We start from the raw sequence: 57,079 nt of genomic DNA, 5'->3' as shown, positions 1-57,079 counted from the left end.
ACCAAAACGACGGACACCTGCGCAGGTTGGCATGATGCGTGCAAGGTCTTGCAGCGTTTCTGGCAAATCGGCGCGACCCCCGAAAGGCACACCGGTTGCAAAGATGCTCTCGATCATCCGGTGACGGGCCGAGACGCGCAAACGGCTTTCGTTCAGCCACGCCCCGTTGCCTTTTTCGGCGTAGAACATCTCGTCTTTCACCGGGTCATAGATCACGCCAGCAACAATCTGGCCCTTGTGTTCCAGAGCGATTGAGATCGCCCAATGTGGCAGCCCGTGCAGAAAGTTGGTTGTGCCATCCAGCGGATCGACGATCCAGCGACGCGTCGGGTCTTCGCCGTCAATCTCTTGGCCCTCTTCGCCAAGAAACCCGTATGACGGGCGCGCTGCCATCAGGTCGGTGCGGATCAGTTCTTCGGCGGCGCGATCCGCGCGACTGACGAAGTCACCCGGCCCCTTGGCGCTGACCTGAAGATTCTCGACCTCGCCGAAGTCTTTCAGCAAACCGCGCCCTGCCTTGCGAGCGGTTTTCATCATAACATTCAGATTTGCGCTGCCAGCCATTGTGGTTCGGTCCTTGGTTGAGGTCAGAGGCGGCGTATAGGACGCTCGTGAACAGGTGGCAAGGGTCTAGCTGCGCTGCAATTTCACCGCTTCCTGACGGGCAAGCCTGATCAAATGCGCCATGAAGGGGCGGCTGGTATCCTCCGACCGTGTCGCCGCGTAGAGCCTGCGTGTGATGCCTTCGCGGGTCAGAGGGCGTGTGACATAATCAGAATTGTATCTCACCTGCCTGACCACCCAATCGGGCAGCACCGCCACGCCGCGATTAGAGGCGACAAGCAAAAGGATGACAGCGGTCAGCTCAACCTGCCTCACCTCGGCGGGTTCGACCTTCGCCGGTGTCAGCAATTGCGAAAAGATATCAAGCCGCGCACGATCCACAGGATAGGTGATCAGCGTCTGGCCGCGAAAGTCCTCCGCTTCGATCACGTCTTTCTGCGCAAGCGGATGCGCCGCAGAGGCGACAAACACAGGCTCATAGTCAAAAAGCGGTGTGAAATCCGTATCTGGCAAATCCTCAGGGTCTGACGACACCACAAGATCAACCGTTTCTTTCTTCAGCGCTGGCATGGCATCAAACGCAAGCCCCGGGCGGATATCGACGTCAACCTCGGGCCATGCTTTGCGGAACTGCTCAAGAACCGGAAACAGCCATTCAAAACAGGCATGGCATTCGATCGCGATATGCAGACGTCCGGCCTTCCCTGCGATCAAACCCTCGAACTCGGCTTCAAGTGCAGCAACCTGCGGCAGGATCGCCTCTGCGGCTGCCAGCATCTTCATCCCCGCCGAGGAAAGCCGCAACGGCTTGGACCGTCTGACGAAAAGCTCAACACCGGCCTGATCTTCGATACCCTTGATCTGATGCGATAACGCCGACTGTGTGATGTTCAACTGGTCAGCCGCGCGGGCAAGACCGCCGGTATCATGGATCGCCTTGATCGTGCGCAAATGCCGGAACTCGATATGCATATGTGAGCGGACCTCATCACTTTGGTGAAGTTTATGAATTTGCCTCATTATCCTTAAAGCTGGCAAAAGAGCAAAGCAACAAGAGGATTCATCATGCCTGCGCCAACCGTTTCTTTCGAATTCTTCCCGCCAAAGACTTTGCAGGCGTCGTTCCGTCTGTGGGACTGCGTCAACACATTGGCGCCGCTTGATCCGTCATTCGTTTCTGTCACCTACGGCGCTGGCGGCACGACACGAAAGCTCACCCATGAAGCCGTTGAGGCCATTCAGGCAAATACAGGTCTGAACGTCGCCGCACATCTGACCTGTGTCGATGCCACCAAATCAGAAACGCTCGGAATCGCCGACGCCTATGCCAAGGCAGGGGTGAAAGAAATCGTTGCCCTTCGCGGTGATGCACCCAAAGGGGCCAGCAACTTCACCGCCCATCCAGAGGGCTTTGCCAGCTCCATTGATTTGATCGCGGCGCTGTCGGAGCGCGGAGGCTTTAACATTCGGGTCGGGGCCTACCCTGAAAAACACCCCGAAGCCGTTGATCAGGCCGCAGACATCGCCTTTCTCAAGCGCAAGTTCGACGCTGGCGCGACATCAGCCATTACCCAATTCTTCTTTGAGGCCGAAAGCTTCTTCAGGTTCCGTGATGACTGCGTGAAAGCAGGGATCGACGCACCGATCATTCCCGGCATCCTGCCGATTGAAAGCTGGTCAGGCGTGCAGAAGTTCTCCAAGCAATGCGGTGCGTTCATCCCGCAGGTGCTGCGTGATGCGTTCAACAATGCCGAACAGACCGGCACGACCGAGCTTTTGGCAACTGCGGTCGCAACGGAGCTTTGCGATGACCTGCTGCAAGGTGGCGTTGATCACCTGCACTTCTACACTCTCAACCGCCCGGAACTGACACGCGACATCTGTCATGCATTGGGGGTCACACCGAAAGTGCAGTTGCAAAACGTGGCCTGACACGGCAAGCCTCGGTCAGAGTTTGACCGAGGCGACCATGTTTACAGCAACCAAGCCCGAAGAGATGCCCGATCAGGAGACAATCCTCTCCATGTCTGGCCTCGACTTCATGCGCGCGATGAAAGCGGGTAAAATCAACAGACCGCCGATTTCAGCGCTAATGGCCTACACCCTCGAAGAGGTCGAGGAAGGGCGCGTTGTCTTCAGAGGCAAACCCGCGTTTCAGCACACCAACCCCGCAGGCGGCATCCACGGCGGCTGGTATGGCACACTGCTCGACAGTTGCATGTCCTGCGCGGTGATGACGAAAACCCCCAAAGGGTCCGTCTATACAACGCTGGAGTATAAGGTGAACCTCACAGGCGCGATCCCGATCGGGCGCGAAATTCTGGCAACGGGCACCATAGATCACGCCGGGCGATCAACAGGGGTTGCGAGCGGCGAAATCAGAGACGCGGCCTCCGGGCGTCTCTACGCAACAGGTTCAGCGACCTGCCTGATCATGGAACTGCGGGACTAGGGGGATCCGATGAAAGCTAATGACCTCAAGATCGCAGTCGTTCTGCATCTTTACCATGAAAAGCAATGGAGCGAGTTTGTTCGCTATCTCGCAAACATTCCGCACCCCTTCAACCTTTTCGTCAGCCTGCAACCAGAGAGCCGTTTTGCAGATACCATATATAAGGCCTATCCCGATGCGGTGATCAGGACGTTTCCGAACGTGGGCCGAGATGTTGGGCCCTTCCTTGGACTTCTTCCCGAACTCCAGCCCTTCGACGTTGTGTGCAAGTTGCACACCAAATCAAAAGTTGGCGTGCGTCGAAAGTGGGGGCAGGCCGCCGTTGGTTCTTTGGTGGGCTCACAAAAGATTGTTGAGACATACCTCGCTGCCTTCGCTGCAAACGATGATCTGGTGATCGGCGGCCCGAAACTGCTGTATCTGGATGGCGAAAAGCATCTGGGGGGCAGCAACTGGAACATCATGCGGCGGTTCTGTGCCGCGCGCCCTGAATCCTGGGGGTTCTTTGCGGGCACTATGTTTTGGTGTCGTCCGCAACTCTTTTCCGAAATGGCGGAACAGTTCAACGAGATCGAATTTGTTGAGCATAAGAAATTCGATGGACAACCTGAACATGCCGCCGAACGGCTGTTTGGCATAATTCCGGCCCTTGAACAGAAACAACTTATGCTGCTGGGCGAGACGGTAGAAATTGACGTCGCTGCAAACCTTGAAGGCCACCCCGATTGGTTCGAAGTTAGACGCACCCACTTCAAACAAAAGGCCACCGTCGTGACAGCAAAACCGGAACCGACTGACACGGACGCATTATCGCTGCAGGAGTTGCACAACAGGCACGACGGCTACGTATCGGACAAATGGTCCAACAATCTGGCCCAATATGACAGGTTTCTTGTGCCTTATCGCAAGCAGGGCATCCGGTTGCTGGAGATTGGCATCCAGAACGGTGGCTCGCTTGAGCTTTGGTCGAAATACTTCCGCAACGGGAAAACCTTCATCGGTTGTGACATCAACCCCGCATGTGAGCGTCTGTCCTACGCGGATCCAAGGATCAATGTCATTATCGGGGATGCCAATGCTCCGCAGACACAGACACAGATCAGGGCAAAGTCGGATGCATTCGACATCGTGATTGATGACGCTTCGCATCGCTCGGAAGATATTGTGAAATCTTTCCTGACCTACTTTCCCATGATCGCCGATGGCGGGTTGTTTGTGGCTGAAGATCTTCACTGCAGCTACTGGCGATCGTTTCAGGGCGGATTGAATCTGGACACATCATCGCTGTCGTTTTTCCGCAGCTTAACCGACGTAATCAACTTTGAGCATTGGGAGAAACAGGGCACGGTTGCATCGCGATTTGCCGCCTTTGAGACCGCATATGGCGTGTCTGTCGACCCGGATATCCTGCAACAGGTTGTCTCGGTCGAGTTCGCCAACTCTATGGCTATTGTCCGCAAAGGCACCGCCAGCGAGGCCCGGCTAGGCAAGCGTTCGGTCGCGGGATCGAAAGCACTGGTCGATACCGGTGTGCTAAAATTCAAAACTGCGCAATAGCCCCGAATTATGCGGTCCGGGCACGGCCTTCGCTCAGCGACCTGCCTGATCATGGAGCTGCGGGACTAGGTCAGGGCGGCCGACAGCCGTTTCGCCCAGACTTTCGTGTATCCGTTCCGACGGGTCCTGCCCGATTTTGCGTTTCCGCCGGGTGATCAGGAACTTGGCCCATCCCCGCCATCCGCCAATTGATGGTGCGGTGACATCCTGAACAAAGCGGTCTGACCACCCATCAGGCAAGGGCAAGCCACAGGCAGAAACGCGCTCAAGCAGCCAGACCAGCGGAATATTGGCCAGTGGCCGCGCGGGGGGATAGATCCAGACCTGACCGCCCACATCGGCATGTGTGCCGCGAAACCAGACCTGCTCGACATGGGTCGCGCTGTCGTCGGCACTGGCCCACATGATCGGCTGATAGGCCAGTCGGGTCTCATCCATCGCCAATGCATGAAAGCCGTTGCGGATATGCGGGCCCAGCGCGTCATTGTGAAAGCCGTGCCTGCCTTCCGACCACCGCCAGACAATCGGCAACCGCAAACCAAGCGCTTTGACAGTATCCCAGACGGCGACGGCCTCAATTTCTACATCGGCGTGGCAATAGGCGTCGCGAAACTCTTTGGCCGCGGTGCTTGTCGCGCCTTCTTTGTAGTGGCGGTAGGCCTGCTGGATCACGCGCTCGGTTGCGCATTCCTGCCTGACCAGCCCGACCAGATCGACAGCGCCCGCCAGCGACCGGACCGCGTAGGCCCCGCGTGAATACCCAATGAGCATGATTTCATCGCCAGGCTGGTAGCGGCTGGCAAGGACACCGTAAGCGCGCGCGATCTGGCGATTGATCCCCTTGCCGGTGATCACGTCCCACGCGCTGCGCCAGTAACGCCATTGGATGCCTGCCTCATAATGGATCGTGAGGTTCGCGCGGCGACCTGATTCCAGCAAAAGCTTATAGGTCAGCCCGGCGTTCGTCTCGCGCCCCTCTTGCAGCGACGACATGGTGCCGTCGAGGATGATGACGTGGGTCGCAGTGTCTTTGCTGCGGGCCGCGTCATCTTCGGTGCGCGGCCTGCGCCCAAAAAGCCCAAAGAACCAATCACGCAGCGGCACTGTTCTTCTTTGCGTCCTCTATCACCTGCCAGATGCGGTGCGGTGTGAAGGGCATTTCGACATGTCTCACACCGATGCCCCAGAGCGCGTCAACAACCGCATTGCTGATGGCCGCAAGCGCGCCAACAGTGCCGGCCTCACCACAGCCTTTCATGCCCATCGGATTGTAAAGCGACGGTGTGCATTCGGTCGAAAAGGCGATCATGGGAACATCATCAGCGCGTGGCATCCCATAGTCCATGAACGTTGCCGTGAGCAACTGCCCGTCCTCGTCAAAGACGACCCGTTCCGTCAAAGCCTGCCCGATCCCCTGAACGACGCCACCGTGGACCTGTCCTTCGGCGAGCATCGGGTTGATGAGGTTGCCGAAGTCATCGACGACCGTATAGCGATCGACCCTGACAACCCCGGTTTCGGGATCAATTTCCACCTCGGCAACATGGGCACCGTTTGGAAAGCTGCGGTTGTCGAGCGTGATCCGTGCTGAATGCTTGAGCAGATCATCGCGACCGGCCTCGCGCGCCATCTCGGCGACCTCGAGCATCGTTGGCGTCAGATTGGAGCCGTTGATCCTGAAGCGTTCGTCGTCAAAGCTGACCGCCGCGGCATCCACGCCCTCTGCATCTGCCAGAAATGCGGTGAAGGCGGACACCATCGCCTCCACTGTTGCAAGGGTGGCGGTGTTCTGGACTGTGACTGATCGCGAGCCACCTGTCCCGCCACCGCGCGCGATCAGGTCGCTGTCACCCTGCACGATCTCGATTTTGTCGACAGGAATACCGGAGTGGTCCTCAAGAAACTGGGCATAGACTGTCTCGTGGCCCTGCCCGTTCGATTGGGTGCCCACATACATTCGCGCCCCATCGCCGGTAAATGCAACCGTCGTGGTTTCACTGGGATCACCCAGAATACTTTCGATGTAATAGCAAAGCCCCTGGCCCCGCAGCTTGCCAGCGGCGCGGGATGCCTCAGCACGTTTTGCAAAGCCTTCGCGATCTGCCGCCTGTGACGCGCTGTTCAGCACCATAGCGAAATCGCCCACGTCATAGGTCAGCCCCGTCACGGAAGTGTATGGAAACTGGTCAGGCTTGATGAAGTTCTTCAGCCGCAATTCCCAAGGATCAAGGCCCAACTGACGCGCTGCCTCGTCTACGGTGCGTTCAAGAACAAAGATCGCTTCGGGACGTCCAGCGCCGCGATAGGCATCAACCGGCGTGGTGTTGGTGAAAATCCCTGTGACCTGCATAAAGGCATTCTGCACATCATAGGTGCCCATCAGGACCTTGGAGAACAATTCGGTCTGGATCGGCTGTGCAAACTGAGAATTATACGCACCCATATTCGCAATGGTTTCAATGCTATAGGCGGTCATGCGATAGTTAGCATCAAAGGCAAGTGTCGCTTTAGTCGTCAGATCACGACCCGCATTGTCTGTCTGCATGGCCTCTGACCTGTCCGACATCCACCGCGTCGGACGACCGAGCGCGCGAGCAGCGAATGCCGCGCAGAAGGTCTCCGGGTACCGCATGGCCTTCATCCCGAAGCCGCCGCCTGTATCGGGGTTGGTGACGCGCACCTCGTCGGCGGAAAGGCCGAAATGGTCCATCAGGTCTTTCTTGGGCACCCAGACACCTTGGCCGTTCACGGCGACATGCAGTTTTCCATCCACGACTTCGGCATAGCAGCCACGGGGTTCCATTGCGTTGACGATCACACGGTTGTCCATGACCTCGCAGGTGACCACATGCGCGGCTTCGGCAATCGCCGCCTGTGTCGCCTCGGCATCACCCAACCCCCAATCGAAAGCGATATTGTCAGGCGCCTCGGGGTGGATTTCAGGACCACCGGTTGCCAGACCGATATGCACGGGCAGATCGTCGATATCGAGCATGATCACCTCTGCGGCATCGCGGGCCTCTGCAAGGCTCTCCGCCACGATCATCGCGATCGGCTCGCCCACATGGCGGACACGATCTTTGGCAAGCATCGGACGTTCGGGTGCTGCACCTTTGGTCCCGTCGCGGTTGGTGACCAATGTGCCACCCAGACCAATCTTCATCCCCGACGCAATCAGGTCCTCGACCGTGGCAACCAGATGCACGCCGGGCATCTCGCGGGCATCGTCAACGTCAAGTGCGGTGATTTCCCCATGCGCGACAGGCGAGCGCAGGAAATAGCAATAAAGTGCGCCGTCTGGCACGATATCATCAACATAGCGCCCCTCACCGGTCAGAAACCGGAGGTCTTCGATACGTTTGACGGATTGAGATTTGCCGAACTTTTCCATGCTGCCTCTCGCGCTTCCTGTGGTGGACCCTAGCGGTGCGCCGCCTGTTGTCCACCCTTGGGCAATGTTTCGTCTTTACCGATTGCGTCTTGCGGCGCAATCTCAGCGACAGAAACGTCAGGCTGGGGAGGCACCGATGGACCACGTCAAATTCACCGCGATGAAGGACGGCGACAAGGAAGATTACGAGTTCCTGACCGAGCACGAAATTGAATATACAAAAGGGACCGCCTCACGTTTGCTCAACGCCTTGGTGAGCCTTGATGAAAGCCTTTCGGGCTACCAGATCACCCGCCTTGGCCATTCGCTGCAATCGGCGACACGGGCGGAACGCGACGGGGCGGACACCGACTGGATCGTTGCAGCCCTGCTGCATGATATCGGGGATATCTATGCCCCCTACAATCACGACGAATACGCAGCCACCATCCTGCGCCCTTTCGTGCGCGAGCAGGTGACGTGGGTCGTGGAAAAGCACGGCGATTTCCAGATGGTCTATTACGGCCATCACGTGGGCGGCGATCCCAACAAGCGCGACGCCTACAAAGACCACCCCTATTTCGACGATTGCGCGACCTTTTGCGAACGCTGGGACCAAAGCTCTTTCGATCCCGCCTATGACACCCTGCCGCTTGATCATTTCCGGAGCAGAGTGGAAGAGGTCTTTGCCCGCAAACCCTATGATCCGGCGGTGATCCAACCAGGCGTGCGCGTCCCGTTGACCAGCTAGGGCGCGCTGCCCCTTTTCCTTCCGCGCCCTCTCCGCTATCTGCCACCCCAAGCGTAGGAGAGACCCGACCATGGCCATGGAAAAGACATTCAACGCCGCCGAAGCAGAACCACGCATCTATCAGATGTGGGAACAGTCAGGCGCGTTCAAAGCCGGTGCAAACAAATCGAAGGATGAAACCTTCTGCATCATGCTGCCGCCACCGAATGTGACGGGTCACTTGCATGTGGGCCACGCCTTTAACCACACGCTGATGGATATGCTGACCCGCTGGAAGCGGATGCAGGGGTTCGATACGCTTTGGCAGCCGGGGCTGGACCACGCAGGGATCGCGACCCAGTTGATGGTCGAGAAAGAACTGGCCGAAACCCAGCAGCCCAAGCGTACCGACATGGGGCGCGAGGCGTTCCTGAAAAAAGTTTGGGAATGGAAGGCCGACAAGGGCGGCGTGATCGAACAGCAGGCGCGGCGTCTGGGCGACTCGATGGATTGGGAGCGCTCGGCCTTCACTATGTCGGGGGCGGAAAGCGCGCCCGAAGGTGAAAAGCCCGGCAACTTCCATGACGCCGTGCTCAAGGTCTTTGTTGATCTCTACAACAAGGGCCTGATCTATCGCGGCAAATACCTAGTGAACTGGGACCCGCATTTCGAGACCGCGATTTCTGACCTTGAGGTCGAGAACATCGAGGTCGACGGCCACATGTGGCACTTCAAATACCCGCTGGCCGGTGGCGAGACCTACGAATACGTGGAGAAGGACGAGGACGGGAACGTCACCCTGCGCGAGATCCGCAACTACATCTCGATCGCGACGACACGCCCCGAAACCATGCTGGGTGATGGTGCGGTGGCCGTGAACCCCAAGGACGCGCGTTACGCGCCCATTGTCGGCAAGCTCTGCGAAATTCCGGTTGGGCCAAAAGAACACCGCCGCCTGATCCCGATCATCACAGACCCCTACCCTGATCCTGAATTTGGCTCGGGTGCGGTCAAGATCACCGGCGCGCATGACTTCAACGACTATGAGGTCGCCAAGCGCGGCAATATCCCGATGTATTCGCTGATGGATACCAAGGGGAACATGCGCGCCGACGGCAAACCCTATGCCGAGGAAGCCGCCGTTGCTCAAGCGATTGCAAACGGCGAACAGGAGTTCGACGAGGCGATGATCGCCGCGATGAACCTTGTGCCCGACGCCTATCGCGGGCTGGATCGGTTCGAGGCGCGCGCCCGCGTGGTGGCCGACATCACCGCAGAAGGCAACGCAGTGATGACCGTGGCCACCGACACGCGGCTGGAAAACCCCGTGAAAACCCCCGTCGCCCCCGAAGAGGGCGGCGAAGCGCGCACCGATGCCGACGAACTCGTCCCGCTGGTCGAGAAGAAGAAGATCATGCAGCCCTTCGGCGACCGCTCAAAAGTCGTCATCGAGCCGATGCTGACGGACCAGTGGTTCGTGGACAGCGCCAAGATTGTCGAGCCTGCGCTGGAAAGCGTGCGGTCAGGCCGCGTGAAGATCATGCCCGAAAGCGGGGAAAAGGTGTTCTTCCACTGGCTGGAGAACATCGAGCCTTGGTGCATCTCGCGCCAGCTTTGGTGGGGGCATCAGATTCCGGTTTGGTTTGATGCAGATGGCAATCAATTCTGCGCGTCGACAGAAGCAGAAGCACAAGCGCTTGCTGGCGAGGGCGTTACACTTACCCGCGACCCCGACGTCCTCGACACTTGGTTCTCCTCCGGCCTCTGGCCTTTCGGCACCCTCGGCTGGCCCGCCGAAGACGAGGCGATGAAATACTTCCCCGGCGACGTGCTTGTCACCGGTCAGGACATCCTGTTCTTCTGGGTCGCCCGCATGATGATGATGTCCGAGGCGGTGATGGATAAGGAACCGTTCCACACCGTCTACCTGCACCAGCTTGTCCGCGACGCCAAGGGGGAGAAGATGTCCAAGACCCGCGGCAACGTCATCGACCCGCTTGAGATGATCGACGCCTACGGCGCAGACGCGCTGCGGTTCTCGAACGCGCAGATGGCGGCCCTTGGTGGCGTGCTGAAGATCAGCGAGGACCGGATCAAGGGCTATCGCAACTTCGGCACAAAGCTGTGGAATGCTTTCAGCTTTGCCGACCATTACGAAATCCCCTACCCCGGCGATGCGCCGATGCCGGAGGCCAGCCAGACGCTGAACAAATGGATCATCGGCGAGACCGCCAAGGTCCGCGAAGCCGTTGACGCAGGCATGGAAGCCTACCGTTTCAACGATGTGGCCGACGCGCTTTATGCCTTCACATGGGGCAAGGTCTGCGACTGGTATCTGGAGTTCTCCAAACCGATCCTGCAGGGCGATGATGCCGCAGCCAAAGAGGAAACGGAAAAGACCCTGCGCTGGGTTCTGGACCAGTGCCTGATCATGCTGCACCCGATCATGCCCTTCATCACCGAAGAACTCTGGGGCATGGGCGAAGCCCGCGCCAAGATGCTGGTGCACGCCGACTGGCCGACCTACACGGCAGCCGATCTGGTCGATGCCGATGCAGACCGCGAGATGAACTGGGTGATCGCGCTGATCGAGAACACCCGCTCCGCCCGTCAGCAGGTGCATGTGCCTGCAGGGGCCAAGGTGCCGCTTCTGGTCAAAGACCTTGACGCCAAGGGGCAGTCGGCTTGGGACAATAACGCGGCCCTGATCCAGCGCCTTGCGCGGATCGAAAGCCTGACGGCGGTTGATGCATTCCCCAAGGGCACGGTCACGATTCCAATGGAAGGCGGCACGTTCGCTATCCCGCTTGAGGGCCTGATCGACGTGGCAGCCGAAATCGCACGTTTGGAAAAGACGCTGCAAAAGCTGGGCAAGGAACTCGGCGGTCTGCGCGGACGTCTGAACAACCCCAAATTCGTCGAATCCGCCCCTGATGAGGTTGTCGCCGAAGCCCGCGAAAACCTGAGCTTGCGCGAAAATGAAGAGACCCAGATCAAGGCCGCGATCACACGTCTGCAAGAGATCGGCTAGACAGCATCAAGAACAGGCGGCGCGAGCAAGACCCGCGCCGCCCGCCCCACCGGACGGTGCCTTTACCACTCGCCAATCCGTCGGGGTTATCTTTCTTCCCGAGCGCTCATTCTCGGGGCAAAGCAATGCGTCCCGGGTCAAGATCAGGTTTCGTACCGGATCCCAAGACCACCTCTGACAAAGGTGCAGGATCCACGCGATCGCTCCGGCAGTTCTCAGCTGCCGGACCCAGAGACCGTTTTCCGGCGGGCCCGCCCCCTTGATCTTTCCTTTATTCATGCACGAAACCTGACAGCCCGAATGGATGGCCGTCGGGGTTTTTGTGCTGGCCTAGGGCACAACCCTTTCTACGGCACGCATCATGCCCAGCGCCTTGTCATAGACCAGCGTCAGGATACGCCTGCCACTGGGCCTGGTCGCCATTTGCGGAACCGCGCGCACCGTCAAGGCAGCGCCGCTTGAGATCAGAAACCCGCGTCTGCTCAGTTTCATCGTCAACCCTCCAGTTGAGAACCATTCTCATATATGGGCGCTTGCGCGAAATACCAGTGCAGGCTTATCTGACGCCATGAAAAAACCATCCCTGACCCCGCTTGCGCAATCCCTGCCTGCCTCCGTGCCTTTCGTCGGGCCAGAGACACAAGAACGGCAAATGGGCCGTCCTTTCGTCGCCCGCCTTGGCGCGAATGAAAGCACCTTTGGTCCCTCGCCGAAGGCCATTGCGGCCATGCAAAAGGCCGCGTCTGAGGTCTGGATGTATGGCGATCCTGAAAGCCATGACCTGCGTCACGCGCTGGCCGCCCATCACGGGATTGCGCCCGAGACGATCATGGTCGGCGAAGGCATTGACGGGCTGTTGGGGCTTGTGGTGCGGCTCTACGTTGGTGAAGGCGACGCGGTTGTGACCTCGGACGGGGCCTATCCGACCTTCAACTACCATGTGGCAGGCTTTGGCGGGATGCTGCACAAGGTGCCCTACAAGGGCGACCTTGAGGACCCCGATGCATTGATCGCAAAGGCGGATGAGGTCGGCGCGAAGCTCATCTATTTCGCCAACCCTGATAACCCGATGGGCAGCTGGCACAGTGCAGAGGTCGTGCAAGACATGATTGACCGCCTGCCTGAGGGCTGCCTGCTGATTTTGGATGAGGCCTATGTCGATCTCGCCCCCGAAGGCACGGCCCCTGCCTTGGATACAAGCACCCAGAACGTCCTGCGGATGCGGACATTCTCAAAGGCGCATGGCATGGCAGGCGCGCGGGTCGGCTACGCGATTGGCCATCCGGAGGTGATTTCCGGGTTTCACAAGGTGCGCAACCATTTCGGCATGTCGCGGATCGGGCAAGACGGCGCACTGGCCGCCCTCGCCGACACCGCATGGCTGGAACATATCCAAGCGACAGTCGCGGCTTCACGCGACCGGATTGGCGAGATCGCCCGCGCCAACGGCCTGACGCCGCTCCCGTCGGCCACGAACTTCGTGACAATCGACTGTGGCCATGACGGCGGCTTTGCGCGAGCGGTGCTGTCCAACCTTGTTGCGGCAGGCATTTTTGTCAGAATGCCATTTGTCGCCCCGCAAGATCGGTGCATCAGAGTAAGCTGCGGAACCAATGAGCAGATTTCCGCGTTTGAAAAGGCGCTCCCGGCGGCACTTGCCGCTGCACACGAAAATTTAAAGTGATTTCTTCAGAATTGCCGATAATCTTGGCTGGGTAAGAGGATCATCGCATGTCATATCGCCGCCCGATCGAGGCTGTTGAAGATTACACAAACGCTTTTCTGGCGACGCTTTGGGTCATCCTGTTCATGTCGTTTTGGGTGATCGCTGCGGCGCTTGGCTATATCTGGCTTGCCATCGTCGCCTACGGCATCAATGAAGTCTTCAAATGGATTGGCCGCGTCCGCAGTTCCTAGGCCCGCTGCGCTAGCGCATCTGCCGCCGCACTCAACGCATGCGCGCCATGCGGAATATCCAGAGCCTTCAATCCGGCATCAATCGTCCCAAGCGCGCCCATCACCATCTGCGCGTTGACGTGTCCCATATGGCCGATGCGGAAATAGGCGTCGGCAGGTTCGCGACCCAGTCCGATGCCAAGTGTCAGTCCGCAGTTGTGCTGACACCAATGCCGCAAGGCATCACCGTTTGGCGATCCCGCAAAGATCGATGTCACAGCATGCGAGCGATGCGCCGGGTCAGCCACATTGATCGCGATCTGCCCTTTTTCGGCCCAGACATTGATCGCGCTCCAGATGATCTCGGCAAGTTTCCGGTGTCGGTCGAAAACAGCGTCCAAACCCTCGGCGAGGATCATATCCAAAGCAGCGCGCAATCCATAAAGGTGATGGGTCGGTGCCGTCCCGCAAAAATAGCGAAAATAGACTTCGGGATCTGTTCTAGGGGCCCAGTCCCAATAAGGGGTCACGCAGTCGCCGCGCACCTTGGCCGCTTTGTCGTTGAACCAGACAAAGCTCATCCCCGCGGGGGTCATCAACCCTTTCTGGCAGCCGGACACGGTGACATCTGCACCCCAGTTGTCCATTTCAAAGCGGTCGCACCCCAGCGAGGCGATACAATCCGCCATCAAAAGCGCGGGATGCTTTTCCGCATCCATCACCTGTCTGATCGCCGCGATGTCGTTCTTGACCCCTGTCGAGGTATCGACAAAAACCGCAAGCACAGCCTTGATCGCATGTGCGGTATCGGCTTTGAGCGCATCGGCCACCCGCGCCAGATCAACAGGGCTGCTTTGCCCAAAGTCCAGAACCTCAATCTCGACCCCAAGCCCACTGGCCATTTCACCCCAACCGACACCAAAAAGCCCCGTGGCCAGTACCAACACCTTGTCGCCGCGTGACAGGGTGTTTGAAAGCGCGGCTTCCCATGCGGCGTGTCCGTTGCCGATATAGATCGCCACATCGCCCTTGGTCATGGCGATCTTCTTGAGGTCGGGGATCAGGCTATCCGTCAGGTCATGCAGTTCACCCTCATAGATATTCGGTGAGGCGCGATGCATCGCCTGCAAGACCCGATCAGGGATGACAGAAGGGCCCGGGATGGCCAGGTATTCGCGACCTTGGGAGAGTGACATGAGTGGTATTCCAACTGATTACAAAGGCGGACAGTAATCTGCCAAGGTCGCAGGTCAACCGCCCCTTGCTTGCCCTTATCCTGTAAATGGCAGTAAACCGAAGCAACCGTTTCGCAAAGGTACCTCATGGCGCCGCCAAAGCACGATCAGTCTTCCACACAGCAGCAATCGGCAACCAGGCTTTTCCTTTGGCTCTGGCGCGATTATCTGCGCCATCACAAGTGGATGCTGGCCGGTGCGATTGTCCTGATGATGATCGAAGGGTCGATGCTTGCGCTGATCAGCCGTCTTGTTCAGCCCATGTTCGACGATGTTTTCACCGCCGGTGATCGCAACGCGCTCTACTTTGTCGGCATTGCCGTGATGACGATCTTTTTTGTTCGCGCCGCGACCTCGGCGGGACAGCGCATTCTGATGGCTGCGATCAAGCAATACACGGCTGCGGATATGCGCAAGCATCTGCTGCGCCATCTGATGACGCTCGATTCCGGTTTCTTCCAGATTCATCCGCCGGGTCAACTCATCGAACGCGTGCAGGGCGACGTCAACGCGATCAACGCCGTCTGGAGCAGCATCCTGACCGCGATCGCCCGCGATCTGGTTTCGCTCATTGGCCTGCTTTCGGTGGCCCTGTGGATCGACTGGCAATGGACACTTCTGGCCATCGTCGGGATTCCGCTTCTGGTGCTGCCTTCACTTCTGGTTCAGGCCTACATCCGCCGCAGGTCACGCAACGCCCGCGAAGTGGCCGGCAACATTTCGACACGGCTTGATGAGGTGTTTCACGGGGTCAACCAGATCAAACTCAACGCGTTGGAAGACTATCAGGCAAGCCGCTATGACGCCTTGATCAGGCAGGGTGTGAAGGCCGAGGTGAGAACCGCCGTCGGCCAGGCTGCCGTTCCTTCGCTGATCGACATCATGACCGGCATAGGGTTCCTAGGCGTCCTTATCTATGGCGGGTCAGAGATTATTGCCGGTGAAAAGACAAACGGCGAATTCATGGCCTTCTTCACGGCCATGTCACTGGCCTTTGACCCCTTGCGCCGCCTGGGCCTGATGAGCGGGCAATGGCAAATGGCTGCGGCAAGTGTCGAGCGGCTGCAGTATGTGCTGAACCTCGCGCCGACCATCAAGTCCCCCGCCAAAGCCAAACCTGTTCCAACCCAATCGCCACGCATTGCTTTGGATGATGTCTCGCTTCAGTATGGCGACTTGCCTGTTTTGCGCGGCGCAAGCTTTGTGGCGGAGGCCGGGAAAACAACCGCTCTGGTCGGAGCGTCAGGCGCTGGCAAGAGCACGGTTTTCAACGTGCTCACACGCTTGGTGGAACCGCAAACAGGGTCGGTGCGCGTCGGCGATGACGCAATCGTGGACTATGATCTTGCGGACCTGCGCGGTCTCTTCTCGGTTGTGTCGCAGGATGCGGCCCTCTTTGATGAAACACTGCGCGAGAACATACTGCTGGGCCGCGATGATATCAGCGAAGACCATCTGCGCCGCGTGCTCGATGCTGCGCATGTTTCAGATTTCCTGTCGTCGCTGCCCAACGGCCTCGATAGCCCTGCGGGACCGCGCGGCTCAAACCTGTCTGGCGGCCAGCGCCAGCGCGTCGCCATTGCAAGGGCGCTTTTGCGCGATACACCGATCCTGCTTTTGGATGAGGCGACAAGCGCGCTCGACACAAAGTCGGAAAAGATCGTTCAGACCGCGCTGGAAAAACTCTCCAAGGGCCGGACAACGCTTGTGATTGCCCACAGGCTTTCAACGATACGCGATGCGGATTCGATCGTCGTCATGGATCAAGGACGGGTTGTTGATCAGGGCGATCATCATACATTGTTGGCAAAGGGCGGGATCTACGCAGATCTGCATCGCCTGCAATTCAGCCAAGAGGAAAGTGAGACCAATGCCTGATCGCAGCGTGCTGGCCTTAGGAGGAAAGGATCGGGTCGATTTTCTGCAAGGGCTAGTAACCAATGATGTGACCGAAGACGGCGGCATCACCTACACAGCCCTGCTGACACCTCAGGGAAAATTCGTCGCCGATTTCTTTGTCATTCCGCAAGAGGACCGTCTGCTGATCGACGTGGCAACGTCTCATATACAACTGCTGGGCAAGAAGCTGACCATGTATCGCTTACGCGCAGACGTCAGCATTGACCTCACCGATCTTGTCGTCTCGCGCGGCACCGGCCCCGCGCCTGAGGGCGCATATCCGGACCCCCGCCACCCGGCATTGGGTTGGCGCGCCTATGGCGAGACGGATATCAGCGACGACACTGACTGGGATGCCTTGCGTGTCGCGCATCTGATCCCGCAGACCGGCATCGAATTGACCGAGGACACCTATATTCTCGAAGCGGGTTTTGAGGCGCTGAATGGCGTGAACTTCAAGAAAGGGTGTTTCGTCGGACAAGAGATCGTGGCGCGGATGAAGCACAAGACCACCTTGCGCAAAGGCCTGGCGCAAGTGCAGATATCCGGCGACGCGCAAACAGGCGACGAGATCACAGCAGACGGTAAACCCGCTGGCACGCTTCATACAGTATCAGGGGATCAGGGGCTGGCGTTCCTGCGGTTTGACCGCGCGGAAGGCCAGATGCAGGCGGGCAAGGCAACGCTCACCCGCCTGAAGTAGAGTTTAAGCGCGCTCGGCGTATTCGAATGTCTCGGTGTTGACGACGATGTCTTCGTCCTGACCAACGAATGGCGGGATCATCACACGGACACCATTGTCGAGGATGGCAGGCTTGAAGCTATTGGCCGCTGTCTGGCCTTTTACAACAGGCTCTGTCTCGACAACCTTGCAGACGACCTTTTGTGGAAGGCTGACGTTCAGCGCCTCTTCACCGTAGTATTCGATCTGCACGGTCATGCCGTCTTGCAGGAACGGACGGCGGTCGCCGAGGATATCGGCTGGAAGCGCAATCTGCTCGTAAGTCTCGCTGTCCATGAATGTCAGCATATCGCCGTCTTCGAAAAGGAACTGCTGATCTTTCTGGTCAAGGCGGACCCGCTCGACCTTGTCGGCAGACCGGAAACGCTCGTTCAGTTTCCGCCCGTCGCGAAGGTTCTTCAGCTCGACTTGCGCGAACGCACCACCCTTCCCGGGTTTGACGTGATCGACTTTGACTGCACCCCAGAGGCCGCCTTCGTGTTCAAGCACGTTGCCGGGGCGAATTTCGTTTCCATTGATTTTTGGCATTTTTGTGGCGTCTCAGAATTTGGTTAAGGTTGATTTAACGCATTTGGTGCCTATATCCCCGAGGATGGGAACTGACAAGACCAGCAAAACAGCGTTTTGGGGCACACGACTTATGTGGTGTGCGCATGGCTGATATGCAAAATCAATCTCCCCGAATCGCCTTGGAAAAGGCATAAAGGCCCTCACGCGGGAACTACAAGAGCAAAAAGAAGGATTAAGTATGCGAGATTTCGTCGACGGTACAGCGTTCAACAACGAACAAGGTAACCGTGCCCGCAAGCTCTTTGCAGCTGTTGTTCTAGCTGCTTTGGATGATGCGATTGCGGACGACAAAAAATATGGAAACGGACCTGAGCAGATCGCCCGTTGGGCGCGGTCTCGTGATGGCCGTGAAGTGCTTTCTTGCGCTGGCATCGACCCGAATGAACGTGTCGTTCAGGGTCTGATGGAATTTGTCGGCAAAGGTGTCAGAACATCTGTCGCCCTGTCACGCGAAGAAAGCGAACGTCGTCACGCTGCCGAGCAAGAAGCACGCGCAGCCTGATATCTGCAAAGATGACTTGTTGAATGACGCGGCCATCCGGCCGCGTTTTTCATTTGTAACGCTAGAACATGATCGCCCAAATGACGAAGGGTGCAAACTCCATCGCGCCAAGGATGACCGTCAGACTGCGCATGAACCAATGCGCGAACGTTCGCCACAAGTAGGCGCAGCACAGCAGCGACGCGGCCACCTCAATCGCACCGACAATCCGACCGTAGTGATTAGGATCCCAGTAGCTGACGGGGCTTTCGAATATCCAGTTGCTCAATGGCCAGAAATGCGCCCGCCCGTCATCATGGTGAAACAGAAAATCGAGGCCAAGATGCAGCAGCGCCGCCGCGCATAACGCGATGAATACCGGCGCACGCAACATTGCCGCCAGCCCAAGGCCGATGCTCCACAGGATGATTGAGTTGTCGATCCGGAAGATGCTTTGCCATGCGTTTGAGTAATACAATTCGCCAAAGACCACCTCTGGCGGCGTAGCCAGAATGAACAGATGCGTACCGGCCATCAGGTAAAGCGAGAGGTCAGGGATCAGGGCACCCGCAAAGGCGGCAGCCGTGACTGCGGGCCTGCCAACGCGGCCGAAAGCTGTCATGCCGAAAATTAGATGTGCCGGCGTATTCATTGTCTTCCCCCGCACGCCTCACGCGTCTAACAACAGACCGTAGGAGAGGCCGATGACCAAAGCAATCATGATCCAGGGCGCGGGTTCAAACGTGGGTAAATCCATGCTTGTGGCAGGGCTTGCACGCGCGCTGGTCCGCCGCGGTCTGTCGGTTGCGCCGTTCAAACCTCAGAACATGTCGAACAATGCTGCGGTCACAGCAGACGGCGGCGAGATCGGACGCGCACAGGCGCTGCAGGCGCTTGCCTGTGGCCTTGATCCGCTTGTCGATATGAACCCCGTCCTTCTGAAGCCCGAAAGCGAGGTCGGGGCGCAGGTGATCGTGCAGGGAAAGCGGTTCGCAACACTGAAGGCGCGCGACTACGGCAAGCAGAAGGCAAAACTGATGCCTGCTGTGCTGGAAAGCTTTGAAAGGATCGGGCGGGGGCGTGACCTTGTTATCGTCGAAGGTGCAGGCAGTCCCGCCGAGGTCAACCTTCGCGCGGGCGACATCGCCAACATGGGTTTTGCAAGTGCGGCCAATGTGCCTGTCGTCCTGATCGGCGACATTGATCGCGGCGGCGTCATTGCGCAGCTTGTCGGAACCGACGCCGTTCTGCCCCAAGCCGACAGAGATCTGATCAAAGGTTTCGCGATCAACAAGTTTCGCGGTGATCCAACACTCTTCCATGACGGCATGAAGATCGTCGCTGACAAGACCGGATGGGCGCCGATGGGGATTGTCCCCTGGTTTGCCGATGCGTGGCGGCTTCCGGCCGAAGACGTCATGGATATTTCAAGCAAGACCGGCGGGCGGATCAAAATTGTTGTTCCCCGACTGAACCGTATCGCCAATTTTGATGATCTTGATCCGCTGTCTGCAACACCGGATGTGACCGTCGAAATCATCGAGGCGGGCCGCGCCCTGCCCGGCGATGCCGACCTGATTATTCTGCCCGGATCAAAATCGACGATTGCTGACCTCGCCCATTTCCGTGCACAGGGCTGGGATGTTGATTTGCAAGCGCATGTCCGCCGTGGCGGCCATGTGCTTGGCATCTGCGGCGGCTACCAGATGCTTGGACAGGAGATCCACGATCCTGACGGGATTGAGGGTCCCCCCTCCAGCGTCAGCGGTCTTGGATTGTTGCAGGTCTCGACCGTGATGGTCCCGCAAAAGCGGCTTGCCTTGTCGAATGCGACCTATCTGCCAACAGGCGACTCCGTATCAGGTTTCGAAATCCATCTCGGCAAGACCGATGGGCCTGATACCGGCAATGCCTGGCTGTCACTTGACGGGCGGGCCGAAGGTGCGGCCACGGCGAACGGACAGATCAAAGGCTGCTATCTGCATGGCCTGTTTTCGGCTGATAGCTTTCGGGGCAGCTATCTTGCCTCGGTCGGTTTGCCGGTCAGCCACCATGACTACGGCAGCGGGGTGCAAGATACGCTTGATGCGCTTGCGGATCATCTCGAAACGCATTTCGACATTGAAACGCTGCTTGCGATCGCCGGCTAGTCGTTGCCCAGATCGCGGCTGGTCATCACGCGGTTGATCTCGCGTCTGACCATTTTGCGGACATTGCGCGTGATGCGCTCGCCAAGCTCGCCGCTCAGTTCCTCATGCACGATCTTGACCACGAGAGCCCGCAAATCGTCTTCGCTCAGCGCCAGTGCTGATGTCTCTGACGTGGTGATGTCAGAGGCTTCGTCCGCGTCTGAAGGGTCAGATGCCCAAGAGGTCTGTGGTGCGTCTTGCGTCTCAACGCCCGTATCGGACTCGGCGCTCGGTTCCCAGTCATCAGGCAGCTTTGCGACAGCTTCTTCCAGTTCGGCAATAGTCATTTCCAGAGCCTTGCCAGGTGCAATGATCCCAGCGGCTTCCAGCGCGCGCAGTTCGGCTTCCCATTCCGCATCAATCGCCTTGACCTGCTCATCGGACAGGCGTGTCTCCGGTGTAAGAAGCAGTTTATCTGAGGTCACGGTCTCTGCCATGGGGCGGACATCCTTATGCGCAACAAAATTACGCACCGAACTCAGCAGTTCGTCAATGTCGTCACCCCTGGACATGCCGAAGATTCCCGTGCTCGTGGCTCCTTGGCGACAATTTTAGCGCCAAGCTGACGTTGAGACAACTCAGACGTCAGTCTTGCCCGATTGCCTCCAGCACCCGCTCAAGTGCGCGGCCCTGTTCGGAGATCGCGACAGGTGCCGTTTTGACCAGATTGTAGTAGGCCGACGGATCATATTGCTGCACCGGCAGGTTCAGATGATCGGCTGTCAAAAGCCCCATCGAGGCCAGCAAACCATAGGAGGCCACAACCTCGTTGGCTTGGGCTGCAATACGGTTTGCTCTGGCGTCCAGAAGCTCCTGTTCGGCGTTGAGCACGTCCAGCGTTGTCCGCGACCCAAGCTGGGCCTCCTCGCGCACACCGTCAAAGGCGACCTGTGCGGCGCGGATCTGCTGTTCGGATGCTTCACGGGACGCACGCGCAACCTGCACCTGCGCAAACGCATTTGCGACCTGTTGTTCAATCGCCTCGACTGCCACCAACAGGCCAGCGCGCGCCGCATCCCGGTTGGCGCGGATCTGACGGATCTGGCTGGAAAGCAGGCCGCCCGAATAGATCGGCCCGCCGACATTCACACCAAGCTGGCCGGTTTCATAGCCATCCTGATCAATGCTGATAAAGGCATCAAGCGTCGCACGTGGCAGCGTTGCCGCCTCTGCGCGACGGATGTTGAGTTCGGCAGCGGCTACCGAATGCTGTGCTTCGAGAATGCTGGGGTGATTGCGCACCGCAAGCGCCTGTGCCTCACGCAGACTGCGGGACACCGGTGCCGGTGAAACCGCACGCGGGCTTGTTGGCATCTGGCCGACAACCGCATTGAATTCCTGTGCCGCAACAGCAAGATCGCCCTGCGCCGCAGCCAGCAGGCTACGTGCGGAGGCCAGTCGCGCCTCTGCCAGAGAGACATCTGTCCGCGTCACCTCACCGACCTCAAAGCGGTCCTGGGCTGCACGGAATTCCTGAATGATCAGGCGGACGTTGTTTTCGCGCAGTTGCACGAAGTTGCGCGCGCTCAAGACGTTGGCATAGGCCTGCACAGCACGCAGCAGAACGCTTTGTTCGACCCCACGCAATGACTGGCGCGTTGCAAGAACGATTTCCTTTTGTGCCTCGATGGCCAGATCATTCGCACCACCGTCATAGATCGTCACGCTGCCGGAAATGCGGGCATTTGCGGCATTCGTGGTGGATTCAATCGGTGTGGTCACACGGGTGCGCGTGGCAGAGGCCGACCAGTTGATGACCGGCAGCGTCGCGGCAACAGACTGGGCAACGCCCTCGTCCGCGGCCCGCAGAAGCGCACGATTTTGCTCAAGCAACCCCGAACTGTTGTAGGCCGATGCAAGTGCTTCGGACAGCGACTGTGCGTTTGCGGCTGGCGCCGTCGCCATCGCCACGATTGCGGCTGTGATGGCCAATCCTTTGCGTCCGAACATGCGTTCCCTTTCGATGCAACTGTTGTGTGATACGCGGCTGTTTCTGCCAACGATCAATTAAAGAGCAAAAACCTTCGCCTTTTCAAATCCGGCAAGGATCGGCGCGCTGGCATTGAAGGCAAAACGCCAGTTTACAACACCATCAAGCTTGTGACCGACGCGGACGACACCGAGCGTGCCTTCCAGAAAGACACAGGCAATCCGTCCACCTTCACGAAGCTGGTCGGTCAGCGCTTGTGGCACGTCTTCCACGCCACCTTGGATTGTGATGATGTCATAAGGTCCTGACTTGGCCGCCCCCTCGGCCAGTGGGCCGGACATGACAGCGGCATTATCAACCCCTTGATCGGAGAGGATCGACTGTGCCTCTTGCGCGCGTCCCTCTTCATCCTCGACAGCCACGACAAAGTCGCACATCTGCGCCAGAACCGCTGTCGAATAGCCAAGGCCGCAGCCGATATCCAACGCAACATGCGATGGTTGCACATTCAGCGCCTCAAGCATCTTGGCCAATGTGCGCGGCTCCAGCATGACCCGGTCAGAGTCGATCTGCAGGTTTTCGCCAATATAGGCGGCCTCGCGTTTGCTATCTGGCACATAGGCCTCGCGCGGCACAGACAGCATCGCGTCGATAATCGGGAATTTTGTCACATCTGACGGGCGAACCTGAGTGTCGACCATCATTGTGCGGCGGGCGGTAAAGTCAGTCACGCGCTAAACTCTTTCGTTCAATAGAGATCACAAGCTTCATGCCACAGTTGGGCATGGGCGGCAATAACAACGGCTGCACAAGACTGCCGCAGCCCGCGTGTTTTTTCAGGGAAGATAAAGGGATTTGGCAATGTTGGAGGCGAGTACCGGAATCGAACCGGTCTACACGGATTTGCAATCCGCTGCATAACCTACCTGCCCACTCGCCGTCCTGCGCTTCACCTACGTTTGCGCAGCCGCGTCGTCAAGAGCCTAACCGAAGGAAGCGGCTAGAGGCTGATGTCTTCGCGGCCCACCGCCGTTGCCTTGATAATCGCGAAGATTTGCTGCCCCCGCGCAAGCTGCATCCGGCCTGCGCTTCGCTTTGTGATGCGCGCCAGAAGCATGTCGTCTCCGGCCTGCAAGCGTACCGCGACGCCCGGTCCCTTGCCTTGCTCGATGGCCTTCACAACAACGGGCAGCACGTTGAGTGCGCTGATCCCTTCGGGGCGGGACCGTGCAAGAATGACATCCTGTGCGGGAATGCGCAGCCGCATCTTCTGGCCCAAAGACCCGAAATTGCCGGGCAACAGAAGCCTGCCGCCGGAAAACGCCACTTCGGTCAGCCCGTCATCAAGCAATCTGCCAGAGACGGTGGCATTGATCACAGCGCCTGCGGACCGGACCCCGACCAATGGCACGATCGCGGGATCAGAGAGAACCTGCGCCAAAGGTCCCGATGCCACAACACGGCCGGACTCCATGACGACCAGTGTAGTCGCCAGTTGCGCCACTTCGGACATGTCATGGCTGACATAGATAATCGGCACGCTGACCTCGTCGCGCAGGCGTGCAAGATAGGGCAGGATCTCGGCCTTGCGGGGCGCATCCAGCGCGGCAAGAGGCTCGTCCATCAGCAGGATCTGCGGATCGCACATCAATGCGCGCCCCAGAGCTACCCGCTGCCGTTCGCCACCTGACAGGTTCGCAGGCATCCGGTCGCGCAGATCTGACAACCCGAGAAGCTTGATCACCTGCGCTTCATCATGGGTACCACCATACCGCAAATTCCTCAGCACGGTGAGATGCGGAAAGAGGCGGGCCTCCTGAAACACGTAGCCCACGCGCCTTTTCCTGACCGGCAGTGAGCGGCCTGTCGTGCTGTCATAAAGGCAGGTGCCATCAACGTCGATGCGACCGCTGTCGGGCACATTCAGCCCCGCGATCATGTTGATCAGAGAGGTTTTGCCGCTGCCTGAAGGACCGAAAAGCGCCGTCACCCCCTGAGGGGCCGAAAACCGTGCATCAAGGTTGAATTGCCCGAGCGCTTTCTTGACGGTGACCTCGATCATGCGCGCCCCAGCTTTTTGGCCATGCGCCGTGCCAGCCATTCAGACACCAGCAAGGCGCCCATCGCCAAAGCAATCGAGACTGAAACCAGCCCGACGACGGCGGGTTCGCTCCCCGGCACTTGAAGCAAGCCATAAATGGCCGTCGGGATTGTCTGGGTTTCGCCCGGAATGGCTGCGACAAATGTGATCGTTGCGCCAAATTCGCCCAGCGCCTTGGCAAAACCGAGGACGGCACCCGCGAAAACGCCCGGCAGAACCAAGGGAAGCGTGATCGTCCGAAAGACCCGCGTGCGCGTGCTGCCCAGCGTTTCGGCAGCTTCCTCTAGCCCCGGATCGACCGCTTCGATGCCCAACCTGATCGCACGCACCATGAGGGGGAATGCCATGATACCAGCCGCAAGGGCCGCGCCGGTCCACCGGAACGCAAAGGTGACACCCATCGTTTCCGACAGGAAGCGGCCGACGGGGGCCTGTGTTCCGAACACGACCAGAAGAAGATATCCGGTCACAACGGGTGGCAACACGAGCGGAAGATGCACGACGCCGTTCAAAAGCTGTTTGCCGGGAAACGTCTTTCTGGCAAGAAGATAGGCGATCCAGATCGCCAGCGGCAGTGCGACAAGCGTGGCCACAAGCGCCACCCTGAGCGATAGCCAGATAGCCGTCATCTCTTCAGCGCCGAGCATCAGTCAATCGGCTCCGGTTGCGGTGGCAGAAACCCCGCTGCAGTGAGATGCGCCTGCCCTTCGTCGCTGGACAGAAACTGCAGAAACGCGGCTGTATCAGGATTGTCCGATGGGGTTATTGCCGCCGTATAGCGGATTGGCGAGTGGCTCTCGGCGGGAAATGCGGCGACTTCCTCCACAGCGTCGGAGACATCTGCGTCGGTGCGGTAGGTGATGCCGAGTGGCGCCTGTCCGCGCGCAACAAGCGCAACAACGGCCCGAACGTTATCGACTTCAGCAAGGCGATCCGAGACGGCGCCCCAAAGCCCCAGAGCCTCCAGACTGGCGCGCGCGTAAATCCCCGCTGGCACAGCGTCTGTCAGACCGACAGCAAGACGCCCATCGCCCAGTCTTTCAACGAACGCCTTTTCTGTCAGGGCCAGTTCACCGCTTCCCGCCGCACCAATCACGATCAGCCTGTTGGAGGCCACGTCCTTGACGCTTTCAGGGATGACATGACGCCCTTCGATCAACACCTCCATCCAGACCGCGTTGGCAAGAATGACCACATCCGCAGGCGCGCCGAGGCTGACCTGTCGGGCGATTGTGCCACTGCCAGCATAAGAAACCGTGACATCATCAAACTGCGCCGCGATCTCGTCCAGTGGTCCCTTCAGGCTGGCCGCTGCGAACACCAGCACATCCGCCCGTGCCGGCGCGGAACCTGCCAGGATCAAACATGCAATGAGACCGATAAAACGCATGGGCCGACTATTGGACGCGCGCGATGCGGTGGCAAGGTGAGCTTTGCGGCAGCAGGGGAAAAATTGATGACGGCCAGAACGGGGGTAGCCTGGTCAGGGCTGCTGTCTTTTGGCCAATTGCGCCACATCGCGGCGTATCTCATCCCGGATCGGCCCGCCGCGTGGGTGGTCACGCAACGTGTTGATCCAATGAGCTTGCGGATGATGCCGGCGCAGCGGCCCATCCCACGTCAGCGCACCGAGGACACCTTGGGCGGCAGGCGGCAGCGCCTTTGGGATTTGTTGGCCGTTCAACACGCCCCAGACGCCTGTCCAAAGCCGCCCGACCGACCACGGGTTGTAGCCACCCCCACCCAGCACAAGGTAGCGCGGAGCAATGGGCTTGAGTGCCGCAACAATCGCCCAATGCGCATTGTTCGAGAGGGTCAGACGCGATTGTGGATCTTCGGTCACGGCATCGGCGCCACACTGCAGGACGATGGCTTCAGGTTGAAACGCCGTCACAAGCGGCAAGATCAATTCGTCCCTGATCAACGCCATTTCGTCGTCATTCAGACCTGCCGCCACCGGCAGGTTATAGACCTGCCCGACGCCACTGTCCGTCAACGCGCCGGTGCGTGGCCATCTGTTGGCCTCGTGGACAGAGATCATCAGCGTGTCAGGATCGGTCTCGAAGGCATGCTCAACGCCATCAGGATGATGGGCGTCAATATCAATATAGGCAACGCGCCCCACCCCGTTGCGGCGCAAGGATTGTATCGCCAGCACCGGATCGTTGAGATAGCAAAAGCCGTTTGCCCGATCAGGCATGCCGTGGTGTGTGCCGCCAGCGGGTGAGTAAACAACGCCCCCGCGTCGCAACAACTCGCCCGCCAGGATCGAGGCACCGGCAGACGTGGCCGGTCTGCGATACATTTCGGGAAAGACAGGATTGGACGGTGTGCCCAAGGCATGCCGCGCACGCACGTCATCTGTCACCGCACCATCGTGCTCTGCCTGCACAAGCGCTGAAAGGTATCGCGGTGTATGAAACCCGGTGAGCGCCGCAGGTTTGGCGCGCGGACTGGTCACGAATTGCGCAGGCGGCAGCCAGCCCAATGCCCGCGCCAGATCCATCACGGTCGACACACGCGGCACCCTGAGCGGATGCCAAGCGCCATAGCTTGAATGACGGTAAATCTCGTTGCCGATAAAAATCGGTAATCCACTTGCTCCGCCATCGACGCTCTGCATAACTTCTTCCATGGGGCAGAATTAATCTCTTTTCAGCCGGAGAACATGGGCAAACGTATCGCAAAGCAGCTTCCACTGAAGCTGCGCACAGGTCACAAAACAGACGTGCGCGCGCAATTTGCGGCACTTTGCTGGCGCATGAAGAACGACCAGCTACAGGTTTGCCTGATCACAAGTCGCACCCGCCGGCGCTGGATCATCCCCAAGGGCTGGCCGATGCACAAACAGACACCTGCAAACGCGGCAGCGACCGAAGCCTATGAAGAGGCGGGACTGCGCGGCGAGGTGCAGGATATCTGTCTTGGGGTCTACAGCCATGCCAAACCCGGCAAGGTCGGCAATGCGCCCATCATCACACTTGTTTACCCGATGCACGTCACGCATGTGCACAGCAAATGGCCCGAAAAAGACGAGCGCCGCAGAAAATGGTTCAGTCTGAAAAAAGCGGCCAAAAAGCTCTCTGAGCCGGCGCTGCGCGAGATCGTGGCAAGCTTCAATCCCAGATCACTTGGACGCTAGGCTCACTTGCAAGCCTGTTGGAAAAGCCTATTTTCCGATCACTGCAGGACAAACAAGATCAATGATCCGATTCAACCTCAAATGCGAACAGGACCATGCGTTTGAAAGCTGGTTTCAGTCTGGCGAGGCTTACGACAAGCTCGTGGCCGCCGGAATGGTCAGCTGTGCGACTTGCGGATCGACCAAAGTCAGCAAAACCGTCATGGCACCCGCCGTCAGCACGTCACGCGCAGTGACAGCACCAGCGCGCCCGCAAGAGGCGGCGATTGCGGCTTTGCGTGAAAAGGTCGAGAGCACCTCGGATTATGTCGGCAAGAGCTTTGCCAAAGAGGCACGCGACATGCACGACGGGATCGCCCCGGCGCGATCCATCTATGGCGAGGCCAATCTGCAAGAGGCCAAGAAACTGGTCGAAGACGGTGTGCCCGTCGTTCCGTTGCCCTTCATGCCAAAGAAAAAGACCAACTAGCGGGATAAGGCAGCCGCGTGCACTAGTTTGACTGGCGCACGGTCTGGACGCGCCGGAGCCTCCGGCGGGAGTTTTTTTGACCAAGATGAAAGAGGGAGCCGCACATGACAGTTCTGATCACAGGCGCCAATCGCGGCATCGGCAAGGCGCTGTTTGACGGGTATCGCACGCGCGGCGAGACGGTCTTTGGCACCCATCGCGCGCCTGAAGAAGACAATATGTTGCAGCTTGATGTGATCGATCCTGCGTCGCAATGTGCGCTTGCGACGCGGCTGAAAGGTCAGCCAATTGATCTTCTCGTCTGCAATGCGGGGGTGAACCTCGACAGGGATGAGCGTCTTGAAAGCGGTTATCGCAGCCAGCTCTGGGAGGCGACGTTTGCGGCAAATGTGACAGGTGTCTTTATGACGGTGCAGTCGCTTCTGTCCAACTTGCGTTTGAGCGATCATCCCAAGATCGCAATCATCGGCTCCCAGATGGGATCATCCGAAATCGCATCAGGGGGCGGCTACATCTACCGTGCCAGCAAGGCCGCCGTTCTGAACCTCGGGCGCAATCTTGCGATGGACCTCCAGTCAGAGGGGTTTGGCGTCGGTGTCTATCACCCCGGCTGGGTGCGCACCGACATGGGCGGACCAAATGCCGCAATCTCAATGGAAGAAAGCGCCGACGGTCTTATGGCCCGTTTTGACACCCTTGGTCCTGAAACCACAGGTGTCTTTGAAAACTGGGACGGGCGGCCCCACCCTTACTAACCGATTGCCCTTCTGACCTTGCGGCATTAAAGGGAGCGTCGATCAAAGACCTATCCCCAAGGGACGACCCATGCCTACGCTTGTGATGAAATTTGGCGGCACGTCAGTGGCAAACCTCGACCGGATTGCCCGCGCGGCCAAACGCGTCGCTTTGGAAGTGGCCAACGGCTATGATGTGATCGTCATCGTCTCTGCCATGTCGGGCAAAACCAACGAGTTGGAAGGGTGGGTCAAAGAGACGTCGCCGCTTTATGACGCGCGTGAATATGACGCCATTGTATCATCGGGCGAGAACGTGACCGCTGGCCTGATGGCACTGCGGCTGCAGGAGATGGATATCCCTGCCCGCAGCTGGCAAGGCTGGCAGGTGCCGGTGAAGACGACCTCTGCCCATTCCAGCGCACGGATCGAAGAAATCCCCAATGACAATATCAAGGCCAAATTCGCCGAAGGTATGAAGGTGGCCGTGGTTGCAGGCTTCCAGGGGATTAGCCCGGAGGGCCGCATCACCACATTGGGCCGCGGTGGTTCGGATACAACGGCCGTTGCTTTTGCCGCAGCCTTCGGGGCAGAGCGTTGCGATATCTACACTGACGTGGACGGTGTCTACACAACCGACCCGCGCATCACCAGCAAGGCCCGCAAGCTCGACAAGATCGCCTTTGAGGAAATGCTCGAACTGGCCTCGCTTGGCGCCAAGGTCCTGCAAACCCGCTCGGTCGAACTGGCCATGCGTTACAAGGTGCGCTTGCGGGTGCTATCATCATTTGAAGAACCATCCGACAGCGCCGGAACGCTGGTCTGCGATGAGGAGGAAATCATGGAATCCAATGTTGTGGCCGGTGTCGCCTATTCCCGCGACGAAGCAAAAATGACACTTATCTCGGTCGCTGACCGCCCAGGAATCGCTGCGGCGATCTTCGGGCCGCTGTCAGAGGCTGGCGTGAACGTCGATATGATCGTGCAGAACATCTCTGAGGAAGGCCGGACCGACATGACCTTCTCCTGTCCTGTGGATCAGGTCATGCGTGCTGAAAAGGCCATGCAGGAAGCAAAGACCAAGGGCGATATCAATTACCACGATCTGGTGGCCGACGAAGGTGTCGCAAAGGTCAGTGTCGTCGGGATCGGGATGCGCAGCCATACCGGTGTGGCTGCAAAGATGTTCCATGTGCTGTCTGCTGAGGGCATCAACATCAAGGTCATTACAACATCGGAAATCAAGATTTCTGTGCTGATTGATCGAAAATACATGGAACTTGCCGTGCAGGCCCTGCATGATGCCTTCGAATTGGAAAAAGCGGCCTGAGCACAACTTTAGGGGTCCGCTGAACCGGGGGGCCAATGCCTGAACGTCTGGAAAGCGAAAGCCGGAAGTTGCTCGGGCGTCTGCGCGAGGCGCTGGCGACCGACAATGAAGGGCAGGCCCGTCTCGATGCCGTCGTCGAACTGATCGCCGACTCGATGGGCACCGAGGTGTGCTCGATCTATTTGTTCCGCGACCCTGAGACGCTTGAACTTTGCGCAACAAAAGGTCTGCAGGCCGAAGCTGTGCACCAGACAAGGATGCGCTTGGGCGAGGGTCTGGTAGGGCGGACCGCGAAAGACCGCACGGTCATCAACACCGCCGATGCGCCATCGACCAAAGGCTTCCGCTATATGCCGGAGACCGGCGAGGAACGGTATAGTTCCTTCTGCGGTGTCCCGATCCAGCGCTTGGGCGAGTCCTTGGGTGTGCTGGTTGTCCAGTCAAAGGCCCAGCGCGAATATACGCCCGACGAAGTCTATGCCCTCGAAATTGTGGCGATGGTCATTGCGGAAATGACCGAGCTTGGCGCGTTTGTCGGCGAAGGCGCCGCCTTGTCGGCCCGCCACCAGCAACCCGTCATGCTGCGCGGGTCAGTCGGTCAGGAAGGGGCCAGCGAAGGTCATGTGCACCTGCACGAACCACGCGTCGTTGTCACCAACCCGATCTCCGATGATCCTGAGACTGAGCGCGCGCGGCTGATTGAGGCGATTGATAACTTGCGCGCGGGTGTCGACGATATGCTGACCGGCACGATGACTGTCGATGCCGAGCAAAAACAGGTGCTTGAAGCATACCGCATGTTTGCCAATTCCAGCAGTTGGCTCAAGCGCATGGAAGAGGACGTCAAAAACGGTCTTTCAGCAGAAGCCGCTGTCGAGAAAGAGCAATCACTGGCAAGAGCGCGCCTGTCGAAAGCAGCCGACCCCTACCTGCGCGAGCGCCTGCATGATCTGGATGATCTTTCCAACAAACTGTTGCGCCTTTTGACGGGACAGGGCGCAGATGCCACCGCAGACATGCCTGAGAACCCGATCCTGGTGGCGCGAAATATCGGCCCTGGCGAATTGCTGGAATACGGCAAGCAGATCAAAGGAATCGTGCTGGAAGAAGGCTCCGTGGGCAGCCATGCCGCCATCGTCGCGCGCGCCTGGGCTATTCCGCTGATTATCAATGCCAAAGGCGTGACGACAGAGGCGTTGAACGGAGACACTATTCTGGTCGACGGCGATCAGGGCATTGCCCATCTACGGCCGGATGACACTGTCCATGCAGCTTTCCGTGACAAGATCGCGATGCAGACGCGTGCACAGGAACGCTATGCCTCGATCCGCGATCTGCCAGCCATCGCGAAATGCGGAACCGAAGTCTCTTTGCAGATGAACGCCGGTCTGATTGCCGATCTGCCGTCTCTTGCAGGGTCAGGAGCCGAGGGCGTCGGTCTGTTCCGGACCGAGTTGCAGTTCCTGATCAGGAACCAGATGCCGCGACGGGCAGAACTCTCAGCGCTTTATTCGCGGGTCATCAAAGCCGCTGATGGCAAGCGGGTTGCCTTCAGGACGCTCGATATCGGATCAGACAAGGTGCTGCCCTATATGAAGCCCAACGACGAACCGAACCCTGCGATGGGCTGGCGCGCGATCCGTGTCGGGCTGGATAAACCCGGTGTGCTTCGTATGCAGCTTCAGGCACTTCTAAGGGCCGCCGATGGCGGGCCGCTGACGGTGATGTTCCCGTTCATCACGCAGCTCAGTGAATTTCGCGCAGCGCGCGCCGAGATGGACAAGGCTTTGGCGCGCGAGCGCAAGCTGGGGCACCCTATTCCGTCCGATCTCAAAGTCGGGGCGATGCTGGAAACACCATCGCTTGCCTATGCGCCTGATGCGTTCTTCAAAGAGGTCGAGTTTGTTTCGATCGGCGGCAATGATCTCAAGCAGTTCTTTTTCGCAGCAGATCGTGAAAACGAACGGGTTCGCCGCCGCTATGACACTCTGGATGTCAGCTTTCTGGCGTTTCTCAAACATGTGGTGGAGCGCTGCCGCATTGCACAAACACCTTTGTCGTTCTGCGGCGAAGATGCAGGCCGGCCCATCGAGGCGCTTTGCCTTGCAGCATTAGGGATACAAACGCTTTCCATGCGTCCAGCATCCATCGGACCGGTGAAACACCTGTTGCGGCGCGTTGACCTTGATGAAGTGCGCGACGTGATGGACAACGCCATCATCAATGGTGAGCTTTCAGTGCGCCGCGCAGTGGCAGATTGGCTGGTTCATCAGGTCTGAGGCGGCTGTCCCTCTGCCAGAACCTTGTGAAAATGCTCGGTGACGGCCTCCTGACCGTAGGTGCGCGCCAGCCGCCTTAGCCCGAAGTGCACATGCGCCATCTCGACGTAATAGTCGACAAAAGCGTAGTTTGTCCCCGCCCCTGCTGCGGCACCCAGAATGGGAACGGCTTGGCTTGCAAGCTTTTGAGACAGAACCGCCGCGAAACGCGGGGCGACTTTGCCGATGAGCCCATGGACCGCAGCACCCGTAATGCCGAGCCGCGCGCTGACAAAGGCCGTGTCCACGCCGTCGTCGTCCTGCCCCGGCCCGCCTGCCCCGAATACAGCAAGACAGTTCGCGCGGGTTTCCTCTGCATCGGCAGGTTCTCCGTAAGAGATTGCAACGTGATGAACCGCGCGGAAAATCAGCGTCGTTGCGACAGGAATTTCAGCAATTGCCGTCGGCAGACCGCCAATGCCGCCAAACGCGCCCGAAACCGTTCCAAGCAGCTTGTGCGCGCGATCTGATGCAATGTTTTGCCCCAAACCGCCGCGCGTTTTTGCGGCAACATCATAACTTTGTTGCAACGCGGCGCGCGCCATCGCGTCAATTTCCTTGCGGGCGCTGGAAGGCAACAGGCGCAGCGTATCCTCAACCTGTCCGCCGACAAAATTGATTGCGCGCATCAACACGCCACTGGCGGCGCGTTGCCTGCGCACCAATGCGGCGATTTCAGCTTTGGCTGTCTCTGAAAGATCAGTGACTGACTGATCTTCGGTGTGAGGCGGTATCGTGATGTCGTCGGCCATCTTCATTAGATGGGAGCGGCCGGCCCATTCGTCAATCTCGGTCAGCCGAGACAGCGCCAGTGACCCCGGCCCAACCGCCATGCGTCAGTGCGATCCCCAATACGCGGTCGGGGTTGGTCGGCGGCGGCATCGTGACACTGTCGAGCCGCTCAAATCCGAACCGGCCATAGTATGGCGCGTCACCGACAAGCATGATCCTGTCCCAGCCGGTCTTTCGCGCCCGTTCCAGACAGGCCTGCATCAGAATGCCCGCCACGCCTTCGCCCTGCCGTGTGGGATGCACCGCAATCGGACCAAGCAGGATCGCACGCTTGTCACCGATCCTGACCGGCCAGTTCCTGACAGCACCGGCAAGGATGCCATTCTGGTCCCGTGCTGTCAGACAAAGATCAGTGATCGGCGCCACCCCTTCCCGCAGGCGATAGGATGACAGCGCCGTCCGCCCTGGTGCGAAGCACAGGTCATAGAGCGCCTCGACCTCCCACCAGTCGTCCTTGGTTTCCGTTGCCAGTGTGATAGCTGTCTGCTGCATCTTTCTTTCATCTGGCCCGCGCTCTGCTGCACGCTACCTAAGGGCTGCGCAAACGAAAAGGCATCGCATGTTCTACGAACCCAAAAACGGCCACGGCCTGCCCCACAATCCATTCAACGCGGTTGTCACGCCACGCCCGATTGGGTGGATTTCGACACGCGACGCCGATGGCAAAGACAACCTCGCACCTTATTCGTTCTTCAACGCAGTGGCTTACGTGCCGCCTCAGGTGATGTTCGCATCAACCAGCGCCAAAGAGGATCGCGGCGACACAAAGGACTCCGTCGCCAATATCCGCGACACGGGCGTTTTCGCCGTCAATATCGTGGAATATGCCGCACGTGACGTGATGAACCGGACCTCAGGGTCTTGGGGGCGCGATGAGGACGAGTTCGCGCTGGCCAATATCGCGAAAGCGGATTGTGAAACGATCAACTGTCCGAGGGTCGCAGATGCACCAGCCACGCTGGAATGCCGTTTGACCCAAATCGTTCAATTGCCCGGTGCTGCGAATTTCGCAGTCTTTGGCGAAGTGATGGGTGTCCATCTGCGCGATGACTGTCTGGTTGATGGCCTCTTTGACGTCACGCGGTTCAATCCGCTCACGCGGTTGGGCTATCGCGACTATTCGGTCGTGCGCGAGGTTTTCAGCCTAAAGCGCCCCGATGACTAGGATTGCCGTATAGCCGAAATAAACAGACAGAAGCAGTGCACCGGCCAACCTGTTGAGGACGCCGAGGGCAAGCATCAGGATGAGTGGCGCCAAAGCTGCGGCCGCAAACACCCAAAGCGTCAGACCCGTCATTTCGGCAGGTACAGCCAAAGGCGTGACCATTGCGGTGATCCCGAGGATGCCAAGCACGTTGAAGATGTTGGAACCGATCACGTTTCCGACGGCGATTTCGCCATGACCTTTGCGCGCAGCCATCACTGAGGTGACAAGTTCGGGCAACGAGGTGCCGATGGCAACGATGGTCAAACCGATCACGGCCTCCGAGACGCCCAGTATCCTTGCGATATCGCTCGCCCCTGCAACCAGCCAGTTTGCGCCAAGGACGACACCGACAAGACCTCCGACAAAGTAGGCAATCCCCATCCAGAGCGGTGCAGGTGGTTCTGACACATCAAGGTCAGCTTCGCCGCCGGCGAACAATGTAAAGGTCAGGTAGCCGACCAGTATGATGAAACTGGCAAAACCGGCCCAGAATCCGACCGTGCCGCTGAGGATGAAGGCAATGGTCAAACCGGTCGCGGCCACCATCAGATAGCCGTCACGACCCAGCATTGCACCTGCGGCCAGCGGTGCGATGACAGCCGCCGCACCGAGGATCAGGAATGTGTTTGCGATGTTGCTGCCGACGACATTGCCGAGGGCAATTCCCGGAAGCCCGTCGAGCGCCGCGACCAGAGATGTCATCAACTCTGGCGCTGAGGTGCCGAAACCGACAAGGGTCAGGCCGATCACCAGCGGAGACAAACCTGCCCGGCGCGCCACCGCAACGGCACCCCGCACGAGACCCTCGCCTCCGATGAGCAGACCAATGAGGCCAAAGGCGACAAGCAGCAGATCAAACAGCATCGGGGTTCATCCTTTCACGGGCTTCGCCGCAAATGGTGTTCTGACGGGGCTCTTGCAAGCCCCGTGGCACAGGAAATCAATGACCGCCGATAATGCCCGTCCGAACGCTGTAATCAACCGCCAAAGCGTAGTCGGGGTCATCGTCGCTATCGATCATTAGATGACCTGCCTTTGAAAGCAGTTTGTGGCAGTCACGGCTCAGGTGCCGAAGCTGAATTTGCTTGCCTGCTTCTTCATACTTCTGCGCGATCGCCTCAATCGCCTGCAAGGCCGATTGGTCAGCGACACGGCTGTTGGCAAAGTCGATGATCACGAGTTCAGGATCAGCCTCGACCTCGAAAATTTCCATGAAGCCGTCAGATGACCCAAAGAACAGCGGGCCTTGGATTTCGTATACCTTGGCGCCTTCTGCGGTCCGGCTGTCGCGTGTGATTGCATGGATTCGCTTTGCGTTGCTCCATGCATAGGCAAGTGCTGAGACGATCACACCGACAACAACCGCAGTGGCCAGATCAGTGGCGACGGTCACGATTGTGACCAGAATTGTCACGAAGGCATCTGTCCGGGGAACCTTGCGCAAGATGCGCAGTGAATTCCACGCAAAGGTGCCGATGACGACCATGAACATCACACCGACCAGAGCAGCGAGCGGGATTTGCTCAATCAATGGGCTTGCGAATAGGATGAACGACAGAAGAAACAGCGCGGCTGCCGTGCCTGCGATCCGCGTACGACCACCCGATTTGACGTTGATCATCGACTGGCCGATCATCGCACAGCCGCCCATGCCCCCGAAAAAACCTGTCACTGTGTTTGCCGCACCTTGTGCGAGACATTCCTGACTGGCCCCGCCGCGCTTGCCTGTCATTTCACCGACAAGGTTGAGTGTCAGCAGGCTTTCGATCAAACCAATTGCGGCAAGGATCAGCGCGTAAGGCAGGATGATCTCGAAGGTCTCCCATGTGAGAGGAACCATTGGCACGTGGAACGCTGGCAGACCGCCTTCGATGCTTGCAAGATCGCCGACGAGCGGAACGTCGAGGCCGAAACCGATGACAATGGCCGCAACAATGGCGATGCCCGCCAAGGGGGCCGGAACAATGGTGGTCAGCTTCGGCATCAGCCAGATGATCGCCATGGTCAGCGCCACCAGCGCCAGCATCAGGATAAGCGGCGCACCGGAGAGCCATTCGCCATTCGCCATGCCATGACCTGCATGTTCAGCAGACCCGGGCACCTGAAACTGACCAAGCTGCGCCAGAAAAATCACGATTGCGAGGCCGTTCACGAAACCCAGCATTACAGGGTGTGGCACGAGCCGGATGAACTTTCCCCAGCGCATGATCCCGACGACAATCTGGATCAAACCCATCAGGACAACCGTCGCAAAAAGATACTCGACGCCATGCAAAGCCACGAGGCTGACCATGACCACAGCAAGCGCCCCTGTCGCGCCAGAGATCATTCCGGGACGTCCTCCGAACAGGGCGGTGATCAAGCCGACAATGAATGCCGCGTAAAGGCCGACGAGCGGTTCGACACCTGCAACGAATGCGAAGGCAACGGCCTCTGGCACCAGCGCCAAGGCAACAGTCAGACCGGAGAGGATTTCAGTGCGAAACTGCCCGCCTGTCAGCGGTGCGTCGGGATCGCGAAGGGAAAGATTGTCAGCGAAGCTCGCCAAAAGTGCGCGCGCCATAAAGATACCTGTGATCTTGGGGAAAGTTCGATGTTGCGCCCCACTATCGAAGGACGGCAGGGATGTCACCCCCGGATCAATGGGCGCAAGGCAGTGTTGCGTCATAGGCACGCGGTGCTTCGGGCTTCACATTTGTGATCGAGGATTCCACAGTGCGCGCAACGCAGTCTTATGAGGTGGCCCTTGCGCACAAAGATCGGAATCATCGGTGGGTCAGGCATTTACCAGATGGCTGGCCTGCAGGATCAGGAGTGGGTGACGGTCGAAAGCCCTTGGGGAAAACCTTCCGACGAATTGCTCACCGGACGTATGGACGGGGTTGAGATGGTTTTTCTGCCGCGACATGGCCGCGGACACGTCTATTCGCCCACATCTGTCCCATACCGTGCAAACATAGATGCGCTGAAGCGCCTCGGCGTGACCGACATCATCAGCGTCAGTGCCTGTGGATCATTCCGCGCCGAGATGGCTCCGGGCGATTTTGTGATCGTCGATCAGTTCATCGACCGGACATTTGCACGGGAAAAATCATTCTTCGGCACCGGCTGCGTTGCCCATGTGAGCGTTGCGCATCCGACCTGTCCGCGTCTGTCGGATGCCTGTTTCTCGGCAGGACAAGATGCCGGCATCACCGTGCATCGCGGCGGAACATACCTCGCGATGGAGGGGCCGCAGTTCTCGTCGCAGGCGGAAAGCAAAATGTACCGCGCATGGGGGTGTGATGTGATCGGCATGACCAACATGCCAGAGGCGAAACTCGCGCGGGAAGCCGAGATTTGCTACGCCTCTGTCGCCATGGTGACCGACTACGACAGTTGGCATCCAGATCATGGTGCGGTGGACGTGACCGAGGTGATTGCTACCTTGCAAGGCAACGGCAACAAGGCACAGGATATGATCAGCAGGCTGCCCGCATTGCTCGGACCGGATCGCGCACCCTGTCCGCACGGATGCGACCGAGCACTTGAGAATGCGATCATGACAGCACCCGACAAGCAAGACCCGACACTTCTTGCCAAACTCGACGCCATCGCAGGCCGCGTCCTTTAGGAAAGACCACATGAAAACAGTTCAGGACTACATCCGCACGATCCCCGATTTTCCGCATGAGGGGATCATGTTCCGAGATGTGACAACGCTCTTTGCCGATCCACGCGGCTTTCGCATGGCGATTGACCAACTGTTGCACCCCTACGCTGGTCAGCCAATCGACAAGGTCGTTGGTCTGGAAGCCCGTGGTTTCATTCTTGGGGGCGCAATCGCGCATCAGTTGTCGCTCGGATTCGTGCCCATCAGGAAGAAAGGTAAGTTGCCCGGCCAGACGATCGAACAGGACTATACCCTCGAATACGGCACCGCCACGATGGAGGTCCACGACGACGCTTTGCAAGCGGGCGAGAAAGTCCTGCTTGTCGATGATCTGCTTGCAACCGGCGGAACGGCTGAGGCCGGCATCAAATTGATCGAGCGCATGGGGGCCGAGGTGATCGGATGCGCCTTCATCATCGACCTGCCTGACATCGGTGGTCGCAAAAAGCTTGAAGGGCTTGGCATGAACGTTCACGCCCTTTGCGCGTTTGAGGGTGACTAGCCGAACGCGCCGCCGCTGTGCGCGCCAGATGATGGGGGATCACTCGCCCTGACTGAGGAACGCGCGAGAGAGTTCTAGTGTTTCTGACGCAAGACCGCGCCGGGGTTCATGATGCCCAGCGGATCAAGTGCATCCTTGATGGCGCGCAGCATCTGCAACTTGGCAGGATCGCCATAGGTTTCGAGGTCTTTCACTTTCAGACGACCAACGCCGTGTTCGGCACTGACCGACCCTTCCATCGCATGAACAAGGTCATGGACAATGCGCTTCACCTCTGGTCGCTGTTCTTCGTAGTCATCGCGTGATTTTCCAAGCGCCGGAAAGACATTGTAGTGCAAGTTGCCGTCACCAAGATGGCCGAAGCAATTGATCCGCATATCACCCAAAGCGGCAAGCGCATCACCGGCTTCGTCAATGAAACGTGGCACCATGCTGAGAGGCAGGGAAATGTCATGCGAACTGACGGACCCGATCCGCCTGTTGGCCTCTGGAATAGTTTCGCGAATATTCCAGAAATCCTGACGTTGTCCGTGGCTTTGTGCGATCACCCCGTCTGTCACCAAGTCCTGCGCAAAAGCCGCTTCAAAGAGCCCTTCCAGCGCCGCCTCAGGACTGAGGCCGACGGGCAGCCCCACATCAATCAAAACTGTCCAATCCGGGATTTCTTCAAACGGCATCGGCTGTTCCGGTCCGACTTCGGCGAGAAAATCGTAGCCTTGCCTGTGCATGATCTCGAAAGCGGAAATGCCTTCGCCGATCTTCTCTCCTGCAAGCGCAAGCAGATCCAGCGCTGCCTTTGGCGACGGCACAGCCATCAACGCCGCCCCCACCCCGACAGGCCGCGGCATCAACTTCAATGCCGCGCCCGTGATAATGCCCAGCGTGCCTTCCGCGCCGATCATCAGGTTGCGCAGATCATAGCCCATGTTGTCTTTGCGCAAACGTGTCAGCCCGTGCCAGATCGTGCCATCGGGCCGCACCACTTCGAGACCCAAACACTGCGCACGCGCATTGCCGTATCGCAGGACGTTCACGCCACCTGCATTGGTGGACAAAAGCCCGCCAATCCGCGCCGATCCTTCTGACGCCAGCGACAAGGGAAACAACCGCCCCACCTCTTCGGCGGCGTCCTGTACTGTGGCAAGGATCGCACCGGCATCACAAACGAGGACGTTCTCTGTCGGAAAGACATCCCTGATCTTGTTCATCCGCTCAAGCGACAAGACAACCGGCTCTGGCCCATCCTGCAAAAGCTGACCACCAACCAGACCGGTGCCGCCGCTGTAAGGCACGATGCCGACCCGCGCCTCTGCGCACAATCGCACGACGGCGGCCACTTCATCAGTTGAACCGGGTGCCACGACCAGCCCTTTGCCATTCCACCTGCCGCGCGGTTCGGCCAGATAGGCTGCCGTGTCTTCCTTGAAGGCAGCATCTGGCAGGATCTCGTGCAGTTTTTCGACGAATTCTGGCGTTACTGGGTTCAGCATTGCAGGTCCTTTATCTTGGCCCACTAGATGGAGCGAAACAGCAGAAGGTCCAAACGAAACTTCAGCGCGGCGGCTACGTCCGCAGGATCACGGCCCCGTCCCTCGCCCCTTGTTCGACCAACGCATGCGCGCGGGCGCAGTCGGCAAGGTCAAGCGTGTCCGACACCCGCAGGTTCAGCGCCCCGCTTTCGATAAGCGTCGAGAGCGCGGAAATCATGTCTGCGCGCTGCTGCTGCCCCAACAGATAGATCAACGCGGTCTCGATCGTGACAGCTTTGAACATCAGCGGATAGAAGGGCAGCGTCGGCGTCATGTCTTTGGCTGACCCGTAGGTCACGATACGGCCACCTTCGGCAATGACGCGTGTGTCGGTTTCGATATTCTTGCCGAACTCGACTTCGACGATCCGATCAAAGGGCCGACCACCTGGCGCAGCAAGAAGATCATCGGCAAGTGTTGGACTTGTGTAGTCAAAAACCTCATGTGCGCCTGCGTCTTTTGCGGCTGCGATGCCAGCCTTACCGCGCGCTGTTGCATAAACCTCTGCCCCGCTCGCAGCGGCGATCTGGATGGCGAGATTGCCGACACTTCCCGCACCACCGCTGACAAGGATACGCTGGCCCTCTATGGGTCCGTTGCCAAGAACGGTATAACAGGCCGTCAGCCCGGGAATGCCCAGTATTGCCCCTTCGTCAAACGAGAGGTTATCGCCCAGACGCACCGCCTGATCCGACGGCAGCGCGATATATTCCGCCGCAGTTCCAAAGGGGCGCTGCCACTGTCCGTTCCAGATCCAGACCCTTTCGCCAATCCGGGATGGGTCGACACCTTCGCCAACGGCTTCAATAATCCCAGCGCCATCGCTATGGGGTATGATCTTGGGAAACGGAGGTTTGGTGACACCGGGCCGACCTCCGGCGCGGGCTCTGACATCCGACGGGTTTACAGCCGATGTCTTGAGCGCAACCAGCACTTCGCCTGCCTTCGGGTCCGGTGTCGGGATATTTTCAAGCTGCAAGACGTCCTTTGCGGGCCCGAACTGATCATAGGTGACAGCGCGCATCCTTCACTCCCTCAATCGTGGCTTCAGCCGACGTCGGTTTTCCCGCGACGGTCGTGGCGCAAATTGGCATAGAGGACATGGTTACGCCATCGGCCATTGATTTGCAGATAGCTCTGGGCGACGCCTTCGTATTTGTAGCCACATTTTTCGAGCAAATTCCGTGAGGCCGTGTTTTCGGGCAGGCATCCGGCCTCGATCCGGCTGAGGTCCATTGTAGAGAACGCGTAGTGCACAAGGGCCTCAATCGCTTCGCGCATGAAGCCCTGTCGCGCGTGCCTCTGCCCGATCCAATATCCGGTGATCCCGGACTGCGACGGCCCACGCTTGATATGGTCCAAGGTGATCGCGCCAAGCAGAACGCCATCAGCGCGACGTTCCAGAAAGAGCGGCAAAGCAGTTCCGTTCGTGATGGACCGCTGTGCCCAGTAGACGCGGTTGGTAAAGGCTTTCCGCGTCAGATGGTCTGCGGCCCATGTCGGTTCCCACGGAACCAGAAAGTCGCGGCTTTCCAGCCGGAGTGCTGCCCAAGCGCGGAAATCACTGTGCACAGGCGGGCGTAGCGTCAGACGCTCTGTCTCTATCCGCACCTTTTTGCGTGATCCGAGCATTAGGCGGCCAGTCTTGCTTTCAATTCATCAAGCGACGGGGCCGCGTCAGCGGGACCATAAAGCGCCATGGCTGCACCCGCCCCCGAGGCCATCTTGCCTGCGAAGTCTTTGACGTCGCCTGTCGTCACATCGTCGATATTGGCGATCGTTTCTTCGAGTGTCGGAATGCGCCCCCAGATCGACCACAGGCGGGCGAGGCGTTCAGCGCGGTTGGACGGGCTTTCAAGCCCCATCAGCAGGCCCGCTTTCATCTGGGCGCGCGCGCGCGCGACCTCTGCAGCGGTCATGTCATCGGCGGCACGCTTCATCTCGTCGATGGTAATTGTCGCAAGTTCACCGATCTGTTCGGCACTGGTGCCTGCGTAGATGGTCGTCAGACCCGTGTCGTCATAAGCCCCTGTCTGCGCAAAAATTGTATAGCATAGGCCGCGGTTCTCTCTGACTTCCTGGAAAAGGCGTGACGACATGCCGCCGCCCAAAACGCTGGAATAGATCTGCGCGGTATAAATCGCGGGATCGCGGTAATTGGGGCCTTCAAGCCCAAGCGTGAAGTGCACTTGTTCAAGCGACTTGTTCTCGCGTCGCTCACCGCCACCGAAGGCTGCCGGCTGAATTGCCGCTGCACTGCGTTCAACGCGCTTCATGTCGCCAAAAAGGGCTTCGGCCTGTGCGACGATCTTGTCGTGATCAACGGCACCAGCCGCAGCCAGGATCATCTGGTTCGGAGCATAATGCTCGGCCACGAAGTCTTGCAGGTCGCCTCTGCTGAAACCGCTGACCTTTGCCGCTTCACCAAGGATCGTGCGCCCAAGCGGTTGATCCGGATAGGCCACCTCTTGCAGCCAGTCAAAGATGATATCGTCAGGGGTATCGAGCGTCTGTCCGATCTCTTGCAGGATCACACCGCGCTCGACCTCAATCTCATGCGGGTCAAAGACGGGATTGCGCAGGATATCTGCAACAACATCGAGGCCCAGGCTCACGTCATCTTCCAGCATACGCACGTAAAAGGCGGTCATTTCGCGGCTGGTGTAGGCGTTGATGTAGCCGCCTACGTCCTCGATCGCTTCTGCAATCTGCAAGGCGCTGCGGGTCTTGGTCCCCTTGAAGGCCATATGCTCAAGGAAGTGGGCAATGCCGTTCTGTTCCAGCCTTTCATGCCGCCCGCCGGCCTGCACCCAGATCCCAATGCTGGCCGATTTCAGGCCGGGCATATGTTCGGTGACGATCTGGAAGCCGTTGGGAAGCTGATGCTGCTGGATGGTCAATGTGCGATCCGTTCCTTGATGAGTGATTGAATAGCGGACAGGTCGTTGGCAACGCGCGTCAGCCGTTCGGACCTGTCGTAAAGGTCTGCCATGCGTGGCGGCAGCGGCGCTGCGACACCTGAGGCAGCTTTCACGGCATCAGGGAATTTCGCGGGATGCGCGGTCGCAAGCGTCACCATAGGTGTGTGACCAAGATGCGCTTCGGCGACATGGACGCCAACTGCCGTATGCGGACAGAGAAGCTCGCCATGCTGTCTGAAATAGCGGGTGATCGCGGCAGAGGTCTCCTCTTCCGAGGCGCGGCCGGATTTGAACTGGTCCTGCAGATATTGGTACGCGCCCTGGCTGATCTGAAAGCCACCTTGCTTGAGGTCGTCCATCTGCCCTCCAACGGCCGCACCATCACGCCCATAAGCGTCAAAAAGCGCGCGCTCGAAGTTTGAACTGACCTGAATATCCATCGACGGGCTGATGGTCGGCTCAACACCCTCTTTGGTGTAGGCACCGGTCTGCAGCGTGCGGTGCAGGATGTCGTTGCGGTTTGTCGCGACAACGAGGTCGGCAATCGGCAGTCCCATCTGCTTGGCAATATAGCCAGCAAAGATATCGCCGAAGTTGCCGGTCGGCACGGTAAAGCTGATTTCGCGGTGTGGCGCACCAAGGCTGACAGCCGCAGTAAAGTAATAGACCACCTGCGCCAGAACGCGGCCCCAGTTGATCGAGTTCACACCGGCAAGTTTCACTTCTTCGCGGAAAGCGAAATCGTTGAACATGTCTTTCACAGCGGCCTGACAGTCATCGAAATCACCATCCACAGCAAGCGCGTGGACGTTGGACTCCGACGGTGTGGTCATCTGGCGGCGTTGCACCTCTGAGACCCGGCCATGCGGATACATGATAAAGACATCAACCGCCTCAAGCCCGCGGAAAGCCTCGATCGCGGCTGAGCCTGTGTCGCCGGACGTGGCACCCACGATCGTGATCCGTTCACCAGAGCGGCTGAGGGCGGCCTGAAACATCTGGCCGATCAACTGCATCGCAAAATCCTTGAACGCCAGTGTCGGGCCGTGGAACAGCTCCAGCAGGTAGTGGTTACTATCAAGCTGGACGAGAGGCGCGCGGGCTGCGTGGCCGAAGCCACTGTAAGCTTGGGCAATCAGCCGTTTGAATTCTTCATCCGTGAAGGTGTCCCCGATAAAGGGCCGCATGACCGTGAAGGCCACGTCTTCATAGGATTTGCCTGCCATGTCAGCGATCTGACTGGCCGTCAGTGTCGGCACCGTGTCGGGGACGTAAAGACCGCCGTCGCGGGCCAGTCCGGTCAGCATTGCCTCTTCAAAGGTCAGTGTCGGCGCTGAGCCACGTGTCGAGATGTAACGCATGTCACCTCAGTCTTTCTTGGGCCGCAAAGTGCGGCGTATCAGGTAGAGGCTCATAATGGCCCAAACGACCGCCAGCAAGAACCATGTGATCGCATATTCCATATGATCGTTCTTGATCCCTGACGTCGTCACCGGAAGCGGCGTCAATCGCGGGTCAGTTGGCGACGTTTGTGAGGCAACGACCATCAAGGGAAGCGTGCCGAGCGCCGCCGACATCGTCTCTACATTGCGGGCAAACCAGATGTTTTCGTCCAAATCGGGTGGCGGCGTGCTGTCGTTCTGGTCATCGGGCCAGAGCAGCGTGCCGGAGACGCGCATATCAACCAGCAAAGGCGCGGCATCCTTGTTGTCCAGGGCCAATAGCCCCTGATCGACCATGATGGCACCGATGTCGGTCTCAAACTTCGCGATGACCCGATACCCTGTCCCGGCTTCCGTTCCAGAAACCAGAACATGCAGTTCTTCGCCCGTAGGGCGTCCTGACGTAAAGACGCGCGCGTATTCATCCTGCGCTTCATTGGCAAAGCGCGTCAGCGCAACCGGCTGCGCCGTCAGACGCGCGTCAATATCCGCGAGGATCGCCTCTTTCCAGGCAAGCCTCTCGACCTGCCACATCCCGAGGCTGATCAGTATGCCACATCCCGCCAAACCGAGAACCAGAGGAAACAGAATTTTCCGCAACATGGAGGGCCTTCTCAAAGGAAAACGCGCGAGAGGTCTCGCGCGTCTCGTAAGGAGCGGGTGGTCACTGACCACCATACCTGTTGTGGTGGGGCCGCCCTAGATGCCGAACACATAGACGGCAGTCAGGACAACCACGACCAAGAGCATCCGCGCTTAAATTCCCCAGATGTACACAGCGAAGAAGAGGAACAGCCAGACGACGTCAACAAAGTGCCAGTACCAAGCTGCGGCCTCGAAGCCGATGTGCTTTTCAGGGGTGAAGTGACCCGCGCGAACACGCAGGTAGCAGACAAACAGGAAGATCGTACCAATGATCACGTGGAAACCGTGGAAACCGGTCGCCATGAAGAAGTTCGAGAAGAACTCGTCACCGCCGAATGTCCAGTCCTGATGCAGCAGGTAGTTGTATTCGTAACCCTGCAGGAAGGTAAAGATCACGCCCAGAATGACAGCGAGAAGAAGGCCATGCTCAACATCTTTGCGGTTGTTTTCATGAACCAGCGCGTGGTGTGCCCATGTCACTGCCATGCCTGAGCAAAGCAGAACCAATGTGTTGATCAGTGGCAGGTGGAACGCATCGACCTGATAGAATTCCGGCGCGACATAAGTTGTGCCGACGTATTCTTCCATCGGGTACATCGCGTGCTTGAAGAACGACCAGAACCACGCTGCAAAGAACATAACCTCTGACATGATGAACATGATGAAGCCGTAGCGCAGGCCGATCCGCACAACCGGCGTATGATCGCCAGCGTTGCTTTCGCGCACAACGTCAGCCCACCAGGCGAACATCACGTAAAGGACAGCCGCAAGACCCATGAGGAAAACGTACGGACCTGATCCGTGCATCCACAGCGTGCCTCCGAAGAGCATGACAAATGCCCCGACACCGGCAATGAAAGGCCAGATGGACGGTGGCAGAATATGGTAATCGTGGTTCTTAGCGTGCGCCATTTAGTGCGTTCCCTCAGGCTTGTCTTTAGTTTGTTTCTATGCCGATTGACGGCATGCTTGTCAAAGGATCGAGGTCAAGCGAGGCTTGCATCTCCTCTTCGGGGACATCGATCTGATAGAATGTGTAGCTGAGCGTGATCGTATGGACATATTGCCCTTCGCGATCATCAACGATGTCAGGATGCACAAAGAAGCTGACCGGCATCATCACGGTCTCACCGGGCATCAGGACCTGCTCTGTAAAGCAGAAGCATTCGATCTTGTCGAAGAACGCACCCGCCTCGTACGGGGTCACATTGTAGGACGCCTGACCGGCGATTGGCACGTCGAGCGGATTGTGCGCCTCATAAAAGGCAAGACCGGTTTCACCGATGCGGATTTCAACTTCTCGCACCTCCGGTTTGAAGGTCCAAGGCATGTCGCGCTCAAGCGATGCGTCAAAGCGCACCTTGATTGTCTCATCAAGGATCACGTCGCTTTCCGCTTCGGCAACGTTGGTTGCCCCACCGAAGCCCGTCACCCGGCAGAACCAATCGTAGAACGGGACTGACGCCCAGGCCAAACCACCCATCAGCACAACAACCGAGACGGTTTGCGCAACTGTCCTCTGTGGTCCTTGTAGATTGCCGAAAAGTTTCATTCGCCTGCACCCTCCTCAGGGACGAGTTGCGGGCGCGCGACGTGATCGAAGCGTTCGAACTGCGCTGCGTCGCCCAGTTGGATAACCTTAACAACGGTGAGGCCAAAAATGATCGCGATAAAGCTGATCAGAATAATGCCCACACCATAATTGCGCCCTTTGCGGCGCTCATGCATTTCATGTTCGACTTGCAAAGCCATTACCAGCCTCCCAGCCCATAGAGGCGCAATGCCGCCTCAACCAGCAGCGCACCAAAATGCGCAAACAGGTAGTAAAGGGATACTTTGAAAACCTTGATCTCCGTGCGGTGCTTGTCTGCTTCGCAGGCAGCATCGTCGCGCTTCCAGATGTCATAGGCACCTTTGAGGAACCAGGCATTCATGAAAACGGCAACGGCAAGGTAGAAGGGACCACCGATCGACGTGAAGCCAAGACCGATCGCGACCGGTACCAACAGCACCGTATAAGCCAGGATATGCTTGCGTGTGCTGTCGCGACCGTGTGTCTCGGTCAACATTGGAATATCGGCATTGCCGTAGTCGGATTTGACAAAAAGCGCGAGCGCCCAGAAATGCGGCGGAGTCCACATGAAGATCAGGGCAAACATCAGAACGCTCTCGATGCTGACACTGCCGGTTGCGACCGCCCAGCCGATCATCGGAGGGAACGCACCGGCCGCGCCGCCGATCACGATGTTCTGTGGCGTCGCGCGCTTGAGCCACATCGAATAGATGACAGCGTAGAAGAAAATCGTGAACGCCAGCAGGAAAGCGGCAAGAAAATTCGTCGCCAAGGCCAGCAAGACAATCGAGAAACCCGAAAGCGCAAGACCGATCCCAAGTGCCTCACCCGGTTGCACGCGACCTGAAGGGATCGGACGCCCAGCGGTCCGCTTCATCCGCGCATCAATGTCTGCATCCCACCACATGTTCAGCGCACCCGAGGCCCCTGCCCCGACCGCGATGCAAAGGATTGCAACAAACCCGATAAAAGGATGGACCGGCACAGGTGCGACAAGCAGACCGACAAGCGCAGTAAAGACCACGAGTGACATCACGCGTGGTTTCAACAGGGCGAAGTAATCGCCCATGTTGGCCTCATAGCCTCTGTCTGTCGCGCTCATGTCACTCATGGCTTGCCTTACAGTCTATTGCGATATGCGCCGGATGAACTGACCGGCGGGTATAGAAGGCAGACGCGGTCTGCCTTCCAAAAGTTCCGGTCAGGATGTCACACCGTTGTCAGCCAACCATGCGTCGTAAGTTTCCTGGCTCACGACTTTCACAGTGATTGGCATATAGGCATGATCCTTGCCGCAAAGCTCTGAACACTGGCCGAAGAAGATACCCTCACGCTCGGCTGCAAACCAAAGCTCTGCCAGACGACCTGGCACACCATCTTGCTTCACGCCGAAGGCAGGAACAGTCCACGAATGGATCACGTCAGCAGCTGTGACCTGCATGACCACGGTGGCACCAATCGGCACGACAACGGCAGTGTCGGTAGCGAGCAGGTATTCGTCCTGGCTGTAACCGTACTCTTCCAACTCGTCGCGCTGCAGCATGTAGCTTTCAAAGCCGAAGCCATGGTCAACATACTCATAGCCCCAGAACCACTGGTAGCCTGTGACCTTGATCGTGATGTCTGCTTCGGGAATTTCCTGCTGCTTGAACAGGACCGGCAGTGAAAACGCACCGATAAAGACAAGGATCACGACTGGCACGACAGTCCACGCAATCTCAAGCGGGCTGTTGTGTGTGAAGCTTGCGGGATTTGGATTGCGCTTTTGGTTGTAGCGGATGATGACCCACGCCAGCAGGGCCGTCACGAAGAGCGTGATTGCCGTGATAATCACCAGCAGCATGTTGTCGAGCCAATGCACATCGCGTGCCAGTTCGGTTGCTGCGGGCTGAAAGCCTGTGCCGCCCTGAACAGGCGCACCGACGATTTCAAGGTCCTGGCTGACCTCTTGAGCTGCAACTGATGAGCCTGCCATCAACAGACCGGCAGTCGTCCAGATTGAAGCCACGAAAGTGTTCAAACGCATATCTTACCCTTATCTCCGTGCACCGATTCCGGTGCTTTTCCCTGGCAATCCCGCAGTTGGGTCTAGGCGGAATCCCATTGTATTCGGACGTCCATGTCCCATATCCTGAAGGACAACTCAAGAACCGCTATTGCGTCAAACAGACGCTTTGGCGGGAAAAATCGCCGATAATGAGGAATCTTACATGTCCATAGACACCTTCCGCCCGTTTGAGACAAATCTTGATCAGGATCAGGCGCTGGACATGTTGCGTGAAGCCGTCGCCGGGGCTGACGATGGCGAACTCTTTCTTGAGCGCCGGAAGTCGGAGGTGATTTCCTTTGATGACGGACGAATCAAAACCGCGAGCTTTGACGCGTCAGAGGGCTTTGGCCTGCGCGCCGTCCGTGGGGAGACCGCAGGTTACGCGCATTCCACAACGATAGACGAACACGCGCTGAAACGTGCCGTCTCAACGGCGCGGCTGGCTGTGGGTGACGGCGGCGGCACGCTTGCCGATGGGCCTGCGGGCACAAACACGCGGCTCTACTCGGACGAAGACCCGATGTTGCAGGCGACGTTTCCGGCCAAAATTGATCTGCTCAAGGAAATCGACGCTTTCGCGCGAGCGCTCGACCCGCGTGTCGTTCAGGTGTCCGCGACTGTCGCGGCCTCTTTGCAGGAAGTCGTGATCTTGCGGCCCGAAGGCACGCTCGTCACAGATGTGCGCCCCATGTCACGCCTGAATATCAGCGTTATCGTCGAGGAAAACGGCCGCCGCGAAAGCGGTGGGACCGGCGGTGGCGGTCGTGCCGGCCTGATTGGTCTGATTGGTCGCGACCACTGGGAACCTGTTGCTCGTGAGGCGCTGCGGATCGCCCTTGTCAATCTGGATGCAGAGCCTGCACCAGCAGGCGTGATGGATGTTGTCCTTGGCCCGGGCTGGCCCGGAATTCTCTTGCACGAGGCGATCGGTCATGGGCTTGAAGGCGATTTCAATCGCAAGGGCTCCAGCGCATTTGCGGGCCTGATGGGGCAACAAATTGCTGCGAAAGGTGTGACGGTGCTGGACGATGGCACGATCCCGGACCGCCGCGGCTCGATCACGGTCGATGATGAAGGCACGCCGAGCGGCAAGAACACATTGATCGAAGACGGGGTTTTGGTCGGCTACATGCAGGACCGCCAGAACGCGCGCCTGATGGGTGTCGCGCCTACAGGCAACGGACGGCGCGAAAGCTATGCCCACGCCCCGATGCCGCGCATGACAAATACCTACATGCTGTCTGGTGAAGCGGCACCTGAAAGTCTGGTCGCTGACCTCAAGGATGGCATCTACGCGGTAGGATTTGGCGGCGGTCAGGTCGATATCACGAACGGCAAGTTCGTCTTTTCTTGTACAGAAGCCTATCGGGTCAAGAATGGTGTGGTCGGTGCGCCGGTCAAAGGGGCAACGCTGATTGGCGATGGCGCGACGGCCCTCAAGCATATTCGCGGGATCGGCAATGACCTTGCCCTTGATCCGGGCATCGGGAATTGCGGCAAAGCAGGGCAGTGGGTGCCTGTCGGTGTCGGGCAACCAAGCCTGCTGATCGGCGGCCTAACGGTCGGTGGTGCCGCAGCCTAAATCTGCTCAATCTTGCTGATAGTCTTCAGAACTCGTTAACCAACGGGTTCTAGTCTCGGCTGCGCAATAGTGCGGAGCCTGCGGATGACTGGGACCAGCAATTCTTCCGATTCCCCCCCACCCCAACCTTCCCCGGAAGACGACGCCATCGACAGGCTCCGCCTATTGCGATCCCGCAGGGTCGGGGTAGCGACCTACAAACGGCTGATCGGCGAACATGGCAGTGCAACTGCGGCACTGGCTGCTTTGCCAGACATCGCCCGTGCGGCTGGCGTGGATGACTACCAAGCCTGCTCGCGCGCCGATGCCATTGCCGAGATGCGTCGCGGGCGGGCTGCAGGTGCACGCCTGATTTTCAATGACGGCCAACACTATCCCAATTCACTGACGGAGATTGCCGACGCCCCGCCGCTTTTCTGGGCACTCGGTGATCTCTCCCTCCTTGCCCGCCCCGCCGTCGCCATTGTGGGCGCGCGCAACGCCTCCTCACTGGGCCTGCGCATGGCGCGCCGGCTCGCGGCCGACCTTGCGGACGCGGGGCTTGTTGTCGTCTCGGGCCTTGCGCGCGGGATCGACAAATCCGCCCATGAGGGCGCGCTTCAGAAAGGGACGATTGCGGTGCAAGCTGGCGGCGTCGACGTTATCTACCCCAACGAAAACGCAAAGCTTGCAGCCGAAATTGCCAAAACCGACTTGCGTCTGTCTGAGATGCCGATGGGGCTGGAACCGCGCGCGCGGCATTTTCCGGCACGCAACAGGATCATCTCCGGTCTGGCACGCGCCGTTGTGGTGGTCGAGGCTGCCGCAAAATCCGGTAGCCTGATCACAGCACGCAACGCACTTGATTATGGGCGGGACGTTTTGGCCGTGCCGGGGCATCCGTTCGATGCGCGGGCCTGGGGATGCAATATGCTGATCCGGGATGGCGCCACATTGGTCAGAGACGCCGAAGACGTGATTGAGGCGATCCGCATACTGCCCTCAAGCGCAGCGCCGGAGATTGCCGACCTGCCAGTTGTTGCGCAGCCGACCCGCAGCCTGCGACAGACCGCCAAACTGCATCGCCTGATCCTCGACCGGTTGGGCCCGTCGCCAGTGTCCGAAGATCAGCTCTTGCGGGATGTGCAGGTACCAAGCGCGGAGGCGACACCTGTTCTGGTGGATATGGAACTGGCAGGTGAAATCACGCGGACGGCTGGCGGAATGCTGGCCCGACCTGCCGGATAATTCAGCGGTGGTGCGACAAAAATTTAGCTGCATTGACAATCCCTCAGCAGTCCCCACATCTTGCGCGACTTAGATCAAAGCTATTTCCGCAAAGGATTCTCATGCCAGTTGTCGTTGTCGAATCTCCTGCAAAAGCGAAGAAAATCAACAGCTACCTCGGCAAGGACTACACCGTTCTGGCCTCTTACGGGCATGTGCGCGATCTGCCGCCAAAAGACGGATCCGTTCTTCCGGATGAAGATTTTTCGATGAAATGGGAGGTCGCGTCCGATAGCAAAAAACACATCAAGGCGATTGTCGACGCCCTGAAAGACGACCCCGAACTGATCCTTGCGACCGACCCCGACCGCGAAGGCGAAGCGATTTCCTGGCACCTGACTGAGGCGCTGACCGCCCGCAAAGCAATCAAGAAGGACACCCCTGTCAGCCGCGTTGTCTTCAACGCGATCACGAAGGCCGCCGTGACCGATGCGATGAAAAATCCGCGTCAGGTCGATGCGCCTTTGGTAGAGGCCTATCTGGCGCGCCGCGCACTTGACTATCTCGTGGGCTTCAATCTGTCTCCGGTTCTCTGGCGCAAGCTGCCTGGCGCAAAATCGGCCGGGCGTGTGCAATCTGTTTGCCTGCGCCTGATCGTTGAACGGGAGATGGAAATCGAAGCTTTCCGCGCCCGCGAATACTGGACAGTCAAAGCATTGCTGCAATCAGCACGCGGCCAGACGTTCGAGGCGCGACTGACCACCCTTGCTGGCAAAAAGCTCGACAAATTCGATCTGGCAAATGCCACCCAAGCCGAGATGGCTGTGCAGGCCGTCAATTCGCGTGATCTCGTCATCAAATCTGTTGAGGCAAAACCCGCAACCCGCAATCCGTCGCCACCGTTCATGACCTCGACCCTGCAGCAAGAGGCAAGCCGGAAATTCGGGATGGGCGCAAAGCAGACCATGAGCGTCGCCCAGCGCCTCTATGAGGCGGGCCTCATTACTTATATGCGGACAGACGGCATCGACATGGCGCCAGAGGCGGTCACCGGTGCGCGTGATGCCATCAAAGCGAAGTTTGGCGACAAATATCTGCCAGACCAGCCACGCGTTTATAAGAACAAGGCCAAGAATGCGCAGGAAGCCCACGAATGTATCCGTCCCACGGATATGGCCGTCAGCACCGAGGACGCAAAAATTGCCGATGCTGACCAGCGCAAGCTTTATGATCTGATCTACAAACGGACGATGGCCAGCCAGATGGCAGCGGCCCGTCTTGAAAGAACGGTTGTCGATATCTCAAGCGCCGACGAACAAGTTGTGCTCCGCGCCAATGGTCAGGTGATGGTCTTTGACGGATTCATCGCGATCTACGAAGAAGGCAAAGACGACAGCGTCGTGGATGACGATGATAAGCGTCTGCCACAACTGGCCGAAGGCGAAGCGGCCAAAAAAGAAAAAGTCGATCCCGAGCAGCATTTCACCCAACCGCCGCCACGCTACACCGAAGCGACCCTGGTCAAGCGGATGGAGGAGCTCGGCATCGGTCGCCCGTCAACATACGCCTCGATCGTGACAACCATCCAAGACCGCGGGTATGTTGAAAAAGAAAAGAACCGCCTGATCCCACAGGACAAGGGCCGTTTGGTCACGGCCTTCCTCACCAACTATTTCCGCAAATATGTTGGCTACGACTTTACGGCGGACCTCGAAAACCAGCTTGATGAAGTCAGCGCAGGTGATGCCGACTATAAAGCTGTGTTGGGTCAGTTCTGGCGCGATTTCTCGGCAGCAATCGCCGAAACGGCTGATCTGCGCATCACAGAGGTTCTGGAAAAGATCAACGAGGTGTTGGAGCCGCATCTTTTCCCACCGACCGAGGATGGCAGCGATCCCCGGCTCTGTCCCAACTGTGGCAACGGGCGTCTGTCAATGCGGACAGCGCGGTCAGGTGGTGCCTTTATCGGGTGTTCGAATTATCCCGAATGCCGCTACACCCGTCCCTTTGGTCCACCCGATCCCGAAGCGGAAGCGTCGGCTATTCCGCCCGATGGCAAATTGCTGGGCCACGATGAGGGGGACGAGATCCGGATCTTCAAGGGTCGCTTTGGTCCTTATGCGCAGCGCGGGCAAGTCACCGAGGACAACAAGAAACCGCCACGGCAAGGTATTCCGCCAGAGTGGACACCGGAAGAGGTGTCACTTGAAGAAGCCGTCAAGCTGCTGGAACTTCCCCGCGAGATCGGGCCACACCCCGAGGATGGTGTCACCGTCTGGGCGAACATCGGTCGTTATGGTCCCTATCTCAAACACGCCGAAAGCACCTCGCACCGCGGTGGCACGAATGCCAATCTGGAAAGCATCGACGAGGTATGGACAGTAGGAATGAACCGCGCCGTGCAGCTTCTCGCAGAAAAGGTGGCGTCACGCGGCAATCGCGGAAAGGCGGCTGTGCCAATCAGGGAGCTTGGAGAGCATCCTGAGGCCGGCGGTCCGGTGAACATCTTTGACGGCAAATACGGTCCTTACGTCAAATGGGAAAAGATCAACGCAACAATTCCTGACACGGTTGACCCTGCCGAGCTGACGATGGCGCAGGCAGTTGACCTGATTGACGAACGCGCTGCGAAGTCCGGCAAGAAGGTCGCCAAGAAGAAAGCGCCCGCGAAGAAGAAACCGGCGGCCAAAAAGAAGACAGCCAAGAAATGATCTCAGTCGCGCCCGTTTTCGAGCGCGGTCACCCGGTCGGAAACACGCTGCAAAAGCGCAATCAGTTGAGACTGCTCTGACTCGTCGATTGCCGAGAGAAACAGTCTCATGTTGCTCAGGTCCTGCTGATAGATCGTTTCGGCAAGGTCCTGCCCCGCCTTGGTCAGGCTCAGTGAAACAGCGCGCCCGTCTTCGGGGTGTTTCGCCTTGGCCACCAAGCCACGCTGTACCAGTCGAGCAATCACACTGCTGGTCGTGGTCGGCACCACCCCGAGATAGTCCGTTAATGTCGTGGCGCGCGCCCCGGGGTTTTCGCGCAAAAAGCCCAAAGTCTGAAAATCATGCGGGTTGTAGCGTGTCACGTGTTGCTGCGCACGCGGTGTGCGTTCACTCACCAGCATGACCCGCATCAGTGTCCCGACAATTTTGAGCAGTTGGTCCGGTTTCGACATGCCTTTTCGTGCCGCAAAGGGCTTGAAGCTTCAAGGTGGGTTTCTATTTAATACGATATTCGTAATAAATGGAGACCACGATGAAAGCCACGCGACTGTCGGTCAGCGCCCTGTTTGTTGCTGTTTCCCTCGCCCTAGCCACGTCTGCGTCAGCAAACGAAGTGCCACCTGCCCCTGATCTGGCTGAAGAGAGCCAGTACCAATCGAACGTGATCTCGGTCACATTCGACGCACCGCTTCCTGTTGTGCGCGCCTTCATGGACGCACGCCCGATCACCGAATTTCTGGAACCCTCCGGCAATATTCCGCAGATCACAGGGATTGAGGTTCTTCAGGGCCCTTGGGGGAGCATCCCCTCTTTGAGACGGGTTGATCTGGACGGGGGATATCATGTCCATGAGCGCGTCCTGACCAACGATGCAGACGAGCTCACCTATCAGATCTGGGATATTACGGCACCTTCAGGCCGATTCATCGATCACATCTATGGCGAGCTACGGCTGACCGAAATTGGCGGGCAAACCCAGATGACGTGGTCCTACAATATCAAACCTAGTATTTTCTTCGCGCGACCCTTTATCCGGTCGTATCTGGATGACGACTTCCGTCCGTTTATGGAGAACGGGCTGACCGGCTTTGCTGCGGCCTTTACGCAGGCCCAGGCATCTTGATGACGACCTGCCGCGCTGCTGGGTGCAATTTTCTTCTGCAGCGCGGCAATTCATTGACTCTCCCGCGACCCAACGTCACAAATTGCTGCAAAGCAGCAGGAGAGCACTTGCATGAACAAGATTTATCCAAACGCCAGCGCAGCCCTTGATGGCCTGTTGCATGACGGCATGTTGATCGCCGCAGGCGGTTTCGGACTTTGCGGCATCCCGGAATTATTGCTTCAGGCAATCAAGGAAGCTGGCACGAAGGACCTTACTTTTGCGTCTAACAATGCAGGTGTCGATGACTTTGGCATCGGGATCCTGCTGCAGACACGACAGGTCAAGAAGATGATCAGCTCTTATGTTGGCGAGAACGCAGAGTTCATGCGCCAATACCTGTCAGGCGAGTTGGAGCTTGAATTCAATCCGCAAGGCACATTGGCCGAACGCATGCGTGCGGGTGGCTGTGGTATTCCCGGCTTCTTTACCAAGACCGGTGTCGGCACAGTCATTGCCGAAGGTAAGGACCATAAGGACTTCAACGGCGAAACCTACATCATGGAAGAAGGCATCTTTGCCGACTTGTCCATCGTCAAGGCCTGGAAGGCAGACGAGACCGGCAACCTGATCTTCCGCAAAACAGCACGCAACTTTAACCCACCTGCCGCAATGTGTGGCAAGACCTGTGTGGTTGAGGTCGAAGAGATTGTGCCGACCGGATCACTCGATCCCGACAATATCCACCTGCCTGGCATTTATGTGCATCGCATTATCCAGGGTGAGCATGAGAAACGCATTGAACAGCGCACGACGCGCAAGCGGGAGGACGCATAATGCCTTGGGATCGGAACCAGATGGCTGCGCGGGCAGCACAGGAACTCGAAGACGGGATGTATGTAAACCTCGGGATCGGCATCCCGACGCTGGTGGCCAACTACGTCGGTGACAAGGACATTACACTGCAATCCGAGAACGGGATGCTTGGCATGGGTCCCTTCCCTTTCGAAGGTGAAGAAGATCCTGATCTGATCAACGCCGGCAAGCAGACAATCACGGAACTGCGCCGCACCGCATATTTTGACAGTGCTACATCGTTCGGGATGATCCGCGGCGGCAAGATTGCAGCAGCGATCCTTGGCGCCATGGAAGTCTCAGAGGATGGCGATCTCGCAAACTGGATGATCCCCGGCAAGCTCGTCAAAGGCATGGGCGGGGCGATGGATCTGGTGGCCGGTGTCGGACGCGTGATTGTCGTTATGGACCACACCAACAAACATGGTGACAGCAAGGTGCTGAAAGAATGTACGCTGCCTCTCACCGGAAAAGGGGTGGTTGATCGGATCATCACAAACCTCGGCGTTCTTGATGTCGGGCAGAAAGGTCTTCACATCGTAGAATGTGCAGACGGCGTCTCGCGCGAAG

The 57,079-nt window shown here is 58.4% G+C and carries 56 protein-coding genes and 1 tRNA gene (2 of these 57 cut by a window edge); 25 read left to right on the top strand and 32 right to left on the bottom strand.

What is annotated here, in order from left to right; translation table 11 throughout:
- Both BM316_RS15410 and BM316_RS15405 read right to left on the bottom strand, forming a co-directional pair.
- A protein-coding gene (locus BM316_RS15410) for an inositol monophosphatase family protein (protein ID WP_090210355.1) crosses the window boundary here: on the bottom strand, positions 1-564 show its 5' portion. Its footprint begins 225 nt before the window's first position; the window shows 564 of its 789 coding nt (coding positions 1-564); its start codon is at positions 562-564; the stop codon falls past the left edge of the window.
- Positions 565-630: 66 nt separating this feature from the next.
- Complete coding sequence (locus tag BM316_RS15405; protein WP_090210353.1) at positions 631-1,536, bottom strand: LysR family transcriptional regulator; 906 nt, start codon at positions 1,534-1,536, stop codon at positions 631-633.
- Between the two features lie 93 nt (positions 1,537-1,629).
- On the opposite strand from BM316_RS15405, the gene metF reads away from it, so the two are divergent.
- From metF to BM316_RS15390, 3 genes are read left to right on the top strand one after another with little or no spacing between them, the layout of a single operon-like run.
- Complete coding sequence (gene metF / locus BM316_RS15400; protein WP_090210351.1) at positions 1,630-2,496, top strand: methylenetetrahydrofolate reductase [NAD(P)H]; 867 nt, start codon at positions 1,630-1,632, stop codon at positions 2,494-2,496.
- 37 nt (positions 2,497-2,533) lie between these two features.
- Positions 2,534-3,016, top strand: a complete 483-nt coding sequence (locus BM316_RS15395) for a PaaI family thioesterase (RefSeq protein ID WP_090210349.1) — start codon at positions 2,534-2,536, stop codon at positions 3,014-3,016.
- A 9-nt stretch (positions 3,017-3,025) separates the two neighbouring features.
- A complete protein-coding gene (locus BM316_RS15390) occupies positions 3,026-4,573 on the top strand; it encodes a rhamnan synthesis F family protein (protein ID WP_090210347.1) in 1,548 nt (515 codons plus the stop codon).
- A 33-nt stretch (positions 4,574-4,606) separates the two neighbouring features.
- Here BM316_RS15390 and BM316_RS15385 read toward each other — a convergent pair whose 3' ends face one another.
- A complete protein-coding gene (locus BM316_RS15385; protein WP_090210346.1) occupies positions 4,607-5,677 on the bottom strand; it encodes a T6SS phospholipase effector Tle1-like catalytic domain-containing protein in 1,071 nt (356 codons plus the stop codon).
- Positions 5,664-7,964, bottom strand: coding sequence for a xanthine dehydrogenase family protein molybdopterin-binding subunit (locus tag BM316_RS15380; protein WP_090210344.1), 2,301 nt, complete (start codon positions 7,962-7,964; stop codon positions 5,664-5,666). The genes BM316_RS15385 and BM316_RS15380 overlap by 14 nt, the downstream gene beginning before the upstream one ends.
- Positions 7,965-8,100: 136 nt before the next feature.
- On the opposite strand from BM316_RS15380, the gene BM316_RS15375 reads away from it, so the two are divergent.
- A complete protein-coding gene (locus BM316_RS15375; RefSeq protein WP_090210445.1) occupies positions 8,101-8,694 on the top strand; it encodes an HD domain-containing protein in 594 nt (197 codons plus the stop codon).
- Between the two features lie 70 nt (positions 8,695-8,764).
- Complete coding sequence (locus BM316_RS15370; protein ID WP_090210342.1) at positions 8,765-11,704, top strand: valine--tRNA ligase; 2,940 nt, start codon at positions 8,765-8,767, stop codon at positions 11,702-11,704.
- A gap of 330 nt (positions 11,705-12,034) precedes the next feature.
- Here BM316_RS15370 and BM316_RS15365 read toward each other — a convergent pair whose 3' ends face one another.
- A complete protein-coding gene (locus BM316_RS15365) occupies positions 12,035-12,196 on the bottom strand; it encodes a Tat pathway signal protein (protein ID WP_090210340.1) in 162 nt (53 codons plus the stop codon).
- Between the two features lie 76 nt (positions 12,197-12,272).
- Here BM316_RS15365 and BM316_RS15360 point away from each other — a divergent pair, with 76 nt between their 5' ends.
- Together BM316_RS15360 and BM316_RS15355 are read left to right on the top strand one after the other, a co-directional pair.
- Entirely contained in the window at positions 12,273-13,388 is a 1,116-nt protein-coding gene (locus BM316_RS15360) for a pyridoxal phosphate-dependent aminotransferase (RefSeq protein ID WP_090210338.1), read from the top strand.
- A gap of 47 nt (positions 13,389-13,435) precedes the next feature.
- Positions 13,436-13,621, top strand: a complete 186-nt coding sequence (locus tag BM316_RS15355; protein ID WP_090210336.1) for a hypothetical protein — start codon at positions 13,436-13,438, stop codon at positions 13,619-13,621.
- Here BM316_RS15355 and BM316_RS15350 read toward each other — a convergent pair.
- Positions 13,618-14,796 carry a pyridoxal-phosphate-dependent aminotransferase family protein gene (locus BM316_RS15350; RefSeq protein ID WP_090210334.1) on the bottom strand — a complete coding sequence of 393 codons (1,179 nt, stop codon included), beginning with the start codon at positions 14,794-14,796 and terminating at the stop codon, positions 13,618-13,620. The two genes, BM316_RS15355 and BM316_RS15350, sit on opposite strands and share 4 nt — an antisense overlap.
- 126 nt (positions 14,797-14,922) lie before the next feature.
- Here BM316_RS15350 and BM316_RS15345 point away from each other — a divergent pair, with 126 nt between their 5' ends.
- Both BM316_RS15345 and ygfZ read left to right on the top strand, forming a co-directional pair.
- On the top strand, positions 14,923-16,713 hold the full coding sequence (locus tag BM316_RS15345) for an ABC transporter ATP-binding protein (RefSeq protein ID WP_090210332.1): 1,791 nt from the start codon (positions 14,923-14,925) through the stop codon (positions 16,711-16,713).
- On the top strand, positions 16,706-17,437 hold the full coding sequence (gene ygfZ, locus BM316_RS15340; protein ID WP_090210330.1) for a CAF17-like 4Fe-4S cluster assembly/insertion protein YgfZ: 732 nt from the start codon (positions 16,706-16,708) through the stop codon (positions 17,435-17,437). Before BM316_RS15345 ends, ygfZ begins: the two co-directional genes overlap by 8 nt.
- 3 nt (positions 17,438-17,440) lie before the next feature.
- Here ygfZ and efp read toward each other — a convergent pair whose 3' ends face one another.
- Positions 17,441-18,004 (bottom strand): elongation factor P, encoded by a 564-nt coding sequence (efp, locus tag BM316_RS15335; RefSeq protein WP_090210328.1) that lies wholly within the window; start codon positions 18,002-18,004, stop codon positions 17,441-17,443.
- A gap of 220 nt (positions 18,005-18,224) precedes the next feature.
- Here efp and BM316_RS15330 point away from each other — a divergent pair, with 220 nt between their 5' ends.
- Positions 18,225-18,548 (top strand): DUF6280 family protein, encoded by a 324-nt coding sequence (locus BM316_RS15330; protein ID WP_090210327.1) that lies wholly within the window; start codon positions 18,225-18,227, stop codon positions 18,546-18,548.
- Between the two features lie 61 nt (positions 18,549-18,609).
- Here the strand turns inward: BM316_RS15330 and BM316_RS15325 are convergent, their stop codons facing one another.
- Positions 18,610-19,179, bottom strand: coding sequence for a cobalamin biosynthesis protein CobQ (locus BM316_RS15325; RefSeq protein WP_090210325.1), 570 nt, complete (start codon positions 19,177-19,179; stop codon positions 18,610-18,612).
- Positions 19,180-19,231: 52 nt separating this feature from the next.
- On the opposite strand from BM316_RS15325, the gene BM316_RS15320 reads away from it, so the two are divergent.
- Positions 19,232-20,677, top strand: coding sequence for a cobyric acid synthase (locus BM316_RS15320; RefSeq protein WP_090210323.1), 1,446 nt, complete (start codon positions 19,232-19,234; stop codon positions 20,675-20,677).
- Here BM316_RS15320 and BM316_RS15315 read toward each other — a convergent pair.
- The 8 genes from BM316_RS15315 to BM316_RS15280 all read right to left on the bottom strand — a co-directional run bounded on the left by BM316_RS15315 (position 20,674) and on the right by BM316_RS15280 (position 27,370).
- Entirely contained in the window at positions 20,674-21,228 is a 555-nt protein-coding gene (locus tag BM316_RS15315; RefSeq protein ID WP_242649930.1) for a hypothetical protein, read from the bottom strand. The genes BM316_RS15320 and BM316_RS15315 overlap by 4 nt on opposite strands.
- A gap of 73 nt (positions 21,229-21,301) precedes the next feature.
- On the bottom strand, positions 21,302-22,666 hold the full coding sequence (locus BM316_RS15310) for a TolC family outer membrane protein (RefSeq protein ID WP_090210319.1): 1,365 nt from the start codon (positions 22,664-22,666) through the stop codon (positions 21,302-21,304).
- 57 nt (positions 22,667-22,723) lie between these two features.
- Positions 22,724-23,350, bottom strand: coding sequence for a protein-L-isoaspartate O-methyltransferase family protein (locus BM316_RS15305; protein ID WP_090210317.1), 627 nt, complete (start codon positions 23,348-23,350; stop codon positions 22,724-22,726).
- A 161-nt stretch (positions 23,351-23,511) separates the two neighbouring features.
- Positions 23,512-23,585 (bottom strand) — tRNA-Cys (locus BM316_RS15300).
- Positions 23,586-23,646: 61 nt separating this feature from the next.
- Positions 23,647-24,708, bottom strand: a complete 1,062-nt coding sequence (modC, locus tag BM316_RS15295; RefSeq protein WP_090210443.1) for a molybdenum ABC transporter ATP-binding protein — start codon at positions 24,706-24,708, stop codon at positions 23,647-23,649.
- Positions 24,705-25,394, bottom strand: a complete 690-nt coding sequence (gene modB / locus BM316_RS15290) for a molybdate ABC transporter permease subunit (RefSeq protein WP_090210314.1) — start codon at positions 25,392-25,394, stop codon at positions 24,705-24,707. Before modB ends, modC begins: the two co-directional genes overlap by 4 nt.
- Positions 25,394-26,137, bottom strand: a complete 744-nt coding sequence (modA, locus tag BM316_RS15285) for a molybdate ABC transporter substrate-binding protein (RefSeq protein WP_090210312.1) — start codon at positions 26,135-26,137, stop codon at positions 25,394-25,396. The genes modB and modA overlap by 1 nt, the downstream gene beginning before the upstream one ends.
- A 93-nt stretch (positions 26,138-26,230) precedes the next feature.
- Positions 26,231-27,370 carry an acetoin utilization protein AcuC gene (locus tag BM316_RS15280; RefSeq protein ID WP_242649928.1) on the bottom strand — a complete coding sequence of 380 codons (1,140 nt, stop codon included), beginning with the start codon at positions 27,368-27,370 and terminating at the stop codon, positions 26,231-26,233.
- A 45-nt stretch (positions 27,371-27,415) separates the two neighbouring features.
- Here BM316_RS15280 and BM316_RS15275 point away from each other — a divergent pair, with 45 nt between their 5' ends.
- The 5 genes from BM316_RS15275 to ptsP all read left to right on the top strand — a co-directional run bounded on the left by BM316_RS15275 (position 27,416) and on the right by ptsP (position 32,701).
- A complete protein-coding gene (locus BM316_RS15275) occupies positions 27,416-27,889 on the top strand; it encodes an NUDIX hydrolase (protein WP_090210308.1) in 474 nt (157 codons plus the stop codon).
- Positions 27,890-27,950: 61 nt separating this feature from the next.
- Positions 27,951-28,358 carry a DUF1178 family protein gene (locus BM316_RS15270; RefSeq protein ID WP_090210306.1) on the top strand — a complete coding sequence of 136 codons (408 nt, stop codon included), beginning with the start codon at positions 27,951-27,953 and terminating at the stop codon, positions 28,356-28,358.
- A gap of 104 nt (positions 28,359-28,462) precedes the next feature.
- Positions 28,463-29,113, top strand: a complete 651-nt coding sequence (locus BM316_RS15265; RefSeq protein WP_090210304.1) for an SDR family oxidoreductase — start codon at positions 28,463-28,465, stop codon at positions 29,111-29,113.
- A 70-nt stretch (positions 29,114-29,183) separates the two neighbouring features.
- Positions 29,184-30,422 (top strand): aspartate kinase, encoded by a 1,239-nt coding sequence (locus tag BM316_RS15260; RefSeq protein ID WP_090210302.1) that lies wholly within the window; start codon positions 29,184-29,186, stop codon positions 30,420-30,422.
- Between the two features lie 35 nt (positions 30,423-30,457).
- Complete coding sequence (ptsP, locus tag BM316_RS15255; protein ID WP_090210300.1) at positions 30,458-32,701, top strand: phosphoenolpyruvate--protein phosphotransferase; 2,244 nt, start codon at positions 30,458-30,460, stop codon at positions 32,699-32,701.
- Here ptsP and BM316_RS15250 read toward each other — a convergent pair.
- Together BM316_RS15250 and BM316_RS15245 are read right to left on the bottom strand one after the other, a co-directional pair.
- Positions 32,692-33,492 (bottom strand): EcsC family protein, encoded by an 801-nt coding sequence (locus BM316_RS15250; protein WP_090210441.1) that lies wholly within the window; start codon positions 33,490-33,492, stop codon positions 32,692-32,694. The two genes, ptsP and BM316_RS15250, sit on opposite strands and share 10 nt — an antisense overlap.
- A gap of 31 nt (positions 33,493-33,523) precedes the next feature.
- On the bottom strand, positions 33,524-34,024 hold the full coding sequence (locus BM316_RS15245) for a GNAT family N-acetyltransferase (protein ID WP_090210298.1): 501 nt from the start codon (positions 34,022-34,024) through the stop codon (positions 33,524-33,526).
- 67 nt (positions 34,025-34,091) lie between these two features.
- Here BM316_RS15245 and BM316_RS15240 point away from each other — a divergent pair, with 67 nt between their 5' ends.
- Positions 34,092-34,697, top strand: coding sequence for a flavin reductase family protein (locus BM316_RS15240; protein ID WP_090210296.1), 606 nt, complete (start codon positions 34,092-34,094; stop codon positions 34,695-34,697).
- Here the strand turns inward: BM316_RS15240 and BM316_RS15235 are convergent.
- Complete coding sequence (locus BM316_RS15235) at positions 34,677-35,603, bottom strand: calcium/sodium antiporter (protein WP_090210295.1); 927 nt, start codon at positions 35,601-35,603, stop codon at positions 34,677-34,679. The two genes, BM316_RS15240 and BM316_RS15235, sit on opposite strands and share 21 nt — an antisense overlap.
- A 76-nt stretch (positions 35,604-35,679) precedes the next feature.
- Complete coding sequence (locus tag BM316_RS15230) at positions 35,680-37,302, bottom strand: SulP family inorganic anion transporter (protein WP_090210293.1); 1,623 nt, start codon at positions 37,300-37,302, stop codon at positions 35,680-35,682.
- 183 nt (positions 37,303-37,485) lie between these two features.
- Here BM316_RS15230 and BM316_RS15225 point away from each other — a divergent pair, with 183 nt between their 5' ends.
- Complete coding sequence (locus tag BM316_RS15225) at positions 37,486-38,352, top strand: S-methyl-5'-thioadenosine phosphorylase (protein WP_278246881.1); 867 nt, start codon at positions 37,486-37,488, stop codon at positions 38,350-38,352.
- A 10-nt stretch (positions 38,353-38,362) separates the two neighbouring features.
- Positions 38,363-38,893: an adenine phosphoribosyltransferase gene (locus BM316_RS15220; protein ID WP_090210290.1), complete on the top strand. Its 531-nt coding sequence runs from the start codon at positions 38,363-38,365 to the stop codon at positions 38,891-38,893.
- 74 nt (positions 38,894-38,967) lie between these two features.
- On the opposite strand, the gene BM316_RS15215 is transcribed toward BM316_RS15220, so the two are convergent.
- The 11 genes from BM316_RS15215 to coxB all read right to left on the bottom strand — a co-directional run bounded on the left by BM316_RS15215 (position 38,968) and on the right by coxB (position 49,029).
- Positions 38,968-40,383 carry an FAD-binding oxidoreductase gene (locus BM316_RS15215; RefSeq protein ID WP_090210288.1) on the bottom strand — a complete coding sequence of 472 codons (1,416 nt, stop codon included), beginning with the start codon at positions 40,381-40,383 and terminating at the stop codon, positions 38,968-38,970.
- Positions 40,384-40,456: 73 nt separating this feature from the next.
- Positions 40,457-41,446: an NADPH:quinone reductase gene (locus tag BM316_RS15210; RefSeq protein ID WP_090210286.1), complete on the bottom strand. Its 990-nt coding sequence runs from the start codon at positions 41,444-41,446 to the stop codon at positions 40,457-40,459.
- Positions 41,447-41,469: 23 nt separating this feature from the next.
- Positions 41,470-42,054, bottom strand: a complete 585-nt coding sequence (locus BM316_RS15205; RefSeq protein ID WP_090210283.1) for a GNAT family N-acetyltransferase — start codon at positions 42,052-42,054, stop codon at positions 41,470-41,472.
- A complete protein-coding gene (locus tag BM316_RS15200) occupies positions 42,054-43,322 on the bottom strand; it encodes a M16 family metallopeptidase (protein ID WP_090210281.1) in 1,269 nt (422 codons plus the stop codon). The genes BM316_RS15205 and BM316_RS15200 overlap by 1 nt, the downstream gene beginning before the upstream one ends.
- Positions 43,319-44,704 carry a threonine synthase gene (gene thrC, locus BM316_RS15195; RefSeq protein WP_090210279.1) on the bottom strand — a complete coding sequence of 462 codons (1,386 nt, stop codon included), beginning with the start codon at positions 44,702-44,704 and terminating at the stop codon, positions 43,319-43,321. The genes BM316_RS15200 and thrC overlap by 4 nt, the downstream gene beginning before the upstream one ends.
- 6 nt (positions 44,705-44,710) lie before the next feature.
- Positions 44,711-45,388 (bottom strand): SURF1 family protein, encoded by a 678-nt coding sequence (locus tag BM316_RS15190; RefSeq protein WP_090210277.1) that lies wholly within the window; start codon positions 45,386-45,388, stop codon positions 44,711-44,713.
- A 153-nt stretch (positions 45,389-45,541) separates the two neighbouring features.
- Complete coding sequence (locus tag BM316_RS15185; protein WP_090210275.1) at positions 45,542-46,342, bottom strand: cytochrome c oxidase subunit 3; 801 nt, start codon at positions 46,340-46,342, stop codon at positions 45,542-45,544.
- A 25-nt stretch (positions 46,343-46,367) separates the two neighbouring features.
- A complete protein-coding gene (locus BM316_RS15180) occupies positions 46,368-46,982 on the bottom strand; it encodes a cytochrome c oxidase assembly protein (RefSeq protein ID WP_090210273.1) in 615 nt (204 codons plus the stop codon).
- A complete protein-coding gene (locus BM316_RS15175) occupies positions 46,979-47,182 on the bottom strand; it encodes a cytochrome c oxidase system small membrane protein (protein ID WP_090210271.1) in 204 nt (67 codons plus the stop codon). The genes BM316_RS15180 and BM316_RS15175 overlap by 4 nt, the downstream gene beginning before the upstream one ends.
- A complete protein-coding gene (cyoE, locus tag BM316_RS15170; RefSeq protein WP_090210268.1) occupies positions 47,182-48,114 on the bottom strand; it encodes a heme o synthase in 933 nt (310 codons plus the stop codon). Before cyoE ends, BM316_RS15175 begins: the two co-directional genes overlap by 1 nt.
- 90 nt (positions 48,115-48,204) lie before the next feature.
- Positions 48,205-49,029 (bottom strand): cytochrome c oxidase subunit II, encoded by an 825-nt coding sequence (coxB, locus tag BM316_RS15165; RefSeq protein ID WP_090210266.1) that lies wholly within the window; start codon positions 49,027-49,029, stop codon positions 48,205-48,207.
- Between the two features lie 184 nt (positions 49,030-49,213).
- Here coxB and tldD point away from each other — a divergent pair, with 184 nt between their 5' ends.
- From tldD to topA, 3 genes are all read left to right on the top strand, one after another.
- Positions 49,214-50,635 carry a metalloprotease TldD gene (gene tldD / locus BM316_RS15160; RefSeq protein WP_090210264.1) on the top strand — a complete coding sequence of 474 codons (1,422 nt, stop codon included), beginning with the start codon at positions 49,214-49,216 and terminating at the stop codon, positions 50,633-50,635.
- An 84-nt stretch (positions 50,636-50,719) separates the two neighbouring features.
- Positions 50,720-51,862, top strand: coding sequence for a DNA-processing protein DprA (dprA, locus tag BM316_RS15155; protein WP_207493723.1), 1,143 nt, complete (start codon positions 50,720-50,722; stop codon positions 51,860-51,862).
- Positions 51,863-51,963: 101 nt separating this feature from the next.
- Positions 51,964-54,552: a type I DNA topoisomerase gene (topA, locus tag BM316_RS15150; RefSeq protein ID WP_090210262.1), complete on the top strand. Its 2,589-nt coding sequence runs from the start codon at positions 51,964-51,966 to the stop codon at positions 54,550-54,552.
- A gap of 2 nt (positions 54,553-54,554) precedes the next feature.
- Here the strand turns inward: topA and BM316_RS15145 are convergent, their stop codons facing one another.
- Positions 54,555-55,004 (bottom strand): MarR family winged helix-turn-helix transcriptional regulator, encoded by a 450-nt coding sequence (locus tag BM316_RS15145; RefSeq protein ID WP_090210260.1) that lies wholly within the window; start codon positions 55,002-55,004, stop codon positions 54,555-54,557.
- A gap of 80 nt (positions 55,005-55,084) precedes the next feature.
- Here BM316_RS15145 and BM316_RS15140 point away from each other — a divergent pair, with 80 nt between their 5' ends.
- The 3 genes from BM316_RS15140 to BM316_RS15130 form a co-directional block, all read left to right on the top strand.
- A complete protein-coding gene (locus BM316_RS15140) occupies positions 55,085-55,675 on the top strand; it encodes an SRPBCC family protein (protein WP_165606612.1) in 591 nt (196 codons plus the stop codon).
- Between the two features lie 111 nt (positions 55,676-55,786).
- Entirely contained in the window at positions 55,787-56,491 is a 705-nt protein-coding gene (locus BM316_RS15135) for a CoA transferase subunit A (protein WP_090210256.1), read from the top strand.
- Positions 56,491-57,079: the 5' portion of a 3-oxoacid CoA-transferase subunit B gene (locus BM316_RS15130; protein WP_090210254.1), read on the top strand. Its footprint extends 35 nt past the window's final position; the window shows 589 of its 624 coding nt (coding positions 1-589); its start codon is at positions 56,491-56,493; its stop codon lies beyond the right edge, outside the window. The genes BM316_RS15135 and BM316_RS15130 overlap by 1 nt, the downstream gene beginning before the upstream one ends.

This window comes from Yoonia litorea (assembly GCF_900114675.1).
In the GTDB taxonomy this organism is placed as follows: Bacteria; Pseudomonadota; Alphaproteobacteria; order Rhodobacterales; family Rhodobacteraceae; genus Yoonia; species Yoonia litorea.
This window is presented reverse-complemented; position numbering and strand designations above follow the sequence as displayed.

Coding starts and splice junctions, on each gene's coding strand:
- BM316_RS15405 (WP_090210353.1), bottom strand. CDS start 1,536: ATGCATATCGAGTTCCGGCATTTGCGCACGATCAAGGCGATCCATGAT.
- metF (WP_090210351.1), top strand. CDS start 1,630: ATGCCTGCGCCAACCGTTTCTTTCGAATTCTTCCCGCCAAAGACTTTG.
- BM316_RS15395 (WP_090210349.1), top strand. CDS start 2,534: ATGTTTACAGCAACCAAGCCCGAAGAGATGCCCGATCAGGAGACAATC.
- BM316_RS15390 (WP_090210347.1), top strand. CDS start 3,026: ATGAAAGCTAATGACCTCAAGATCGCAGTCGTTCTGCATCTTTACCAT.
- BM316_RS15380 (WP_090210344.1), bottom strand. CDS start 7,964: ATGGAAAAGTTCGGCAAATCTCAATCCGTCAAACGTATCGAAGACCTC.
- BM316_RS15375 (WP_090210445.1), top strand. CDS start 8,101: ATGGACCACGTCAAATTCACCGCGATGAAGGACGGCGACAAGGAAGAT.
- BM316_RS15370 (WP_090210342.1), top strand. CDS start 8,765: ATGGCCATGGAAAAGACATTCAACGCCGCCGAAGCAGAACCACGCATC.
- BM316_RS15365 (WP_090210340.1), bottom strand. CDS start 12,196: ATGAAACTGAGCAGACGCGGGTTTCTGATCTCAAGCGGCGCTGCCTTG.
- BM316_RS15360 (WP_090210338.1), top strand. CDS start 12,273: ATGAAAAAACCATCCCTGACCCCGCTTGCGCAATCCCTGCCTGCCTCC.
- BM316_RS15355 (WP_090210336.1), top strand. CDS start 13,436: ATGTCATATCGCCGCCCGATCGAGGCTGTTGAAGATTACACAAACGCT.
- BM316_RS15350 (WP_090210334.1), bottom strand. CDS start 14,796: ATGTCACTCTCCCAAGGTCGCGAATACCTGGCCATCCCGGGCCCTTCT.
- BM316_RS15345 (WP_090210332.1), top strand. CDS start 14,923: ATGGCGCCGCCAAAGCACGATCAGTCTTCCACACAGCAGCAATCGGCA.
- ygfZ (WP_090210330.1), top strand. CDS start 16,706: ATGCCTGATCGCAGCGTGCTGGCCTTAGGAGGAAAGGATCGGGTCGAT.
- efp (WP_090210328.1), bottom strand. CDS start 18,004: ATGCCAAAAATCAATGGAAACGAAATTCGCCCCGGCAACGTGCTTGAA.
- BM316_RS15330 (WP_090210327.1), top strand. CDS start 18,225: ATGCGAGATTTCGTCGACGGTACAGCGTTCAACAACGAACAAGGTAAC.
- BM316_RS15325 (WP_090210325.1), bottom strand. CDS start 19,179: ATGAATACGCCGGCACATCTAATTTTCGGCATGACAGCTTTCGGCCGC.
- BM316_RS15320 (WP_090210323.1), top strand. CDS start 19,232: ATGACCAAAGCAATCATGATCCAGGGCGCGGGTTCAAACGTGGGTAAA.
- BM316_RS15315 (WP_242649930.1), bottom strand. CDS start 21,228: ATGTCCAGGGGTGACGACATTGACGAACTGCTGAGTTCGGTGCGTAAT.
- BM316_RS15310 (WP_090210319.1), bottom strand. CDS start 22,666: ATGTTCGGACGCAAAGGATTGGCCATCACAGCCGCAATCGTGGCGATG.
- BM316_RS15305 (WP_090210317.1), bottom strand. CDS start 23,350: ATGATGGTCGACACTCAGGTTCGCCCGTCAGATGTGACAAAATTCCCG.
- modC (WP_090210443.1), bottom strand. CDS start 24,708: ATGATCGAGGTCACCGTCAAGAAAGCGCTCGGGCAATTCAACCTTGAT.
- modB (WP_090210314.1), bottom strand. CDS start 25,394: ATGCTCGGCGCTGAAGAGATGACGGCTATCTGGCTATCGCTCAGGGTG.
- modA (WP_090210312.1), bottom strand. CDS start 26,137: ATGCGTTTTATCGGTCTCATTGCATGTTTGATCCTGGCAGGTTCCGCG.
- BM316_RS15280 (WP_242649928.1), bottom strand. CDS start 27,370: ATGCAGAGCGTCGATGGCGGAGCAAGTGGATTACCGATTTTTATCGGC.
- BM316_RS15275 (WP_090210308.1), top strand. CDS start 27,416: ATGGGCAAACGTATCGCAAAGCAGCTTCCACTGAAGCTGCGCACAGGT.
- BM316_RS15270 (WP_090210306.1), top strand. CDS start 27,951: ATGATCCGATTCAACCTCAAATGCGAACAGGACCATGCGTTTGAAAGC.
- BM316_RS15265 (WP_090210304.1), top strand. CDS start 28,463: ATGACAGTTCTGATCACAGGCGCCAATCGCGGCATCGGCAAGGCGCTG.
- BM316_RS15260 (WP_090210302.1), top strand. CDS start 29,184: ATGCCTACGCTTGTGATGAAATTTGGCGGCACGTCAGTGGCAAACCTC.
- ptsP (WP_090210300.1), top strand. CDS start 30,458: ATGCCTGAACGTCTGGAAAGCGAAAGCCGGAAGTTGCTCGGGCGTCTG.
- BM316_RS15250 (WP_090210441.1), bottom strand. CDS start 33,492: ATGGCCGACGACATCACGATACCGCCTCACACCGAAGATCAGTCAGTC.
- BM316_RS15245 (WP_090210298.1), bottom strand. CDS start 34,024: ATGCAGCAGACAGCTATCACACTGGCAACGGAAACCAAGGACGACTGG.
- BM316_RS15240 (WP_090210296.1), top strand. CDS start 34,092: ATGTTCTACGAACCCAAAAACGGCCACGGCCTGCCCCACAATCCATTC.
- BM316_RS15235 (WP_090210295.1), bottom strand. CDS start 35,603: ATGCTGTTTGATCTGCTGCTTGTCGCCTTTGGCCTCATTGGTCTGCTC.
- BM316_RS15230 (WP_090210293.1), bottom strand. CDS start 37,302: ATGGCGCGCGCACTTTTGGCGAGCTTCGCTGACAATCTTTCCCTTCGC.
- BM316_RS15220 (WP_090210290.1), top strand. CDS start 38,363: ATGAAAACAGTTCAGGACTACATCCGCACGATCCCCGATTTTCCGCAT.
- BM316_RS15215 (WP_090210288.1), bottom strand. CDS start 40,383: ATGCTGAACCCAGTAACGCCAGAATTCGTCGAAAAACTGCACGAGATC.
- BM316_RS15210 (WP_090210286.1), bottom strand. CDS start 41,446: ATGCGCGCTGTCACCTATGATCAGTTCGGGCCCGCAAAGGACGTCTTG.
- BM316_RS15205 (WP_090210283.1), bottom strand. CDS start 42,054: ATGCTCGGATCACGCAAAAAGGTGCGGATAGAGACAGAGCGTCTGACG.
- thrC (WP_090210279.1), bottom strand. CDS start 44,704: ATGCGTTACATCTCGACACGTGGCTCAGCGCCGACACTGACCTTTGAA.
- BM316_RS15190 (WP_090210277.1), bottom strand. CDS start 45,388: ATGTTGCGGAAAATTCTGTTTCCTCTGGTTCTCGGTTTGGCGGGATGT.
- BM316_RS15185 (WP_090210275.1), bottom strand. CDS start 46,342: ATGGCGCACGCTAAGAACCACGATTACCATATTCTGCCACCGTCCATC.
- BM316_RS15180 (WP_090210273.1), bottom strand. CDS start 46,982: ATGAAACTTTTCGGCAATCTACAAGGACCACAGAGGACAGTTGCGCAA.
- BM316_RS15175 (WP_090210271.1), bottom strand. CDS start 47,182: ATGGCTTTGCAAGTCGAACATGAAATGCATGAGCGCCGCAAAGGGCGC.
- cyoE (WP_090210268.1), bottom strand. CDS start 48,114: ATGAGTGACATGAGCGCGACAGACAGAGGCTATGAGGCCAACATGGGC.
- coxB (WP_090210266.1), bottom strand. CDS start 49,029: ATGCGTTTGAACACTTTCGTGGCTTCAATCTGGACGACTGCCGGTCTG.
- tldD (WP_090210264.1), top strand. CDS start 49,214: ATGTCCATAGACACCTTCCGCCCGTTTGAGACAAATCTTGATCAGGAT.
- dprA (WP_207493723.1), top strand. CDS start 50,720: ATGACTGGGACCAGCAATTCTTCCGATTCCCCCCCACCCCAACCTTCC.
- topA (WP_090210262.1), top strand. CDS start 51,964: ATGCCAGTTGTCGTTGTCGAATCTCCTGCAAAAGCGAAGAAAATCAAC.
- BM316_RS15145 (WP_090210260.1), bottom strand. CDS start 55,004: ATGTCGAAACCGGACCAACTGCTCAAAATTGTCGGGACACTGATGCGG.
- BM316_RS15140 (WP_165606612.1), top strand. CDS start 55,085: ATGAAAGCCACGCGACTGTCGGTCAGCGCCCTGTTTGTTGCTGTTTCC.
- BM316_RS15135 (WP_090210256.1), top strand. CDS start 55,787: ATGAACAAGATTTATCCAAACGCCAGCGCAGCCCTTGATGGCCTGTTG.